Origin of the sequence: Nocardiopsis trehalosi NBRC 14201 (assembly GCF_001552555.1) — a bacterium.
GTDB lineage: Bacteria > Actinomycetota > Actinomycetes > Streptosporangiales > Streptosporangiaceae > Nocardiopsis_B > Nocardiopsis_B trehalosi.
The window spans coordinates 1-57,671 of sequence record NZ_BCRK01000014.1; the positions used below are offsets into that span (position 1 = coordinate 1).

At 72.5% G+C, this 57,671-nt stretch carries 55 protein-coding genes and 4 tRNA genes (1 of these 59 running past the window's edge); 50 read left to right on the plus strand and 9 right to left on the minus strand.

All coding sequences use genetic code 11. The annotated features are described in order from the left end of the window. Positions 1-278: 278 nt before the first annotated feature. The 6 genes from NT8_RS04340 to NT8_RS31430 form a co-directional block, all read right to left on the minus strand. On the minus strand, positions 279-806 hold the full coding sequence (locus tag NT8_RS04340) for a hypothetical protein (protein WP_067964498.1): 528 nt from the start codon (positions 804-806) through the stop codon (positions 279-281). Between the two features lie 144 nt (positions 807-950). After that, positions 951-1,616, minus strand: a complete 666-nt coding sequence (locus NT8_RS04345; RefSeq protein WP_067964500.1) for an NAD(P)H-binding protein — start codon at positions 1,614-1,616, stop codon at positions 951-953. Positions 1,617-1,685: 69 nt separating this feature from the next. Beyond that, a complete protein-coding gene (locus NT8_RS04350) occupies positions 1,686-3,206 on the minus strand; it encodes a fatty acyl-CoA synthetase (protein ID WP_067964502.1) in 1,521 nt (506 codons plus the stop codon). A gap of 213 nt (positions 3,207-3,419) precedes the next feature. After that, positions 3,420-4,406, minus strand: a complete 987-nt coding sequence (locus tag NT8_RS04355) for a 2-oxoacid:ferredoxin oxidoreductase subunit beta (RefSeq protein WP_084468640.1) — start codon at positions 4,404-4,406, stop codon at positions 3,420-3,422. 70 nt (positions 4,407-4,476) lie between these two features. Continuing rightward, a complete protein-coding gene (locus NT8_RS04360) occupies positions 4,477-6,330 on the minus strand; it encodes a 2-oxoacid:acceptor oxidoreductase subunit alpha (protein ID WP_067964507.1) in 1,854 nt (617 codons plus the stop codon). Between the two features lie 256 nt (positions 6,331-6,586). Further along, the gene (locus NT8_RS31430; protein ID WP_369406283.1) at positions 6,587-6,685 is read right to left on the minus strand and encodes a putative leader peptide; all 99 of its coding nucleotides are present in this window, start codon (positions 6,683-6,685) and stop codon (positions 6,587-6,589) included. Between the two features lie 221 nt (positions 6,686-6,906). Between NT8_RS31430 and NT8_RS04365 the strand changes: the two genes are divergently transcribed. Next, on the plus strand, positions 6,907-7,770 hold the full coding sequence (locus NT8_RS04365; protein WP_067964509.1) for a M48 family metalloprotease: 864 nt from the start codon (positions 6,907-6,909) through the stop codon (positions 7,768-7,770). A gap of 151 nt (positions 7,771-7,921) precedes the next feature. Here NT8_RS04365 and NT8_RS04370 read toward each other — a convergent pair whose 3' ends face one another. Next, entirely contained in the window at positions 7,922-8,419 is a 498-nt protein-coding gene (locus NT8_RS04370) for a YajQ family cyclic di-GMP-binding protein (RefSeq protein WP_067964511.1), read from the minus strand. A gap of 228 nt (positions 8,420-8,647) precedes the next feature. Here NT8_RS04370 and NT8_RS04375 point away from each other — a divergent pair. The 15 genes from NT8_RS04375 (at position 8,648) to NT8_RS04445 (ending at position 24,090) form a co-directional block, all read left to right on the plus strand. Then, positions 8,648-8,729, plus strand: a tRNA-Tyr gene (locus tag NT8_RS04375). A gap of 801 nt (positions 8,730-9,530) precedes the next feature. Continuing rightward, positions 9,531-9,800, plus strand: a complete 270-nt coding sequence (locus tag NT8_RS04380; RefSeq protein ID WP_067964513.1) for a hypothetical protein — start codon at positions 9,531-9,533, stop codon at positions 9,798-9,800. Positions 9,801-9,972: 172 nt separating this feature from the next. Next, a complete protein-coding gene (locus NT8_RS04385; protein WP_067964515.1) occupies positions 9,973-10,257 on the plus strand; it encodes a hypothetical protein in 285 nt (94 codons plus the stop codon). Between the two features lie 14 nt (positions 10,258-10,271). Then, on the plus strand, positions 10,272-10,574 hold the full coding sequence (locus NT8_RS04390; RefSeq protein WP_174549522.1) for a hypothetical protein: 303 nt from the start codon (positions 10,272-10,274) through the stop codon (positions 10,572-10,574). A 153-nt stretch (positions 10,575-10,727) separates the two neighbouring features. Further along, positions 10,728-11,240, plus strand: coding sequence for a hypothetical protein (locus NT8_RS04395; protein ID WP_067964517.1), 513 nt, complete (start codon positions 10,728-10,730; stop codon positions 11,238-11,240). A 167-nt stretch (positions 11,241-11,407) separates the two neighbouring features. After that, the gene (locus NT8_RS04400; RefSeq protein WP_245646030.1) at positions 11,408-12,229 is read left to right on the plus strand and encodes a DUF2397 family protein; all 822 of its coding nucleotides are present in this window, start codon (positions 11,408-11,410) and stop codon (positions 12,227-12,229) included. Positions 12,230-12,280: 51 nt separating this feature from the next. Next, positions 12,281-13,498, plus strand: a complete 1,218-nt coding sequence (locus tag NT8_RS04405) for a DUF2398 family protein (RefSeq protein ID WP_067964519.1) — start codon at positions 12,281-12,283, stop codon at positions 13,496-13,498. A gap of 112 nt (positions 13,499-13,610) precedes the next feature. Further along, positions 13,611-19,022, plus strand: a complete 5,412-nt coding sequence (locus tag NT8_RS04410; protein ID WP_084468638.1) for a TIGR02680 family protein — start codon at positions 13,611-13,613, stop codon at positions 19,020-19,022. A gap of 100 nt (positions 19,023-19,122) precedes the next feature. Beyond that, positions 19,123-21,225 (plus strand): AAA family ATPase, encoded by a 2,103-nt coding sequence (locus NT8_RS04415; RefSeq protein WP_067964521.1) that lies wholly within the window; start codon positions 19,123-19,125, stop codon positions 21,223-21,225. A gap of 146 nt (positions 21,226-21,371) precedes the next feature. After that, positions 21,372-21,447: transfer RNA gene (locus tag NT8_RS04420), tRNA-Thr, on the plus strand. Between the two features lie 112 nt (positions 21,448-21,559). Then, positions 21,560-21,632, plus strand: a tRNA-Met gene (locus NT8_RS04425). A gap of 87 nt (positions 21,633-21,719) precedes the next feature. Beyond that, positions 21,720-21,884 (plus strand): 50S ribosomal protein L33, encoded by a 165-nt coding sequence (rpmG, locus tag NT8_RS04430; protein ID WP_067964523.1) that lies wholly within the window; start codon positions 21,720-21,722, stop codon positions 21,882-21,884. Between the two features lie 151 nt (positions 21,885-22,035). After that, positions 22,036-22,515 (plus strand): MaoC family dehydratase N-terminal domain-containing protein, encoded by a 480-nt coding sequence (locus NT8_RS04435; protein WP_067964525.1) that lies wholly within the window; start codon positions 22,036-22,038, stop codon positions 22,513-22,515. Then, positions 22,512-22,940: a MaoC family dehydratase gene (locus NT8_RS04440; RefSeq protein ID WP_067964526.1), complete on the plus strand. Its 429-nt coding sequence runs from the start codon at positions 22,512-22,514 to the stop codon at positions 22,938-22,940. Before NT8_RS04435 ends, NT8_RS04440 begins: the two co-directional genes overlap by 4 nt. A gap of 52 nt (positions 22,941-22,992) precedes the next feature. Then, on the plus strand, positions 22,993-24,090 hold the full coding sequence (locus tag NT8_RS04445) for a UDP-N-acetylmuramate dehydrogenase (RefSeq protein ID WP_084468639.1): 1,098 nt from the start codon (positions 22,993-22,995) through the stop codon (positions 24,088-24,090). 41 nt (positions 24,091-24,131) lie between these two features. On the opposite strand, the gene NT8_RS04450 is transcribed toward NT8_RS04445, so the two are convergent. Continuing rightward, the gene (locus tag NT8_RS04450; protein WP_067964528.1) at positions 24,132-25,178 is read right to left on the minus strand and encodes an adenosine deaminase; all 1,047 of its coding nucleotides are present in this window, start codon (positions 25,176-25,178) and stop codon (positions 24,132-24,134) included. A gap of 155 nt (positions 25,179-25,333) precedes the next feature. Next, positions 25,334-26,542 (minus strand): pyridoxal phosphate-dependent aminotransferase, encoded by a 1,209-nt coding sequence (locus tag NT8_RS04455; protein ID WP_067964529.1) that lies wholly within the window; start codon positions 26,540-26,542, stop codon positions 25,334-25,336. A 202-nt stretch (positions 26,543-26,744) separates the two neighbouring features. Between NT8_RS04455 and NT8_RS04460 the strand changes: the two genes are divergently transcribed. The 34 genes from NT8_RS04460 to rplF form a co-directional block, all read left to right on the plus strand. Then, positions 26,745-26,817 (plus strand) — tRNA-Trp (locus tag NT8_RS04460). A 106-nt stretch (positions 26,818-26,923) separates the two neighbouring features. Then, on the plus strand, positions 26,924-27,196 hold the full coding sequence (secE, locus tag NT8_RS04465; RefSeq protein ID WP_067964531.1) for a preprotein translocase subunit SecE: 273 nt from the start codon (positions 26,924-26,926) through the stop codon (positions 27,194-27,196). Positions 27,197-27,369: 173 nt separating this feature from the next. Then, a complete protein-coding gene (nusG, locus tag NT8_RS04470) occupies positions 27,370-28,242 on the plus strand; it encodes a transcription termination/antitermination protein NusG (protein WP_067964533.1) in 873 nt (290 codons plus the stop codon). Between the two features lie 225 nt (positions 28,243-28,467). Further along, positions 28,468-28,896: a 50S ribosomal protein L11 gene (gene rplK, locus NT8_RS04475; RefSeq protein ID WP_067964535.1), complete on the plus strand. Its 429-nt coding sequence runs from the start codon at positions 28,468-28,470 to the stop codon at positions 28,894-28,896. Between the two features lie 67 nt (positions 28,897-28,963). Further along, a complete protein-coding gene (gene rplA / locus NT8_RS04480; protein WP_067964538.1) occupies positions 28,964-29,665 on the plus strand; it encodes a 50S ribosomal protein L1 in 702 nt (233 codons plus the stop codon). 357 nt (positions 29,666-30,022) lie between these two features. Further along, entirely contained in the window at positions 30,023-30,547 is a 525-nt protein-coding gene (rplJ, locus tag NT8_RS04485; protein WP_067964540.1) for a 50S ribosomal protein L10, read from the plus strand. Between the two features lie 102 nt (positions 30,548-30,649). Next, entirely contained in the window at positions 30,650-31,033 is a 384-nt protein-coding gene (gene rplL / locus NT8_RS04490; RefSeq protein WP_067964543.1) for a 50S ribosomal protein L7/L12, read from the plus strand. A 149-nt stretch (positions 31,034-31,182) separates the two neighbouring features. Beyond that, complete coding sequence (locus NT8_RS04495; RefSeq protein ID WP_067964544.1) at positions 31,183-31,386, plus strand: DUF6290 family protein; 204 nt, start codon at positions 31,183-31,185, stop codon at positions 31,384-31,386. After that, on the plus strand, positions 31,383-31,754 hold the full coding sequence (locus tag NT8_RS04500; RefSeq protein ID WP_067964546.1) for a type II toxin-antitoxin system death-on-curing family toxin: 372 nt from the start codon (positions 31,383-31,385) through the stop codon (positions 31,752-31,754). The genes NT8_RS04495 and NT8_RS04500 overlap by 4 nt, the downstream gene beginning before the upstream one ends. 410 nt (positions 31,755-32,164) lie before the next feature. After that, positions 32,165-35,632, plus strand: coding sequence for a DNA-directed RNA polymerase subunit beta (rpoB, locus tag NT8_RS04505; RefSeq protein ID WP_067964549.1), 3,468 nt, complete (start codon positions 32,165-32,167; stop codon positions 35,630-35,632). Between the two features lie 34 nt (positions 35,633-35,666). Continuing rightward, complete coding sequence (locus NT8_RS04510) at positions 35,667-39,542, plus strand: DNA-directed RNA polymerase subunit beta' (RefSeq protein WP_067964551.1); 3,876 nt, start codon at positions 35,667-35,669, stop codon at positions 39,540-39,542. Between the two features lie 156 nt (positions 39,543-39,698). Next, positions 39,699-43,913 carry a hypothetical protein gene (locus NT8_RS04515; protein ID WP_067964553.1) on the plus strand — a complete coding sequence of 1,405 codons (4,215 nt, stop codon included), beginning with the start codon at positions 39,699-39,701 and terminating at the stop codon, positions 43,911-43,913. 382 nt (positions 43,914-44,295) lie between these two features. Continuing rightward, positions 44,296-44,715, plus strand: coding sequence for a hypothetical protein (locus tag NT8_RS04520; RefSeq protein ID WP_067964555.1), 420 nt, complete (start codon positions 44,296-44,298; stop codon positions 44,713-44,715). A 530-nt stretch (positions 44,716-45,245) separates the two neighbouring features. Next, positions 45,246-45,617, plus strand: coding sequence for a 30S ribosomal protein S12 (gene rpsL / locus NT8_RS04525; protein ID WP_067964557.1), 372 nt, complete (start codon positions 45,246-45,248; stop codon positions 45,615-45,617). A 2-nt stretch (positions 45,618-45,619) separates the two neighbouring features. After that, positions 45,620-46,090: a 30S ribosomal protein S7 gene (rpsG, locus tag NT8_RS04530; RefSeq protein WP_067964559.1), complete on the plus strand. Its 471-nt coding sequence runs from the start codon at positions 45,620-45,622 to the stop codon at positions 46,088-46,090. A 46-nt stretch (positions 46,091-46,136) separates the two neighbouring features. Further along, a complete protein-coding gene (gene fusA / locus NT8_RS04535) occupies positions 46,137-48,251 on the plus strand; it encodes an elongation factor G (RefSeq protein WP_067964561.1) in 2,115 nt (704 codons plus the stop codon). Positions 48,252-48,303: 52 nt separating this feature from the next. Then, positions 48,304-49,497 carry an elongation factor Tu gene (tuf, locus tag NT8_RS04540; RefSeq protein WP_067964564.1) on the plus strand — a complete coding sequence of 398 codons (1,194 nt, stop codon included), beginning with the start codon at positions 48,304-48,306 and terminating at the stop codon, positions 49,495-49,497. 260 nt (positions 49,498-49,757) lie between these two features. Continuing rightward, positions 49,758-50,066 (plus strand): 30S ribosomal protein S10, encoded by a 309-nt coding sequence (gene rpsJ, locus NT8_RS04545; RefSeq protein ID WP_013156110.1) that lies wholly within the window; start codon positions 49,758-49,760, stop codon positions 50,064-50,066. A 13-nt stretch (positions 50,067-50,079) separates the two neighbouring features. After that, positions 50,080-50,730 (plus strand): 50S ribosomal protein L3, encoded by a 651-nt coding sequence (gene rplC / locus NT8_RS04550; RefSeq protein ID WP_067964565.1) that lies wholly within the window; start codon positions 50,080-50,082, stop codon positions 50,728-50,730. 2 nt (positions 50,731-50,732) lie between these two features. Then, positions 50,733-51,404 carry a 50S ribosomal protein L4 gene (gene rplD, locus NT8_RS04555; protein ID WP_067964567.1) on the plus strand — a complete coding sequence of 224 codons (672 nt, stop codon included), beginning with the start codon at positions 50,733-50,735 and terminating at the stop codon, positions 51,402-51,404. Next, positions 51,401-51,691 (plus strand): 50S ribosomal protein L23, encoded by a 291-nt coding sequence (rplW, locus tag NT8_RS04560; protein WP_067964569.1) that lies wholly within the window; start codon positions 51,401-51,403, stop codon positions 51,689-51,691. The genes rplD and rplW overlap by 4 nt, the downstream gene beginning before the upstream one ends. 54 nt (positions 51,692-51,745) lie before the next feature. Further along, positions 51,746-52,579: a 50S ribosomal protein L2 gene (rplB, locus tag NT8_RS04565; RefSeq protein ID WP_067964571.1), complete on the plus strand. Its 834-nt coding sequence runs from the start codon at positions 51,746-51,748 to the stop codon at positions 52,577-52,579. Between the two features lie 12 nt (positions 52,580-52,591). After that, positions 52,592-52,870 carry a 30S ribosomal protein S19 gene (rpsS, locus tag NT8_RS04570; RefSeq protein WP_067964573.1) on the plus strand — a complete coding sequence of 93 codons (279 nt, stop codon included), beginning with the start codon at positions 52,592-52,594 and terminating at the stop codon, positions 52,868-52,870. A 71-nt stretch (positions 52,871-52,941) separates the two neighbouring features. Then, positions 52,942-53,316, plus strand: a complete 375-nt coding sequence (gene rplV, locus NT8_RS04575; RefSeq protein ID WP_067964576.1) for a 50S ribosomal protein L22 — start codon at positions 52,942-52,944, stop codon at positions 53,314-53,316. After that, entirely contained in the window at positions 53,316-54,140 is an 825-nt protein-coding gene (gene rpsC / locus NT8_RS04580) for a 30S ribosomal protein S3 (protein ID WP_067964578.1), read from the plus strand. Before rplV ends, rpsC begins: the two co-directional genes overlap by 1 nt. Positions 54,141-54,143: 3 nt before the next feature. Continuing rightward, on the plus strand, positions 54,144-54,560 hold the full coding sequence (gene rplP / locus NT8_RS04585; RefSeq protein WP_067964580.1) for a 50S ribosomal protein L16: 417 nt from the start codon (positions 54,144-54,146) through the stop codon (positions 54,558-54,560). Further along, entirely contained in the window at positions 54,560-54,814 is a 255-nt protein-coding gene (rpmC, locus tag NT8_RS04590; protein ID WP_067964582.1) for a 50S ribosomal protein L29, read from the plus strand. Before rplP ends, rpmC begins: the two co-directional genes overlap by 1 nt. After that, positions 54,811-55,095, plus strand: coding sequence for a 30S ribosomal protein S17 (rpsQ, locus tag NT8_RS04595; RefSeq protein WP_067964584.1), 285 nt, complete (start codon positions 54,811-54,813; stop codon positions 55,093-55,095). The genes rpmC and rpsQ overlap by 4 nt, the downstream gene beginning before the upstream one ends. Before the next feature lie 103 nt (positions 55,096-55,198). Further along, a complete protein-coding gene (rplN, locus tag NT8_RS04600; RefSeq protein ID WP_067964586.1) occupies positions 55,199-55,567 on the plus strand; it encodes a 50S ribosomal protein L14 in 369 nt (122 codons plus the stop codon). A 3-nt stretch (positions 55,568-55,570) separates the two neighbouring features. Beyond that, positions 55,571-55,876, plus strand: a complete 306-nt coding sequence (gene rplX / locus NT8_RS04605) for a 50S ribosomal protein L24 (RefSeq protein ID WP_067964588.1) — start codon at positions 55,571-55,573, stop codon at positions 55,874-55,876. Beyond that, a complete protein-coding gene (rplE, locus tag NT8_RS04610; protein ID WP_067964590.1) occupies positions 55,876-56,451 on the plus strand; it encodes a 50S ribosomal protein L5 in 576 nt (191 codons plus the stop codon). Before rplX ends, rplE begins: the two co-directional genes overlap by 1 nt. 11 nt (positions 56,452-56,462) lie before the next feature. Then, entirely contained in the window at positions 56,463-56,648 is a 186-nt protein-coding gene (locus NT8_RS04615) for a type Z 30S ribosomal protein S14 (protein ID WP_067964592.1), read from the plus strand. A 264-nt stretch (positions 56,649-56,912) separates the two neighbouring features. Then, positions 56,913-57,311 carry a 30S ribosomal protein S8 gene (gene rpsH, locus NT8_RS04620; protein ID WP_067964593.1) on the plus strand — a complete coding sequence of 133 codons (399 nt, stop codon included), beginning with the start codon at positions 56,913-56,915 and terminating at the stop codon, positions 57,309-57,311. A 17-nt stretch (positions 57,312-57,328) separates the two neighbouring features. Further along, positions 57,329-57,671, plus strand: the 5' portion of a protein-coding gene (gene rplF / locus NT8_RS04625) for a 50S ribosomal protein L6 (RefSeq protein ID WP_067964595.1). It continues 194 nt past the right edge of the window; only the first 343 of its 537 coding nucleotides appear in the window; its start codon is at positions 57,329-57,331; its stop codon lies beyond the right edge, outside the window.

Consider the following 57,671-nt stretch of genomic DNA (forward strand, 5'->3'; position numbering starts at 1 on the left):
GGGATGCGCCCGCCCCGTGGGCGGGCGCGGCGGGTGGCGGTCGATCGCGCGCCCGGCGGGCCGCCGGCGCCGCCCGTTCCCGGGGCTCGTCCGGTGCCCGGTTTCGGTCCGCGACATGGTGGGATTCGGATCGGTCGACCGCCGGGGCGCCCGGCGTGTCCCGACGCCGGGAGCCGCACCCCCCGGCCCCGCCGGGCGCCGAGCGCACGGCCCCCGGAACGCCGACGGCCCGCGCGCGCTTACGCGCGGGCGGGCCGGGGGAGTGCTCGGGGCGGGGTCTACCAGCCCTGCTGCTGCCCGTAGCCGGGCGGGTACTGCTGGCCGTAGCCCTGCTGGGGCTGCTGCCCGTAGCCGTACCCCTGCTGCTGCTGGCCGTACCCGTACCCCTGCTGCTGGTAGCCCTGCTGGCCGTACTGCTGGCCGGTGGGGTACTGGTAGCCGGCGTAGGGGTCCTGCGCGGCGGCCTGCTGCTGGTACGCCTGCTGCTGCCCCGACGGCTGGTCCTGCGGCTCCGGCTTGGCGGCGGAGTCCTCCTCGGGCTTCGGCTCGTCCTTGGGGTCGGGGCGGAAGATGAACAGCCGCATGGCCGCACCGTCGGCGTTGGCGCTCGGGGTGATCTGGTCCAGCCGCCACCCGGCCTCCTCGATCCCCTCGAGGATGCGGGTCAGGCCGGGCCGGACCTTGCTGGACTCGTCGTCGTAGTTGTTGACGTCCAACTGCACGATGAACATCTTGCGCTTCTGCTGCGCGGCGACCTTGGCGTGTTCGACGACGGTGCTGTCCCTCACGACCTGCGTGACGCTCATGTGTCAACCGTACCTATCTGCTCTGTGCGGCGCTGGGGTGCCCGTTGAGCGTTGCCCGTCCACGTCCGCCGGGGGGCTGCCGCGGACCGTCCGCATCCATCATGCACCTGTATGGGGCCTTCTAGCCACAAGGCCCGGGACCGGCTAGTCCGCGGTCGCCGCCGCCACGGCCTCGGCGATCGGGGTGTCCCCGTTCACCAGCTCCAGGACCCGGCCGATGGTGGCCGGCTCGTCCAGGACGGCCGCGACGACCGCGGCGACGTCGTCCCGCGTGACCGCCGCCCTCTCCACCTTGGGCGCGAGCCGCACCCGTCCGGTTCCCGGGTCGTCGGTGAGCCGCCCCGGGCGCAGGATGGTCCAGTCGGTCTCCAGGGAGCGCCCGCGCAGCTCCTCGTCGGCCGCGCGCTTGGCCTCGACGTAGGCCGCCCACACCGGCTCGGCGTCCGGCGCCGGGCCGTCGTCCACCCCGATCGCCGACACCATCACGTAGCGGCGGATACCGGCCAGCGACGCGGCGTCGGCCAGCAGCACCGCGGCGTCGCGGTCGACCGTGGCCTTGCGTGCCGCCCCGCTGCCGGGGCCGGCGCCCGCGGCGAACACGACCGCGTCGGCCCCCATCAGCTTCTCGGTGAGCCGCGTGGCGGTGGTGTCCTCCAGGTCGACGACGACCGGCTCGGCACCGGCCGCCCGGACGTCGTCGGCGTGGTCGGGGTTGCGGATGAGGCCCACGGGGACGTCGCCGCGCTCGGCGAGCAGGCGCTCCAGGCGCAGGGCGATCTTGCCGTGTCCTCCGGCGATGACGATACGCATACCCGCAGGCTACGTCCTGGGCGGGCGCGCGGGCGCGGCGGCCCGGCCGCGCGCGCCGCCGCCGCGGCCTCAGGACGCGGTCAGCCGGTCCCGCAGCACCCGCTTGAGCAACTTCCCGCTGGCGTTGCGCGGCAGGTCGTCGACCACCTGGACCCGCTTGGGCACCTTGAACCCGGCGAGCCGGCCGCGCGCGAACCCGATCAGCTCCTCCTCGGTCGCCGCCTCCCGGAGCACCACGACCGCCGTCACCGCCTCGCCCCACCGGTCGTCGGGCACCGCCACGACCGCCGCCTCCGCCACCGCCGGGTGCTCGTACAGCGCGTCCTCCACCTCGCGCGACGCCACCAGCACGCCGCCGGTGTTGATGACGTCCTTCAGCCGGTCCACGATCGTCAGGTAGCCGTCGGCGTCGCGGCGCGCGACGTCGCCCGAGTGGAACCACCCGCCGCGGAACGCCTCGGCGGTGGCCTCGGGCGCGTCCCAGTACCCGTCGCACAGCTGCGGCGACCGGTACACGATCTCGCCCGGCTCGCCCGTGCCGACGTCGACCCCCCGCTCGTCCACCAGCCGCGCCTCCACGAACAGCACCGGCCGCCCGCAGGAGTCGAACCGGCCCTCGACGTGCTCCTCGGGGCGCAGCACGGTCGCCAGCGGGCCGATCTCGCTCTGCCCGAAGCAGTTGTAGAACGCCAGTCCGGGATAGCGCGCCAGCAGCGAGCGCAGCACCGGCACCGGCATGATGGCCGCCCCGTAGTACGCCTTGCGCAGCCCCGACAGGTCGCGCCGCTCGAAGTCCGGGTGGCCCGCCAGCGCCACCCACACCGTGGGCGCCGCGAAGAACGACGTGATGCCGTCGCGCTCGATCCGGTGCATCAGGTCGGCCGGGTCGGCGGTGTCGACCACCTCGTTGACGGTGCCCACCATCAGCCCCGGCAGCAGGAACACGTGCATCTGCGCCGAGTGGTACAGCGGCAGCGCGTGCAGCATCCGGTCGCCGGGCGCGATGTCGAGCGCCTGCACCGCGCTCAGGTAGGCGTGCACCAGCGCCCGGTGGCTCATCATCGCCCCCTTGGGGCGCGACGTGGTGCCCGACGTGTACAGCAGCTGCACCAGGTCGGTGTCGGCGACGTCGGTCAGCACCTCCTCCGACGCGTCGGGGTCGCGGGCCACCTCCAGCACCGACTCCGGCGCCCCGCGCAGCGCCAGCACGTCGCGCGCCGGGATGTCGGCCCGCACCTCCTCGACCCGGCCCGCCAGGCGGGGATCGGTGAGCACCACGATGCTGCCGGACTGGGCGAGCAGGTAGCTCAGCTCGCCGCCGGACAGCGCGTGGTTGACCGGCACGTGCACCAGGCCGGCGCGGGCGCAGCCCAGGAACGCCAGCAGGTAGGCGTCGGAGTTGTACCCGTAGGCCGCCACCCGGTCGCCCCGGGTCAGCCCCAGGCCCAGCAGCCAGGCGGCCACCCGGCTCACCCCCTGGTCCAGCCGGGCGTAGGTCCACTCGCGGTCCGCGAACCGCAGCGCCACCCGGTCCGGAGTCCGCGCCGCCGCCCGGCGCAGGACACCGTCGACAGTGCTCGACGTCGTCATCCGCGCATCCCCGACCGCCATGCCGCCTCCCGCGTGCCTCCCCGCCCCGCCGCCCTTTGTGACGTGGCACACCCAACCTAGGGCCGGAGGCGGGTCGGGGGCCAGGAGCGCTCGGTGATCACCGGGACACGCGCGCCGCACGGCGCCCGGCGGACGGCCGCGGCCGCGCACCGGACCCCGGTGCGCGGCCGCGGAACCCCCCGGCCGGCCGGGTCAGCCGACCGTCCAGGTGTCGCCGCCCGCGAGCAGCGCCCCGAGGTCGCCCGGACCCTGCGCGGCCTGCGCGTCGGCGATCTGCTCGGCCATGAGCTCGTCGTAGACGGGCCGCCGGACGTCGCGGAACACCCCGATGGGCACGTGCGCGAACGCCGGCCGGTCCAGCCGCGACAGCGCGAACGCGTACCCCGGGTCCTCGCGGTGGGCGTCGTGGCGCACCAGCCGGTCGGCACCGGCCTCGGCCACGTCGGCCACCACCAGCTCCCCGTAGTCGCCCATGACGACGCCCCGGTCGGGCCCGACGCGCAGCGACTCGCCGTGCTCCAGGCGGAGCAGCCGGGTGTCGCGCTCGGCGGGGTCCTTCAGCGGCTCGAACGCGTCGTCGTTGAAGATCGGGCAGTTCTGGTAGATCTCGACGAACGACGCGCCCTCGTGGTCGGCCGCCGCCCGCAGCACCGAGGTGAGGTGCTTGCGGTCGGAGTCGATGGTGCGCGCCACGAACCCGGCCTCGGCGCCCAGCGCCAGCGACACCGGGTTGAACGGGGTGTCGACCGACCCCGCCGGCGAGGACTTGGTGATCTTGCCCGGCTCGGAGGTGGGGGAGTACTGCCCCTTCGTCAACCCGTAGATGCGGTTGTTGAACAGCAGCACGTTGATGTTGACGTTGCGGCGCAGCGCGTGGATCAGGTGGTTGCCGCCGATCGACAGGCCGTCGCCGTCGCCGGTGATGACCCACACCGACAGGTCGGGCCGGCTCGCGGCCAGCCCGGTGGCGATCGCCGGGGCGCGCCCGTGGATCGAGTGCATGCCGTAGGTGGTCAGGTAGTACGGGAAGCGCGACGAGCAGCCGATGCCCGACACGATGACGATGTTCTCGCGCGGCACCCCCAGCTCCGGCAGGAACGCCTGGAACGCCGCCAGGATCGCGTAGTCGCCGCAGCCCGGGCACCACCGCACCTCCTGATCGGACTTGAAGTCCTTCATCCGGTAGGCGGTGTCGGAGCGGGGGACCAGCTTCAGGCCGCGGAACCCCTGCCCGGCGTCGAATCCGTTGTCACTCGGCACGGTCGATGACCTCCTGAACCACGCCCGCCAGCTCTTCGGCCTTGAACGGCAGGCCGCGGACCTTCGTGTAGCTGATGACGTCGACCAGGAACCGCCCGCGCAGCAGCAGGGCGAGCTGGCCGAGGTTGATCTCGGGCACGAGCACCCGCTCGTAGGAGCGCAGCACCGCGCCCAGGTCCTCCGGGAACGGGTTGAGGTGGCGCAGGTGCGCCTGCGCGACCGTCCCCCCGGCCCGCCGCACGCGGCGCACGGCCGCGCCGATCGACCCGTAGGTGCCGCCCCAGCCCAGCACGAGCACGCGCGCGTCGCCGGTGGGGTCGTCGACCTCCAGCGGCGGGATGTCGCGGGCGATGCCGTCGATCTTGGCCTGCCGCGACCGCACCATGAGGTCGTGGTTGGCGGGGGTGTAGGAGATGTTGCCGGTGCCGTCGCTCTTCTCGATGCCGCCGATGCGGTGCTCCAGGCCGGGCGTGCCCGGCACCGCCCACGGGCGGGCCAGGGTCTCGGGGTCGCGCAGGTAGGGGTGGAACGCCCCGTCGTCGGCGTTGGGCGCGGTGGTGAACTCCACCGACAGGTCGGGCAGGTCGGCGGTGTCGGGGATGCGCCAGGGCTCCGACCCGTTGGCGAGGTAGCCGTCGGAGAGCACGATCACCGGGGTGCGGTACTTCGTGGCGATCCGGGTGGCCTCGATCGCCACGTCGAAGCAGTCCGAGGGCGACCGGGGCGCCAGCACCGGCACCGGCGACTCCCCGTTGCGGCCGTACAGCGCCAGCAGCAGGTCGGCCTGCTCGGTCTTGGTGGGCATGCCGGTGCTGGGGCCGGCCCGCTGCACGTCGACCACGATCAGCGGCAGCTCGGTCATGACGGCCAGGCCGAGGGTCTCGCCCTTCAGCACCATGCCGGGCCCCGATGTCGTGGTGACCCCCAGCGACCCGCCGAACGCGGCACCCAGCGCGGCGCCGACGCCCGCGATCTCGTCCTCCGCCTGGAACGTGCGGACGCCGAACCGCTTGTGCCGGGACAGCTCGTGCAGGATGTCGGAGGCCGGGGTGATCGGGTAGGACCCGAGGAACAGCGGCAGCCCCGCCAGCCGCGCGCCCGCGATCAGGCCGTAGGAGGTCGCCAGGTTGCCGGTGATGTTGCGGTAGGTGCCCGCCGGCAGCTTCGCGGGCCGCACCTCGTAGGAGACCGCGAAGTCCTCGGTGGTCTCACCGAAGTTCCACCCGGCCTGGAACGCCGCCAGGTTGGCGGCCAGGATGGTGGGCTTGCTGGCGAACTTCGTCTTGAGGAAGCCCTCGGTGCCCTCGGTCGGCCGGTTGTACATCCACGAGAGCAGGCCCAGGGCGAACATGTTCTTCGCCCGCTCGGCGTCCTTCTTGGAGACGTCGAACTCCGCCAGCGCGTTGACCGTCATCGAGGTCAGCGGCACCGGGCTCACCTTGAACCCGGCCAGCGAGCCGTCGGTGAGCGGGTCGGCGGCGTAGCCGACCTTGGCCAGGCTCCGCTTGGTGAACTCGTCGGTGTTGACGATGACGGTCGCGCCGGGCGGCAGGTCCTCGACGTTGGCCTTGAGCGCCGCGGGGTTCATCGCGACGAGCACGTCCGGCGCGTCGCCCGGCGTCATGATGTCGTGGTCGGCGAAGTGCAGCTGGAAGCTGGAGACACCGGGGAGCGTGCCCGCGGGGGCGCGGATCTCCGCGGGGAAGTTGGGCAGGGTCGACAGGTCGTTGCCGAACGACGCGGTCTCCTGCGTGAACCGGTCGCCGGTCAACTGCATGCCGTCGCCGGAGTCGCCTGCGAAGCGGATGATGACGCGATCGAGTCGTTCGACCTGCTTGGTCACGGTGATCGCCGACCTCCTAGGTGAGCCGCGAACGCGGGGACGCGGCTCGGTTGCCAAGGCCCGACCGCCACGGTCTCCCCCGGCGGGGCCGGAGGGGGTGGCTGGAGCCGTTCGGTTTCAGCGGGGACCTGGGTTGCGGCCTGCGGGTGCGCGGTTCCCGCGCCGGCGGGCACCCGCGGACGGGCAGGGGGCCGTCAGCGGGGGCGCGGCGCGGCCGCCCGCGGGGGCGGGGACACGTACGGGCGCGCGGCCGGGGTCAGGCCCGACACAGCGCGCTGGCGATCCGGACGAGGTCCACGTGCCGCCGGACCACGAGGAGTGCTCCGGGCGAGGTGATCGAAGTGATGACGGCCACTCTCGCACTATAGGTCGCCGCCCCTGGGCGGAATCGGGCGGGTGTGCCATCTCACACTCCCCGCTCCGACCGGGCGCGGGGGGTGACGCGGGCGCCGGGCGGCGGCAGCGGACCGTGACGTTCGTCGCCGCCCATCGGGAACGCAACACCCCGATCCACACGTTCGAGACAATGGACCGGCCTGGAGGGGGCCGCAGGACCGAGGGAGGCCGGAAGTCGCCGTGCACCGCAACACGTTCCGGGCAGCGGCCCTGCTCGCCGGACTCTCGGGCCTGGCCGCCGTGGCCGGCTGGACCTGCGCCGGGGCCAAGGGCCTGCAGTTCGGGATCATCGTCGCCGTGGCGATCAACGGCCTGGTCTACTTCTTCGGCGCCACCTCGGCGCTGCGCGCCATGCGCGCCCGCCCCGTGAGCGAGATCGAGCAGCCCGAGCTGTACCGGATCGTCCGCGAACTCGCCACCGAGGCCCGCCAGCCCATGCCGCGCCTCTACCTGTCGCCCACCCCGGCGCCCAACGCCTTCGCCACCGGGCGCAGCCCGCGCACGGCCGTCATCTGCTGCACCACCGGGCTGCTGCGCACCCTCGACGAGCGGGAGCTGCGCGGGGTGCTCGCCCACGAACTCGCGCACGTGCGGCGCGGCGACACCCTCGTCGGGTCGGCGGCCACCACGGTGGCGGCCATCATCACCTCGCTGACCGCGCTCGCCCTGCTGCTGCCGCTCGGCGACTCCGAGGACGAGGACGTCCCCAGCCTCCTCGGCGGGCTGCTGTTCCTGGTGCTCGGCCCGCTGGCGGCCGGGGTCATCCACTGCGGGGTCAACCGGAACCGCGAGTACCGCGCCGACGCCGACGCCGCCCACCTCACCGGCGACCCGCTGGCCCTGGTGTCGGCGCTGCGCAAGATCGAGATCGGCACCCGCACCCACCCGCTGCCGGCCGAGCGCCCGCTGCTCGCGGCGGCGCACCAGATGATCGCCCACCCGTTCCCCGAGCGCGGGATCGCGCGGCTGTTCGCCGCGCATCCGCCCATGGCCGAGCGGGTGCGCCGGCTGCGCGCCCTGGCCGCCGAGTGGGAGGGCCCCTGACCCCGCGCCCGGCCTCCGGGCGCCCTGGGGCTGCTCAGGGGCACGCGGGCGCGCCCGCGTGCCCGCCGGGCCGGACCGGGTGCCCCCGATGCGCCCAGCGGCGCCCTCCGGCCGGCGGACGGCCGGGCCGGGCGGGCGGCGGCGCCCCCGGCTAGCGGTAGTTCACGAACTGGAGGGCGAGGTCGAGGTCCTTGTCCTTCAGCAGGGTCATGACGGCCTGGAGGTCGTCCTTCTTCTTGGAGCTGACCCGCAGCTCCTCGCCCTGGATCTGCGCCTTGACGCCCTTGGGGCCCTCTTCGCGGATGATCTTGGAGATCTTCTTGGCGTCCTCGCTGGAGATGCCCTCCTTGAGGGACACCGGGAGCCGGTACTCCTTGCCGGAGATCTTGGGCTCGTCGGCGGCGTCGAGGACCTTCAGCGACACGTTCCGCTTGATCAGCTTCTCCTTGAACACGTCCAGGGCGGCCTTGACGCGCTCCTCGGAGTTGGCGCGGATCTCGACGCCCTGGTCGCCCGACCACGTGATGCCGGCGCCGGTGCCCTTGAAGTCGAAGCGCTGCGACAGCTCCTTGCCCGTCTGGTTCAGGGCGTTGTCGACCTCCTGCCGGTCGAGCTTGGATACGACGTCGAAACTGGATTCAGCGGCCACGTGCGTTCACACTCTTCCACGACGGTTTGCGGGGGCCGCCGCCCCCTGCGGGGGCGGGGCCGCGGCGGTACATGCGGAGCAGCCGGCCGCCGGAGGCGGGCGCGCGGCTGCGGCAGCATCCGAGCTTAGCCGGGCCCGCCGGGCGGGGCCGAGCCGCCGATTTCGTGTCAGCCGGGGAGATCCGCTATTCTCGGTCATGCGCCGCGGCCCTGGAGCCGCAGCACACCCGGCAGGTTGCCCGAGCGGCCAATGGGAGCGGACTGTAAATCCGTCGGCTTAGCCTTCCAAGGTTCGAATCCTTGACCTGCCACCCGTATCGAAGGCCCCGGTGACCAGCGTTCGCGCCGGCCACCGGGGCCTTCGGCGTTCCCGGCCCGCCGTTCCACGCGCGCCCGCGCGCGGAAGCGGCGTCCGCACGGTGATCCCACGCTTCCCCGCGCTGGGCCACGCGCGCCCGCGCGGAACGGCGGCGGAGCGCCGCCCCGGGGCGCGGTCGCGGACCCGCCGGACGGTGCGGGGCGCCGCCGCGTGCGCCTTCCCCGATCCGGTTCCCCGGAAACCCGGTGGCGGCCGGGGCGTGTGGGCTAGGCTCGGATCCGCCGACGCGGGCGCCGTGCGCGCCGCTCGGCCGCGGGCCGGTGCCGTCGCACCCCCGCACCCTCCGCCGCCTTCGCGGGTCTCCGCGCGCCGCCGCGCCCCCACGGCGCCGCGCCGGTGTGTTACGGCATGTCCGTATCTTGAGATGTACCGTTTCGTCCCCCGGGGGCGATCCCGGTCTCCCGCGTGTCCGGCGGCGCGCGGGCGCGCCGCGCCGCCGCGCGGCCGCCGCCCAATTTGCGGCCCATGCCCCGGCAAAGCACCGGCAACGCCCCGAAACGCGTTCCTACGGGACACGTCGGCGAATCGGGAAATCTCCGTAAATATTTGAGCGTCATTTCCGGTGGTTTTCTCCATTCGCTATTCAGTGGGCGAACCGGACATTTTACAAACCCGCTTTTCGGCGTTGACAAAAACGCTTCCCGGGGTCGATGATTGCCGCAGTCCACCACGACATCGGGCGCCACGCGCGTCTTTATCCAGATCCTCGTTCCACGTATTCCGGGGGAATCAGATGAAGAAGTTCACCGCTGCTGGGATCATCGCCGGCGCCGCGCTGAGCGCCATGTTCATGGGCGCTCCCGCTTACGCCGACGGTGCCAACTCGGGTGACCAGCAGTTCAACCAGAACCTGCAGGTCGTGCCGATCGTCCTGTGCAACACCGAGGTCAACGTCATCGCCGTCCCGATCGACATCCTGTCGCCGAACACCACCGGCGACTGCGGCAACGGCGACTCCAGCGTGAACGTCAAGAAGACCAAGGACGTCGAGATCGAGAAGTAACCACGGGAATTCCCGTCGGTCTTCTCCGGATTCTCCGGGAGGGGGCGCGCCATGCGCGCCGCGCGACGCCGATCCGGCCGACGCGCCCGCATTCCCGCGCCTCCTCCCGAACCACCGCCGGGCCCGGCCCGGCGGCTCCACCGAACAACGAACGTCATTTACAGGAGACACCATGCTGCGCAAGCTCAGCGTCGCCGGCCTCGTGGCCGGCGCGGCCCTCAGCGCCCTCGCCTTCGCCGCCCCCGCCCACGCCGACGCCAACTCGGGCGACCAGCAGTTCAACCAGAACCTCCAGGTCATCCCGATCACCGCCTGCAACGTCGAGGTCAACGTCATCGCTATCCCGGTCGACGTCCTGTCCCCGAACACCACCGGCGACTGCGTCAACGGCTCCAGCGGCACCAACGTGAAGACCGAGACCGAGGTCGAGGTCGAGAAGCACGGCAAGAAGCACTGATTCGAGGGATGCGCATGTTCCGCAGGCTCGCCGCCGTCGGCATCCTCGCCGGAGCGGTCCTGGGCGCGGTGACCACCGGATCCGCGCACGCGGGAGGGCCGCCCGGTCAGCAGTTCGACCAGAACCTGCAGATCGCGCCGATCACCCTCTGCAACGTGGAGGTCAACGTGATCGCCGTCCCGGTCGACGTGCTGTCGCCGAACACCACGGGTGACTGCATCAACGGTCCCACCCTGGTGAACCTCGACTCGGACCGCGCCTGGGAGGCCATCCCGGACGGCGCCGACGAGGACTGGCCCGGCCACACCGGCTACTAGACGGCCCACCGGCCCCCGGATTCCCCGCAAGGGGGGTCCGGGGGCCGTCGCGTTCCCCGGCCGCCCGCGCGTCATACCGCCTCGCTCCGGAGCGTCGCCACTAGGCTGACGCGCAGTGACAACGCCCAGGTCGCCGCGGAACCCGGAGGACCCATGGTTTCCACCCGCACCGCTCTCCTCGCCCTGCCGGGCGCGCTCGCCCTCATCACCGGCTGCGGCGGCCAGGACGCCGAGCCGCCCCGCGGCACCGCCGCGGAGTCGCCCCCCGCGGCGTCGGCCCCCGCGAGCCCCGACCCGCACGCGTCGGCGTCCGCCTCCACCGGCCGGTTCGTCTACAACACCTACGCCGACGAGAACGGCGACGCCGAGCAGGAGCCCGAGGGCCTCGTCGCGTCGGAGTTCACCACCTTCACCGGCATGGAGTGGAGCGTCTGGGACAGCGACACCGCCGAGGGCCGCGGCCGGGTCTCCGGCACCTGGTGCCTGCCCGAGTGCCAGGACCAGCCCTACGCGGTCACCGTCGAACTGGGCGACCCCGAGACCGTCGACGGCGTCACCTACTACTCCACCTACGAGATCACCGACACCGGCGACCTCCCCGAGGACCTGCACGAGCGCATGGTCGAGGCCGACGACGGCCGGCTGACGCTCCCCGGCGAGGGGTAGCCCGGCCGGTCCGCGGGCCCCCGGCGGTCCGCTGCGCCGGACCGGCCGCCAAGAATTACCCCCGAACGAACCTCCGCAGGTCAGAGCCCCATTCTCGGCCGCATTCGGGCGCCCGGGAACGGGGTTTTGGGCGCGGCGGCGGCCCGGGGTCTTTAGTCTGCTGAGTTGTGGGTGACTCAGCGAACGACGTGACGGCGCCCCTCGCGGAGACCAGCGCGCGAGGGCGGGCGCCCCTGCCGCACGGCCGCGGGTCCGCGCCCGCCCCGGGCGCCGCCGACCCCGCCCCGCCGCGGCCCGCCGGCCCCGCGGTCCCGACCCCCGACGGCCCGGTTCCGCGTCACGGCCGGGCCGCCCTGCTCCGCCTCGCCGGCTGGTTCGCCGCGGCCGACGCCGCGACCGCCCACGAGGTCTACACCGCCGCGTTCGCCCTGCACCCGGCCACCCACCTCGGCGGCCCCGCCGAGGACGACTCCGTCGCGGCCACCACCAGCTGGTGGGACGGCCCCCTCGCGCCCACCGCCGCCGTCCGGCTGAGCAGCGCGCTGCCCGCCGCGCCGGCCCGCGCCCACGGCGCGCAGCGGGCCCGGCTGCGCGACGCCGCCGAGTCCTCCGCCCACTGGCGCCGCTCCGCCGCCCAGGAGCTGCGGCGGGTGCTCGCCGAACCCACGGCCGCCGACGCCCGCGTGCTGCTGTCCAGCTCGGCCATGGACGTCCTCATGGAACTGCTCACGGCCGCGCTCGGTTCGGGCGACGCCACCCGCGCCCCGGTGTCGGCGGGCGACCTCGAACTCGGCATCCGGCTGCACGTCCGGCACGTGTCCGAAGCCGCCGTGAGCGTGCGCGGCTCCGGCGGCGACCTCGACCTGGACGGCCTGCGGCTGCGCGTCACCCCGTTCGCGGTCCTGTCGGACGCCGCCGACGACGACACCGCCGGCGACGGCACCGCCGCGCCCGACGCGCGCCCCGAGCGGCTGGTGCGCCACGCGTGATCGCGCCGCGCGCCCCCCGCCGCACCGGTCGAGCAGGAGGTGAGGACGTCCGTGACGTCGCATGAGGACATCGCGCTCATCGGGGAGCGCCAGGCCGCCGCCCGGCGGCTGCTGGCCGAACCGCTGCTGACCGCGCGCACCCACCCCGACGACTTCGCGGTGGTCCGGTCGCACTCGGAGTGGCTGACCCAGCGCTTCCGCCGCGTGCTCGGCTACGAGCTGACGGTCGCCGCCGACCACGCCCGCCTGGTCAAGGCGGGGCAGGTGCGGCCGGTCGTCCGGCCGCTCGCCCGCGCCAGCGGCGCCTACTTCTCCCCGCGCGCCTACGCCTACCTCGCCCTCGCCCTGGCGGCGCTGGTCGAGGCGCCCCCGGAGGTCGACCTCGCCCGGCTCGCCGCGGACGTGCGGGCCGCCGCCGACGAGGCCGGGCTCGACCTCGATCCCCGCGAGCGCATGTCGGAGCGGCGGGCGTTCGTCGCCGCGCTGCGCCACCTCGCCGGCTGGGGGGCGGTCAGCGTCCGCGAGGGCGACCTGGCCGCCCACGCCGCCGACGCCGCCGCACCGGTCCGCCTGGCCGTCCACCACGAGGTCGCCCGGCGGGTGGTCGCCCACCCGCCGCACTCCACCGCCGACCCCGGCGACTTCGTGCGCGGCATGGAGAGCGGCGACCCGGCCGGGGACGCGGCGGGGGAGGTGGCGCTGCGCCGCGCGCTGGCCGAGACCGCCGTGGTCTACCGCGCCGACCTGTCCCGGCGGCAGCGGGAGCGCCTGGCCGGCCACCAGTGGCGGGCCGTCGCCGAACTCGGCGACCTCCTCGGCTGCGACGCCGAGATCCGGGCCGAGGGGGTGGCGCTCATCATGCCGGACGAGGCCGAGGGCGCCCACGCCGTCGCCTTCCCCAGCGCCGACCCCGCCGGGCAGGCGGCGCTGCTGCTGGTCGAGCGCCTCGTGGCCCGGCTGCGCCCGGACGCCGCGGCGTCGGCGGTCCCGGTGCCCGCGGGTGTCCTGGCCGCCGAACTGGCCGCCGTGATCGGCCCGGCCGACGGGGCCGGCGACCGGTGGGGGCGGGCCGCCGTCAGCCACGTCCCCGACCCGGACGACCTGGAGGTCCGGGTGCTGCGGCTGCTGCACCGGAGCCGGCTGCTCGACCACCCCGACCCGGCGGCCGCCGGGCACGAGGGGTGGACCCTGCGCGCCGCGGCCGCCCGCTACGGCGGCCGCCCGGCCGGAGCCGGGCCCGCCGGCCCCGGCGGCGAGGGCGGCGCGTGACCCCCCGCACCCCCTCGGCGGCACTCACGCGATCCGGGAGAATGGCAGGGGCGCCGGAGCCGGACCCCCGACGGCGCGGCGACGCGGCACGGCACGGAGCGGAGGAGGGTCGATGACCGACGCGGGCGACACCGGACGACCGGACGCGACGACACCGCCCGGCGGGACACCCGCCCCGTCCGGCGGCGGCCCCGCACGCCCGGCCGAGGACGCGGCCGACCCCGCGCGCGACGAACGGCTCGACACCCGCCCCCTCCGGCTGCCCGGCGCCGGCCGGCGCGGCCGCACCGACCCCGACCTCCTCGGCGCCGTGCCCGCGGCTCCCGCTCCGCCGCCCCGCCCCCCGTTCGGGACCACCGGTGCGCCCGACCGGGACAGCGGGCCCCCGACCGATCCGCGCGGCGTCCGCCGCTTCCCGGGGGCGCCGACCGGACCGAACGCCCCCTTCGCCCGCCCTCTCCGCGGAACGGACCCCGTGAGCGACACCCCGGCCCGCGCCTCCGGCGCCGACCCCGACCGCCCCGGCGGCCCCGCGTCCGCGCCCTCCGGCGCGGCCGATCCGCTCGCGGACGCGGCCACCCCGCCCGGCGGCGTGCCGGTCCCGTCCGTCGGCACCGATCCCGGCGGTCCGCTCGCCTCCGGCGCGCACGACCCGGCGCCGCCCGCGCCGGACGCCCCCGAGGCCGCTCCCGAGGGCGCCGGCGACGGGGGCACGTCCGGCGGCACCGACGCGGCCGCGCCGGTGCGGTCCGGCGCCGACGGCGATCAGCGCCCGGCCGACGACGCCACCACCGTTCCCGGCACCCCGGACGCCGCCGAGACCGATGCCACCGCCCCTGCCGCCCCGACCGCCGCCGGTCCGGCGCCCGCCGGCGCCCCCGATGCGGTCGGCCCTCTCGCGCCGAGCGGGGAGGCGTCCACCGACCCGGTCAGCGCGTACGCCGACCCCCTCGGCCTGGACACGCCCGCCCCGGCCGCCGCCCACCCGCTCGACCCGGACGCGCCGGCCGAGGCCGCCGCACCCGCCGCCGACCCGTGGGCGGACACCCCGCCCGCCGGAACGCCCGGCGACCTCCTCGGCGGGCGCGCCGCCGCCGACCCCGACGCGGACACCGACACCGACGCCGACCCCGACGCCGCGCCCGAGGCCGCCCCCGACCGCGCCGCGCGCTCCCGGCGCGGCCGCCCGTCCCAGCGCGCCACCCCCACCCGCTTCCGGCTGCACCGCGCCGGCATCCAGAACGTGTGGCAGTACGACGACCACGTCTTCCGCTTCGCCGACGGCCGGCTGCTGCTGCGCGGCCGCAACGGCGCGGGCAAGTCCAAGGCGCTGGAGATGCTGCTGCCGTTCCTGCTCGACGGCGACGCCCGCCGCCTCGACACCACCGGCACCAGCCGCACGAGCCTGCGCTGGCTGCTCCTGGACGGCCGCGGGTCCGACACCGACCCGGCCCCCGACGCCGAGCCGCCCACCGCCACCCTGGGCTACCTGTGGGTGGAGTTCGCCCGGGGGCGGGGCGAGGACCGGCGCCGCCTCACCCTCGGCGCGGCGATCACCGCGGCCCCCGGCACCGACGCGCGCAGCGTCTTCTTCGTGACCGAGCGCCGGGTCGGCCCCGACCTGCGCCTGGTCGCCGACGGGCGCCCCATGGCCATCGACCGGCTGCGCACCGAGGTCGGCCCGGACAACTGCTACGACTCCCCGGTGGCCTACCGGGGCCGCGTCATGCGCGACCTGTTCGGCATCGACGACCCCGTCCGCTACCGCAACCTCATCCACCTGCTGTACCGGCTGCGCCGCCCCACCATCGGCGAGCGACTGGAGGCCGGCGAACTGGTGTCGGTCCTCTCCGAGGCGCTGCCGCCCATGGACGAGACCGTCCTGGACGAGATGGCGCGCAACGTCACCGACCTGGAGGAGGCCCGCTCCCGGCTGGCGTCCCTGCGGTCGGCCCGCGAGCAGGTGGCGGGGTTCCTCACCGACTACCGGGGCTACCTCCAGGCCACCCTGCGCGGCCAGGCGCGGACCGTCCGCGCCCAGATCGGCGCCTACCGCGACCGCGACGCCGAGGTCGGCCGCCTGCGCGCCGAGCTGGACCGCCTCGTCGGCGTCGAGAGCGGGGTGCAGGAGGAGCGCGACCGGCTCCGCCGCACCCGCGACACCGCCGCCTCCGACGCCGACACCCTCTCCGCCGGGGGCACCGCCGCCCCCGCCCCCACCGACTACGAGCACCAGGCCCGGCAGGCCGCCGTCACCGCCTACATCCGCGCCGCCGAGGCGTCCTGGGCCGCCGCCGACTACGCCATCGCCGCCGAGGCCGGCACCCGGGACCGGCTGGCCGACGACGTCACCGCCATCGACAGGGCGCTGGCGGACCTGCGCCGGTCCGGCGGCCACCTGGCCGAGACCGCCCGCCAGGCCGGGGTGGCGGCCGCCGCCGAGGCGCAGGTGCCGCACCCCGTGCCCACCACCCTCGCGCCCCGCGAGAGCGTCACCCACGTCGACCTCCAGGGCCTGGAGCAGGCGGTCGAGCGCGAACCCGTCGCCGGCATCGACCTCGCCGACCTCCGCGCCGGACTCGCCGAACTGCACGACCGCTACGCCCGGGCCGACGACGCGGCCGCCGAGCGCGCCGCCGCCGCCACCGCGCTGCGCGAGCGCGCCGCCGAGCACGCCGCCGCCGAACGCCGCGAGGCCGCGCTCGACAGCGAGGCCGAGGCCGCCGACGCCGCCTTGGAGCGCGCCCGCGACCGCGAGCGCGACGCCATCGACGCCGTGCGCGCCGCCAGCTCCGCCTACGCCGACCGGGTCCGCGCGTGGAGCGGCCGGCTGCGCGCCGCCGCCCCCGACGGCGACCTCGGCGACGCGCTCGCCGACCTGGAGGAGAGCGTCGAACTCCCGCTCACCGACGCGCTGCGGGTGCTCGACGCCGAGGTTCCGGCCGCTGTGGCCCGGCGGGCGCACGCCATCGTCGACCCGCTGCTGCGCGACCTGCGCACCCGCCGCGACACCGCGGTGGGGGAGGAGCGCGAGCTGGCCGCGGAGCTGGACGAACTGGCCGAGCGCACCGCCGCGGGCGCCGCCGGCCCGGCCCCCGCCCCGCCCGCCTGGGCCGCCGCCGACCGCTCCGCGGCCGCCGGGGCCCCGTTCCACCTCGCCGTCGACTTCGCCGAGGCCCTCACCGCAGAGGAGCGCGCCGGCCTGGAGTCCGCCCTGGAGGCGTCCGGGGTGCTCGCCGGGTGGATCACCGCCGACGGCGCGCTCACCGGCACCGCCGCGAGCGACGTCCTGCTCGTCCCGGGCCGCCCGGTCAAGGGGCGCACCCTGCTCGACGTGCTCGTCCCCGCCGACGGGCTCGCCGGGGTGTCGACCAGCACCGTCACCGCCCTCCTCGGCTCGATCGCGCTGCTCCCCGCCCCCGGCGAGGGCGAGCCCGAACCCCGGCACCGCCGCGACAGCACCCCGCCGCCCGCGACCGCCGTCGCGCTCGACGGCCGGTGGCGGATGGGCGCGGCGTCGGGCACGCACCGCAGGGCCGCCGCCGAGTACATCGGAGCGGCCGCCCGCGCCGAGGCCGCCGAGCGCACCCGCGCCAACGTCGACCGGCGCATCGCGATCGCCGAGGCGCTGCTCGCCGAGGCCGAGGAGCGCCGCGCCGAGACCGAGCGCCAGTTCGCCGAGTTCGTCGAGATCTCCCGCGCGGTCCCCGACCCCGCCGACCTGCTCACCGCCTGGGCGGCGCTCGACAACGCCCGGTCCTGGCTCGCCGCGGCCGCCCGCGACCACGCCGCCGCCCGCGCCGCCGCCGAGTCCGCCCGCGCCGCCACCCTGGAGCTGCGCGCCGCCGTGGCCGGGCCAGCGGCCGAACACGGCCTGCCGTCCGGCGTGGACGGCCTCACCGAAGTGCTCGCCGCCCTCGACCGGCTGCGCGTGCAGATCCACGCCGCCCACCGCGACCTCGACGCCCTCGCCGCCCTGCTGGAGGTCTACGCCCGCCACGAGGGCGAGTGGGAGCGGGCGCGCGCCGGCCGCGTCCTCGCCGAGGACGTCCGCGGGGCCGCCATCGACGACATGATCACCGTCCGGCGCGACATCGAGCTGACCGACCGCGCCCGCGCCGCCGCCCCCGAGCAGATCGCCACCGCCGTCGGCCAGGTGCGCGAGCGCATGGCCGAGGCCGCCGGGCGCCTGCCCGAGGTCGAGCGCGCCGCCCAGCAGGCCCGCGACGACCGCGTCGCCGCCGAGTCCCGCCTCGACGCCGCCGTGTTCGAGCGCGCCGAGCAGGCCCGCCGCGCCCTCGCGGCGGGGGGCGTCCTGCGCGGCATGCTCGCCGCGGGCGGCACCGGGGACGCCCCCGACCCCGCGCTGCTCACGGCCGCCGGGCTCACCGCCACGGCCGCGCTCGACGACGCGGGCGCCGGCGCCGCCCCGGACCCGGCCGAGGCGGCCGGGGACGACGCGCGCGACACCACCCTCGCCGAGCGCGTCGACGCCCTGGACGGGCTCCTCACCGCCGTCGAGGCCGACCTCGGCCCCGAACCCGCGCCCGGCACCGAACTCGACAGCAGCGGCATCCTGCGGCGCCGCGAGGAGCTGCACGGCCTGCTCGCCGCGCGCGACGCGGCGGGCGCCTGGACCGAGCTGACCGAGCCGGCCGGGGTCAAGCGGCTCACCGTCCACGACGACGACGGCGCCCACGACATCACCGCCTACGCCGACCGCCTGGACCGCGCCGTCGCCGCCGCCGAGGAGGCCGCCCTGCTCCGCGAGGAGGAGGCGTTCGAACGGCACCTCCTGGGCGAGCTGGCCGGCCACCTGTCGCGCCAGATCGACGAGGCGCGGGCGCTCATCGCCACGATGAACGCCGTCCTGGGCGACGTCACGACCTCCCAGGGGCTCGGGGTCCGCCTCGACTGGCGGCTGGCCCCCGACGCCGACGAGGACGTCCGGGCGGTGGTGCCGCTGCTCGCCCGCCCGGCCGAGCAGCGCACCCGGGTCGAGACCACCCGGCTGCGCGACGCGCTGCGGCGCTGCATCGAGGCGATCCGCCGGCTCGACCCCGGCGCCACCGGCGGCGCCCACCTGCGGGCCGCCCTGGACTACCGGTCGTGGTTCGCGTTCACCGTCTACGTCACCAACGCCGCCCACCCCGAGCGGGAGCGGCGGCTCGGCCACCGCACCGCGCTCAGCCAGGGCGAGCAGCGGGTCATCGCCTACCTGGTGCTGTTCGCCGCCGCGGCCGCCCAGTTCGGGTCGCTGGCCGAGCAGGCGCCCGACGCGCCCCGGCTCATCCTGCTGGACGACGCGTTCGCCAAGGTGGACGAGCCCACGCACGGCCGGCTGCTCGGGCTGCTGGTCGAACTCGACCTCGACTTCGTGCTCACGTCCGAGCGCGTGTGGGGGTGCTTCCCGACCGTGCCGAGCCTGCACATCTACGAGTGCCTGCGCGATCCCGCCGTCCCGGGCATCGCCACCCTGCACTTCACCTGGGACGGCACCCGGCGCAGACTCGTCGGGGTGTGACGCCCCCGGCCCGCGGGCGGTGGCCCGGAGTCGCGGACGCGGCCTACTGCTTTCTCCCGGTCTGTCCTAGTCTGCAGTGCAAGGTCGACAATGGAGCTGTGTGGTGACGACAGAGGATACGGTCCCTGCGGCGTTCGCCGGAGAGCCCCCCCGCCCCGACGACGGTGACACGGCGGCGGCCCGCGTCGTCCTCGCCCGCCTCGCCGGCGCGCCGCTCGACCCCGCCGCCCGCGGCTGGGTGGCGGCGGCCCTGCTGGGCGACGGCGCCCTGGAGGCGTGCGCGCGCGGCGAGACCGTCTCGGTCCCGCCCGTCCCCGCCGACACCCGCCCCGAGACCCCCGCCGACGTCCCCGCCCGCCGCGGCTACCTCAGCCGGATCGAGGTGCAGGGCTTCCGCGGCATCGGCCGGCCCACCGCCCTGGACTTCCCGCCCGGCCCCGGCCTGACCGTCATCGTCGGCCGCAACGGGTCCGGCAAGTCGAGCTTCGCCGAGGCCGCCGAGGCCGCCCTGACCGGCCGCAACGTCCGCTGGGACGGCATGCCCGCCGCCTGGCGCGACGGCTGGCGCAACCTGCACTACGACGAGCACACCGAGGTCAGCGTCCACCTCCAGCTCGCCGGCGAGACCGCCCCGCTGCGCGTCACCCGCGTGTGGACCGGCGACAGCGTCCGCTCCGCGCGCGGCGAGGTCGTCCACCCCTCCGGCCGCACCACCCCGCTGCGCGGCCTCGGCTGGGACGCCGACCTCGCCCGCTACCGCCCGTTCCTCTCCTACGACGAACTGGGCCGCGCCGTCACCGGCCGCGCCGCGGAGCTCTACGACACCCTCACCGCCCTCCTCGGCCTCACCGGGCTCGCCGACGCCGAGCGCCGCCTCGCCAAGGCGTGCGACCGCCTCGCCAAGCAGCGCGACCGGCCCGGCCGCGACCTCGGCTACCTGGCCGAGCGCATGCGGGCCGCCACCGACCCGCGCGCCCGCCGCGCGGCCGACCTGCTCGCCGCGCCGTCGATCGACCTCGACCGGCTGGCCGCCATCGCCGCCGACGACGGCCCGGCGGACCCCGCCCGCCAGCTCGTCCTGCGCCGCCTGCGCCGCCTCTCGGTCCCCGAGCGCACGCTGCTGTCCGACGTCGTCAACGAACTGCGCGGCGCCGCCATGGAGCTGGCCATGGCCGAGGGCACCAAGGGCGACCGCGCCCGCGGCGTCGTGGAGCTGCTCCGCCAGGCCCTGGAGCACCACCGGCGCCACCCGGCCGAGCACGACTGCCCCACCTGCGGCGCCCCGGGCGCCATCGGCCCGCAGTGGGCCGACCGCGCCCGCGCCGAGATCGCCTCCCTGGACCGGGTCGCGGCCGGGGCCGCGGCCGCCTACGAGCGCGCCGACGCGGCCCGCGACCAGGCCCGCTTCCTCATGGCCCCCATGCCGTCCTGGCTGCCCGCCGACAGCGAGCTGGGCCGCGTCTGGGCCGAGTGGGAGGCGGGCGCGCACATCACCGACCTCGGCGAGCTGGCCCGGCACATCGAGACCGTGGGGCGGCGCCTGCGGTCCACCGCGATCGCCGCGCGCAAGGCGGCGGGGGAGAGCCTGGACGACCCCACCGACGGGTGGGGCGACCTCGCCGAGCAGCTCGCCGCCTGGGTCGACGACGCCCGGGGGGCCGTGCGCGCCCGCGAGACCCTGCGCCCGGCCGAGCAGGCGCTGACCTGGTTCACCGGGCTGGCCCGCGAGATCCGCGCCGAGCGGCTGCGCCCGCTGGCCGCGCAGGCCGAGCACGTGTGGCAGCGGCTGCGCCAGGAGCGCCGCATCGACCTGGAGGCGCTGCGGCTGGTGGGGCGCGGGGCGCAGCGGCGCGTCGCGGTCGACGTGGCCGTCGACGGCGCCGACACCGAGGGCAACGCGCCGGGCCTGCTCAGCCAGGGCGAGTTCCAGGCGCTGGCGCTGTCGATCTGCCTGCCGCGCACGCTGGTGCCGGGCAACCCGTTCGGGTTCCTGCTGCTGGACGACCCGGTGCAGGCCATGGACACCGAGACGGTCGAAGGGCTGTCGGCGGTCCTCGCCGAGGTGGGGCGGCACCGCCAGCTCGTGGTGTTCACCCACGACACGCGGCTGCCCGACGCGCTGCGCCGCCTGGGGCTGCCGGCCGCCATCCGCACCATCCACCGCGACGCGATGTCCAACGTGTGGGTGGCCGACCCGGGGTAGCGGCCCGCCCCGGCGGGCTCCGCCGGGGCCCGGGCGGGGCCGGAGTGGGGCTCCGCGCTCGATTTGGCAGAGCACCCCGCGCGCCCTGTATAGTCATGACCAACGCGAAGGGCGGAACCCCGGCAGGGGGAAAACCCGCGGCGCAGGCCCCTTTAGCTCAGTCGGCAGAGCGTCTCCATGGTAAGGAGAAGGTCTACGGTTCGATTCCGTAAAGGGGCTCCACCACTTGATTGAGGTTCCGGTCCCACTCAGGTGGGTGACCGGCGGCCATCGTGTTCGCCGGTCCGACCGGGTTCCGGTACCCTTGCGGGTGTCTCCGGTTTCCCGGACACAGGGCGGAGTAGCTCAGTCGGTAGAGCAAGCGGCTCATAATCGCTGTGTCGTCGGTTCAAGTCCGGCCTCCGCTACAACCTGCGCGGCCCCTGCATCTTCATACAGGGGCCATCGCGGGCGTTTTCCGATGTCCTTGTATCCAGCGAGAAAGGCACTCCGACGTGGCTGCCACTGACGTGAGGCCGAAGATCACCCTGGCCTGCCAGGAGTGCAAGCACCGTAACTACATCACGCGCAAGAACCGGCGGAACAACCCCGACCGGCTCTCGCTGAAGAAGTTCTGCCCGAACTGCCGGCAGCACTCCGAGCACCGCGAGACCCGCTAGCCCCCGCCCCAAGGCGAGACCGGCCGCAGCGGCCCGGTGTGACCTCACGCTTCGATAGCCCGGTGAGCGCCCAGCTCACCGGGCTATTAGTGTGTGAGGGCCCGGCCCGCCGCGCCGAGCCCCCCGTGACCACCACCGTGAGAGGCGACCGATGGCGATCAACCGTGACTACCTGGGGCGGGTGTACGAATCCCCGCAGCCCTACGAGGTGACCAGGGTCAAGATCCGCGAGTTCGCCGACGCCATCGGCGACCCCAACCCCGTCTACACCGACGCCGCCACCGCGCGCGCCGCCGGGTACGAGGACGTCATCGCCCCGCCGACCTTCCCCATCATCATGGCCATGGACGGCGCCGGGCAGGCCATCGTCGACCCCGACCTGCGGCTCGACTTCTCCATGGTGGTCCACGGCGACCAGGCGTTCCGGTACACCCGCCCGCTGCGCGCGGGCGACGTGGTCACCACCACGACCACCATCGCCGACATCAAGGCCCTCGGCGGCGACGAGCGGTTCACCCTGGAGAGTGAGATCCGCACCACCGGCGGCGAACTCGTCGTCACCTCCATGATCATGCTGGTGGTGCGCGGCGGCGCCGCCAAGGACCGCGACACCCAGGGGAGCGCCGCATGACCGCCACCGTCCGCTACGCCGACGTCGAGGTCGGCACCGAGCTGCCCGAGCAGGTCTACCCGGTGCGCCGCGTCGACCTCATCCGCTACGCGGGGGCCTCCGGCGACTTCAACCCCATCCACTGGAACGAGCGGTTCGCCAAGTCCGTCGGCCTGCCCGACGTCATCGCGCACGGCATGTTCAGCATGGCCGAGGCCGGGCGGCTCGTCACCGACTGGACCGGCGACCCCGGCGCGCTCGCCGAGTACTCCGTCCGCTTCTCCGCGCCCGTGATCGTCCCCGACGACGACAAGGGCGCCGAGATCACCGTCAGCGGCGTCGTCAAGCAGAAGCTGGACGACAACCGGGTGCGCGTCGACCTGACCGCCCGCTCCAACGGCGCCAAGGTGCTCGTCCGCGCCATCGCGATCGTCCGCCTGGCCTGACCGCCCGGCCGGCGGCGCCCCCGCCGCCGGCCCCGCCCCACCGAGGTAGCCCGTGTCCGCTGAACCCACCCGACCGGTCCCGCACGGCCCCGTCCGCCGGGGCGTCCACCTGGCCGACCACACCACGCTGCGCCTCGGCGGGCCTGCCGCCCGGTTCACCACCGCGCGCGACACCGGCGAACTCGTGGCCGCCGTCACCGCCGCCGACGCGGCGGGCGACCCGCTGCTCGTCCTCGGCGGCGGCAGCAACCTCGTGGTCGCCGACAGCGGGTTCCCCGGAACGGTCGTGCACGCCGACTCCCGCGGCGTCGCCACCGAGGCCGACGACGGCGAGCGCGTCCGCGTCCGCGCCGGCGCCGGCGTCGAGTGGGACCCGTTCGTGGCGCGCGCGGTGGACGAGGGCCTCAGCGGGGTGGAGTTCCTCTCCGGCATCCCCGGCCGCGTCGGCTCCACCCCGATCCAGAACGTCGGCGCCTACGGGCAGGACGTCAGCGAGACCATCGTCGAGGTGCTCGTACTCGACCGGCGCACCGGGGCCCTGCGCACCCTGGCCAACGCCGATTGCGGCTTCGGCTACCGCGACAGCGCCTTCAAGGGCGACGACCGCCACGTGGTCTGCGAGGTCGTGTTCGAACTCACCCGGTCGCGGCTCAGCCGCCCGATCCGCTACGCCGAGGTCGCCCGGGCGCTCGGCGCCTCGGCGGGCGACCGGGTGCCGCTGGCCGAGGCCCGCGCGACGGTGCTGGAGCTGCGCCGCGGCAAGGGCATGGTCCTCGACCCCGACGACCCCGACACCCGCAGCGCCGGATCGTTCTTCACCAACCCGGTACTCGGCCCCGACGCCTACGCCGACTTCCGCAAGCGCGCCGCCGAGCGGCTGGGCGGCGGCGTCGAGCCGCCCGCCCACCCCGGCCCCGACGGCAGCGTCAAGCTGTCGGCCGCGTGGCTCATCGACCGCGCGGGCTTCCCCAAGGGCTACGGGCGCGGCCCCGCGCGGATCTCCACCAAGCACACCCTGGCGCTCACCAACCCCGGTGGCGCCACGACCGCCGACCTGCTCGACCTCGCCCGCGAGGTGCGGGCGGGGGTCGCCGCGGCGTTCGGGGTCACCCTGGTCAACGAGCCCGTGCTCGTGGGCGCCGCGCTGTAGCGCGCCCGGGCGCGGGCGGGGCCCGCCCGGCCGCCCGCGGGTTAGCCGGCGGCCGGGTCGGCCCCGGCGGGCGGCGGCGCGGCCAGCCACGCGTCGACCCCCGCCAGCATCTCCTTCTTCCGCGCGTCCGGCGCCGCCGACCCCCGGATGGACATGCGGGCCAGCTCGGCGAGCTCGGGGTCGGTGAACCCGAACACCCGGCGGGCGATCTCGTACTGCTCGGCGAGCCGGGGGCCGAACAGCAGCGGGTCGTCGGTGCCCAGCGCGATCGGGGCCCCCGCCTCGAACAGCCGCCGCAGCGGGACGTGCTCGATCCGCTCGGCCACGCCCAGCGCGACGTTGGAGCTGGGGCAGACCTCCAGCGTGGTCTCCTGGGTGGCGATGCGCTCCAGCAGGTAGGGGTCCTCGACGGCGCGCACCCCGTGCCCGATCCGGTCGGCCGACAGGTCGTCCAGGCACTCGCGGACGCTGCGCGGCCCCTGCAGCTCGCCCCCGTGCGGGGCCGAGAGCAGGCCCGCGCGGCGCGCGATGCGGAACGCCCCCTCGAAGTCGAGCGCCCGGCCGCGCCGCTCGTCGTTGTTCAGGCCGAACGACACCACCCCCCGGTCGGCGTACTGCACGGCCAGCCGGGCCAGCGCCTTGGCGTCGAGCGGGTGCCGGGTGCGGTTGGCCGCCACCATGATCCCGATGCCGACCCCGGTGGCGGCCTCGGCGGCGCGGGCGGCGTCCAGCACCAGCTCCAGGGTCGCGGTGAGCCCGTCGAAGCGCGCCGCGTACCCGCTGGGGTCGACCTGGATCTCCAGCCACCCGGACCCGGCGGCGCGGTCGTCCTCGGCCGCCTCCAGCAGCAGCCGGTACATGTCGTCCGGCGTGCGCAGCACCGAGCGGGCAATGTCGTAGAGGCGCTGGAACCGGAACCAGCCGCGCTCGTCGGTCGCCCGCAGCTTGGGCGGCCATTCCGACACCAGGGCCTGCGGAAGCTGGACCCCGCGCCGCTCGGCGAGGTCGACCAGGGTGGGGTGCCGCATCGACCCGGTGAAGTGCAGGTGCAGATGGGCTTTTGGCAACTGGGCGATCGGGCGTTCCATGTCCTAAGGGTGCCCTACCGCGCCCGCGCGCGCCGCCGCGTCCGGCCGAAAAGGCGGCCGTGCGGGGCCGAGCGGCCCGAAGGGCTCCCCGGACGGCGCGAGGGGCGCCCCGGACCTCCGGGGCGCCCCTCGGCGCGGGCGGTGCGGCGGGGCCGTCAGCCGGCCTCGCCCAGCAGCTTCTGCAGCCGGCCGACGCCCTCGGCCAGGTCGGCGTCGCCCAGCGCGTAGGACAGCCGCAGGTAGCCCGGGGTGCCGAACGCCTCGCCCGGCACGACCGCGACCTCGGCCTGCTCCAGCACGAGTTCTGCCAGCTCCGCGGAGGTCTGCGGCCGCCGGCCGCGGATCTCCTTGCCCAGGACGCCCTTGACCGAGGGGTAGGCGTAGAACGCGCCCTGCGGCTCGGGGCAGAGCACCCCGGGGATCTCGTTGAGCATCCGCACGATGGTCTGCCGCCGCCGGTCGAACGCGGTGCGCATCTCGCCGACGGCGGAGAGGTCGCCGGAGACCGCGGCGAGCGCCGCCACCTGGGACACGTTGGCGACGTTGGAGGTGGCGTGCGACTGGAGGTTGCCGGCCGCCTTCACGACGTCCTTGGGGCCGATGATCCACCCCACGCGCCAGCCGGTCATGGCGTAGGTCTTGGCCACCCCGTTGACGACGACGGTGCGGTCGGCCAGCTCGGGGACCTCCACCGGCAGCGAGGTGAAGCGCGCGTCGCCGTACACCAGGTGCTCGTAGATCTCGTCGGTGAGCACCCACAGGCCGTGCTCGGCGGCCCACCGGCCGATCTCGCGCACCTGCTCCGGCGGGTAGACCGCGCCGGTCGGGTTGGACGGCGAGACGAACACCAGCACCTTGGAGCGGTCGGTACGGGCGGCCTCCAGCTGCTCCACGGTGGCCAGGTACCCGGTCGTCTCGTCGGTCACGACGTAGCGGGGGACGCCGCCGGCCAGCTTGATGGACTCCGGGTAGGTGGTCCAGTACGGGGCGATGACGATGACCTCGTCGCCCGGGTCGAGCAGGGTGGCGAACGCCTCGTAGATCGCCTGCTTGCCGCCGTTGGTCACCAGGATCTGGGCGGGGTCCACCTCGTAGCCGGAGTCGCGCAGCGTCTTGGCCGCCAGCGCCTCCTTCAGCTCGGGCAGGCCGCCGGCCGGCGTGTAGCGGTGGAAGCGCGGCTCGCGGCAGGCCTGCACCGCGGCCTCGACGATGTAGTCGGGGGTCGGGAAGTCGGGCTCCCCGGCGCCGAAGCCGATGACGGGGCGGCCGGCCGCCTTCATGGCCTTGGCCTTCGCGTCGACCGCCAGCGTCGCGGACTCGGAGATGCCGCCGATACGTGCGGAGATACGGGGTCGGTCAGTCATGCCCCCATGCTTTCACGTGGCGCTCCCCGCTTTCGCGGAAGGGCGGGGCCCACCGTCCCGGCTATTCCGGGTTGGTCCTCGGCGGCCACCTGGCATAGACTCGGGCAACCGATGGACCGGGGACGTCTCCCGCCGGGCCGCGCCGTATCCGCGCGCCCACGGACCGACTCCGGCTATGGTGGGAACCACGCGGTTCCGCTGAAGGGCAGTGGCTCAATTGGTAGAGCACCGGTCTCCAAAACCGGCGGTTGGGGGTTCGAGTCCCTCCTGCCCTGCGTAGGACACTTGGGCGAGCGCGCGCTCCGCTGGTCGGGGCGCCGCTCATTCAGGCAGTTCCGCCGGAATACCGCCAGCCGAACCGTCGACCCCTAAGGACCTCAGGTGACACAGACTGACGCCGACGCGAAGCCGGAGAAGGAGCGCAAGCGTCGTACCGGTCCGGTGACCTTCACCAAGCAGGTCGTCGGCGAGCTCCGCAAGGTCCGCTGGCCCACGCGCCGCGAACTCCTCACCTACACGGTCGTCGTGATCGTGTTCGTCGTCATCATGGTCGGCTACATCTCGCTGCTCGACTTCGGCTTCGGCGAGGCGGTCACCTGGGTCTACGGCCAGCTCGGCGCCCCCTCCACCGGTGCGGCGGCCGTCCCGCAGTGACGCCCCGTCCCGGAGCCCCGGGGACCGCACGGCCCCCCTCGCGGGGCCGCCTGGCCGCATCGCGCCCGCTGACACCGTAAGCTGGGCGGTAACCGGCATCGGCGCCATCGAATCCCCGCCCCGTCCAGGGCGCGCAGCCGCCGACCGCGCAACCGACGACAGAAAGAGCAGCCGTGTCCGAGTCCCCACTGACCTCTGACGACGTCCCCGCCGAGGAGCCGGATCAGTCGTCGGGTGAGGCCACCGCCCGGTCCGCCGACGCGGACCCCGGCGACCCGGCCCCCGAGGCCGTGGCCGACGACGCGGCGGACGGCGGCGAGGCCCCGGAGGCCGCGTCCGCTCCCGAGGACGCGTCCGGCGACGGCGACGAGCCCGACGACGTCGAGCCCGACGCGGCCGACGACACCGAGGACGGCGACGCCGAGGCCGACGCCGAGCCCGAGCTCCCCAAGCTCGACCCGGTCGAGGAGTTCAAGATCGAACTCCGCATGCTGCCGGGCGACTGGTACGTCGTGCACACCTACGCGGGCTACGAGAACCGCGTCAAGGCCAACGTCGAGAGCCGCACCCAGTCGCTCAACATGGAGGAGTACATCTTCCAGGTCGAGGTGCCCACGCAGGAGGTCACCGAGGTCAAGAGCGGCAAGCGGCAGCAGGTCACCGAGAAGGTGCTCCCCGGCTACGTGCTCGTCCGCATGGAGCTGACCGACGAGTCCTGGGCGGCCATCCGCAACACCCCCGGTGTCACCGGCTTCGTGGGCCTGTCCAACCGGCCCGCGCCGCTCAGCATCCAGGAGGTCGCCGACCTGCTGGCCCCCGAGCCCGAGGTCGCCCCGGAGCAGGCCAAGAAGGAGAAGGCCGAGACCCGCTCCGACGTCGCCTACGACATCGGCGAGTCCGTCACGGTCATGGAGGGCCCGTTCGCCACGCTGCCCGCGACGGTGAGCGAGATCAACCCCGACACCCAGAAGCTCAAGGTGCTCGTCTCCATCTTCGGCCGCGAGACCCCGGTCGAGCTGGCGTTCAACCAGGTCTCCAAGATCTGACGGGTGCGGCCATCGGCAGATGGCGCGTAGACTTGACGGGTCCGCCTCTTCGAGGCGGGCCCGTCGTGCCCCGCTCCGGCGGGGCTTATTCGCGCCCCGTCCGGGTCCCGGCGGGCGCGGCCCTCCACACCGTGGAGACGGGTCGGCCCCCACTCCCCACGCGCGGTGGCACGCGCGCGGGCGAAGGGCCCACATCCAAATCGCGAACCAGGCAAAGGACCCGAAATGCCTCCGAAGAAGAAGATCGCGGCACTCGTCAAAGTGCAGCTCCCCGCCGGCCAGGCGACCCCGGCGCCGCCCGTCGGTACCGCCCTCGGTCCGCACGGCGTCAACATCATGGACTTCTGCAAGCAGTACAACGCTGCGACCGAAGCCCAGCGCGGCAGCGTCATCCCCGTAGAGATCACCATCTACGAGGACCGCTCGTTCACCTTCGTCACCAAGACGCCGCCGGCGCCGAAGCTCATCCTCAAGGCCGCAGGCCTGGAGAAGGGCGCCACGGACCCCAGCCGCAGCGTCGCCGGCTCCATCTCCATGGACCAGGTGCGCGAGATCGCGCAGACCAAGCTCCCCGACCTGAACACCGACGACGTCGAGGCCGCCACCAAGATCGTCGCCGGCACCGCCCGCTCCATGGGCATCGAGGTCAAGTAGCAGGTCCCAGGTCACCCGTGGCAGGGCCAGGCGCTGGTCCGGACCACACGTCTCACAGGAGATCCACGTGAAGCGCAGCAAGAACTTCCGCAAAGCGGCCGAGCAGATCGACCGCGACCGGCTGTACGCCCCCGCCGAGGCCGTGAAGCTGGCCAAGGAGAGCAGCTCCACCAAGTTCGACTCGACCGTCGAGGTCGCCCTGCGGCTGGGCGTCGACCCCCGCAAGGCCGACCAGATGGTCCGCGGCACCGTCAACCTGCCCCACGGCACCGGCAAGACCGCCCGGGTCCTGGTCTTCGCGACCGGTGACCGTGCCGAGCAGGCCCGCGCCGCGGGCGCCGACTTCGTCGGTGACGACGACCTGGTCGAGGAGATCCAGAAGGGCTTCCTCGACTTCGACGCCGTCGTCGCCACCCCGGACCTCATGGGCAAGGTCGGCCGCCTCGGCCGGGTGCTCGGTCCGCGCGGCCTCATGCCGAACCCGAAGACCGGCACCGTCACCCCCGACGTCGCCAAGGCCGTCACCGAGATCAAGGGCGGCAAGATCGAGTTCCGGGTGGACCGGCACGGCAACCTGCACTTCATCATCGGCAAGACGTCGTTCGGCGAGGAGCAGCTCCTCGAGAACTACGCCGCCGCTCTGGACGAGGTGCTGCGGCTCAAGCCGTCCGCCGCGAAGGGCCGCTACATCCGCAAGGCCACGGTGACCACCACCATGGGCCCGGGCATCCCGGTCGACCCGAACGTCACCCGCGTCGCGGCCGCCTGACCCGATCGCTCCACCGCCGGCGCCCCGGTCCGTTCCCGGACCGGGGCGCCGCCGTGTGCGGGCCGTGTGCCGGGTCCGGGGCCGGCCGTTCCGGCGCGTGGCGCGACCACTCTCGGGCATCGCCTACGATGGGAGACGCCGAAGACCGCCGGTCGCCACCCAACGGGTGGCCCAAGGTCCCATGCGAATGGGCGGCCCGCGCAGGTGTGATGTGAGCAGTGGTGGACTCCGCCCCCGTTCTCCGGGTGGCCGGCCGCCGATGCCCCGTGCGCCCGCGCCCGGGGCTTTTCGTTTTCCCACCGCCGCCCGCACCGTGGGGCCCTGGACGATCCGGCGTTCACTGTTGGAAGGAGTCCCATGGCGAGGCCGGACAAGGCAGCCGCGGTCGCCGAGCTCACGGAGGAGTTCCAGAGCTCGCAGGGCGCCGTGCTGACCGAATACCGGGGGCTCAGTGTGGCGCAGCTCACCGAGCTGCGCCGTAGCCTCGGCCAGAACGCGCGATTCCGCATCGTCAAGAACACGCTGAGCAAGATCGCCGCCGACGAGGCCGGTCTTGACAAGCAGGTCCAGGACCTGTTCGAGGGCCCCTCCGCCATCGCCTTCGTCCGCGGTGACGTGGTCGAGGCCGCCAAGGGCCTGCGTGACTTCTCGAAGGCGAACGCGCCGCTGGTGATCAAGGGCGGCGTCATCGACGGCAAGGCGATGAGCCCCGACGAGATCAACCGGCTGGCCGATCTCGAGTCCCGCGAGGTCATCCTCGCGAAGCTGGCCGGCGCGCTCAAGGCCAAGCAGGGCCAGGCCGCCGCGCTGTTCCAGGCTCTGCCGAGCAAGGCCGTGCGGCTCGCCCAGGCGCTGCACGACAAGCGTTCGTCCGAAGCCTAAGAAACCCCGTCACACCTGTCGGCGCCGCCCGCGCGCCGGTGAGTCTGGCTCGGCCCGGCGCCGCGGAGCGCCCGTGCCGTGAGAGAAAGAGAGACCGCAACCATGGCGAAGCTCAGCACCGAAGAGCTGCTCAGCGCGTTCGAGGAGATGACCCTCCTGGAGCTGGCGGACTTCGTGAAGGAGTTCGAGACCAAGTTCGACGTCACCGCCGCCGCCCCGGCCGCGGTCGTGGCCGCCGCCGGTGGCGGCGAGGCCGCCCCCGCCGAGGAGGAGAAGGACGAGTTCGACGTCGTCCTCGAGGCCGCCGGCGACAAGAAGATCCAGGTCATCAAGGAGGTCCGCGGCCTCACGAGCCTGGGCCTCAAGGAGGCCAAGGACCTCGTCGACAACGCCCCGAAGCCGCTGCTGGAGGGTGTCAACAAGGAGACCGCCGAGAAGGCCAAGGCCGCCCTCGAGGGCGCCGGCGCCACGGTCACCCTGAAGTAGGCAGTCCGGCCGCCGTCCCCGACGGCGCCCACCGCAAGGGCGGTCCCCCCGGGGGCCGCCCTTCGCCGTGTCCCGGGTGGATCGAATTCGCTGCGGATGAACCGCGTCTCCTGGTATCACTGCGGTATCACGTTGTTTATAGTCGGGACATGGCGATGACACTGCGGCTGACCGAAAGAGAGACCGAGCTGCTGCGGGCCCAGGCCGAGGCGGAGGGGCGGAGCATGCAGCAGGTCATGCGCTCGGCCTTGGAGGAGTACGTCGACCGGCGCACGGTCGACGACCGTGTGGCGCGCGCGACCGACGAGAGCGTCGCGAAGTGGTCGGGCCTTCTCCGGAGGCTCGGGGAGTGACCATCCACCTCACACTGGAGCACGTCCTCGGTATCGCCGAGAAGGTGCTCGGCGCCGAGCCGAAGGTGCGCGATCTCGGTCTGCTGGAGTCGGCCGTCCACCGGCCGACCGCAGAGATGTTCGGGAGGGAGCTCTACCCCGACCTCCACCTCAAGGCGGCGGCGCTCCTGCAGTCGATCGGCACGAACCACGCGCTGTTCGACGGCAACAAGCGATTGGCATGGGCGGCGATGGACGTCTTCCTCGCCGTCAACGGACGCGAGGTCGTCACCGATGAGGACGCGGCGTACGACTTCGTGATCGCCGTGGTGACCAGTGAGCTGTCCGATGTCTCCGCGATCGCCGATGTCCTTAGGTCGTGGACCTAGGTGTCTCGCCCCCGGCACGGTCCCGGACCCAACAGGCATTCCCCGTTGTCTGGTGGCTCACACCACATGGGGGCTGTGGGACCTCTCACGGCGGCGGAATCCCCCCATACACGGGACACGGGCTTGACGGATCCGCCGGTTGGGGCGATGCTGCGTGGTGTCGTGACTGACCCGGGGGGACGTTGTTGGACAGCGGTGTAGTATTCGGCTACACTGCCCTTTTGCGCTGCCCTTTGACGTTCCCTGTGCCGGTGTCCGTGCGTGGAGCCTGATTCTTCGCGAAGAGTCGGCCCGAACGCCCGTTCTCCAGCCCGAGACCCGCCGACCTGCCTCGGTGGATCTCCGTACTTCCTCAGGGACGTCCGGCGTGCGCGCGCATCAACCGCCACAAGCCTTCGGAAGGACCCCTGTTGGCAGCCTCGCGCAACGCCTCCGCTAACGCCCTTGGTCCGAACCGCGTCTCCTTCGCTCGCATTCAGGAACCACTCGAGGTCCCCAATCTTCTCGCCCTGCAGACCGAGTCCTTCGACTGGCTGCTCGGTAACGAGAAGTGGCGTACCCGGGTCGAGGCCGCTCGTAACGCCGGCCGCAAGGACGTTCCGGAGCAGTCCGGCCTCGAGGAGATCTTCGAGGAGATCAGTCCCATCGAGGACTTCTCGGGCACCATGTCGCTCTCGTTCCGCGACCACCGGTTCGAGCCGCCCAAGTACTCCGAAGAGGAGTGCAAGGACAAGGACATGACCTACTCCGCCCCGATGTTCGTCACGGCGGAGTTCATCAACAACGACACCGGTGAGATCAAGAGCCAGACCGTCTTCATGGGCGACTTCCCGCTCATGACGGTCAAGGGCACCTTCATCGTCAACGGCACCGAGCGCGTCGTCGTGTCGCAGCTGGTCCGCTCGCCCGGCGTGTACTTCGACCGCCAGGTCGACAAGACCTCCGACAAGGACCTCTACGGCTGCAAGGTCATCCCGTCGCGCGGCGCGTGGCTGGAGTTCGAGGTCGACAAGCGCGACTTCGTGGGCGTCCGCATCGACCGCAAGCGCAAGCAGGGCGTCACCGTGCTGCTGAAGGCGCTCGGCTGGACCACCGACCAGATCCTGGAGCGCTTCGGCCAGTACGAGTCCATCCGCAACACGCTGGAGAAGGACCCCACCGCCGGCACCGACGACGCGCTGCTGGACATCTACCGCAAGCTGCGTCCGGGCGAGCCGCCGACCAAGGAGTCCGCGCAGGCCCTTCTGGAGAACCTGTACTTCAACCCCAAGCGCTACGACCTCGCCAAGGTCGGCCGCTACAAGATCAACAAGAAGCTCGGTGTCGAGGCCGAGTTCACGCAGGGCACCCTGACCGAGGACGACATCGTCGCCACGATCGACTACCTCGTCCGGCTGCACGCCGGCGAGGACACCCTGGAGACCACCCACGGTCCCCGGCCGATCGAGACCGACGACATCGACCACTTCGGCAACCGCCGCGTGCGCACCGTCGGCGAGCTCATCCAGAACCAGGTCCGCCTGGGCCTCGCCCGCATGGAGCGCGTCGTCCGCGAGCGCATGACCACGCAGGACGTCGAGGCCATCACGCCGCAGACCCTCATCAACATCCGGCCGGTCGTCGCCTCCATCAAGGAGTTCTTCGGCACCAGCCAGTCGTCGCAGTTCATGGACCAGACCAACCCGCTCGCGGGCCTGACCAACAAGCGCCGCCTCTCGGCGCTGGGTCCGGGCGGTCTCTCCCGTGAGCGCGCCGGGTTCGAGGTCCGCGACGTCCACCCGTCCCACTACGGCCGCATGTGCCCGATCGAGACCCCTGAAGGCCCGAACATCGGCCTCATCGGCTCGCTCGCCGGGTACGGCCGGGTCAACTCCTTCGGGTTCGTCGAGACCCCGTACCGCAAGGTCGTCGAGGGCCGCGTCACCGACGAGGTCAGCTACCTGACCGCCGACGAAGAGGACCGCTTCGTCATCGCGCAGGCCAACACCCCGGTCGGCCCCGACGGCACCTTCACCGACGACCGCGTCCTGGTCCGCCGCAAGGGCGGCGAGTTCGAGGCCGTCGCCGCGGGCGAGGTCGACTACATGGACGTGTCGCCGCGCCAGATGGTGTCGGTCGCCACCGCCATGATCCCGTTCCTGGAGCACGACGACGCCAACCGCGCGCTCATGGGCTCCAACATGCAGCGCCAGGCAGTGCCGCTGCTCCGCGCCGAGTCGCCGTTCGTCGGCACCGGCATGGAGTACCGCGCCGCCACCGACGCCGGTGACGTCGTCCTCGCCGAGAAGGCCGGCGTGGTCGAGGACGTCACCGCCGACTACGTCACCGTCATGGCCGACGACGGCACGCGCAAGACCTACCGCCTGGGCAAGTTCCGCCGGAGCAACCAGGGCACCTGCTTCAACCAGCGCCCCATCGTCGACGAGGGGCAGCGGGTCGAGGAGAACCAGGTCCTGGCCGACGGCCCGTCCACCGACCAGGGCGAGATGTCGCTGGGCAAGAACCTGCTCGTCGCGTACATGTCCTGGGAGGGCCACAACTACGAGGACGCGATCGTCCTCTCCCAGCGCCTGGTGCAGGACGACGTCATGTCCTCGATCCACATCGAGGAGCACGAGGTCGACGCCCGCGACACCAAGCTGGGCCCCGAGGAGATCACCCGCGAGATCCCCAACGTCAGCGAGGAGGTCCTGGCCGACCTCGACGACCGCGGGATCATCCGGATCGGCGCCGAGGTCGTCGACGGCGACATCCTCGTCGGCAAGGTCACGCCCAAGGGCGAGACCGAGCTCACCCCGGAGGAGCGCCTGCTGCGCGCCATCTTCGGCGAGAAGGCCCGCGAGGTCCGCGACACCTCCCTGAAGGTGCCGCACGGCGAGTCCGGCAAGGTCATCGGCGTGCGCGTGTTCAGCCGCGACGAGGGCGACGAGCTGCCCCCGGGCGTCAACGAGCTGGTCCGCGTCTACGTCGCGCAGAAGCGCAAGATCACCGACGGCGACAAGCTGGCCGGCCGCCACGGCAACAAGGGCGTCATCGCCAAGATCCTCCCGCAGGAGGACATGCCGTTCATGGAGGACGGCACCCCGGTCGACATCGTCCTCAACCCGCTCGGCGTGCCGGGCCGGATGAACGTCGGGCAGATCCTGGAGATCCACCTCGGCTGGCTCGCCAAGAACGGCTGGAAGGTCGAGGGCGACGACGCCGAGTGGAAGCGCGCCATGCGCGAGATCGGCGCCGACGACATCCCGCCGGGCACCCGCGTCGCCACCCCGGTGTTCGACGGCCTGCGCGAGGACGAGATCGGCGGCCTGCTCGGCTCCAGCCTGCCCAACGAGGACGGCGTCCGGCTGGTCAACGAGCACGGCAAGGCGCGGCTGTTCGACGGCCGCACGGGCGAGCCGTTCGCCGAGCCGATCGCGGTGGGCTACACCTACTTCCTGAAGCTGCACCACCTGGTCGACGACAAGATCCACGCGCGGTCCACCGGACCGTACTCGATGATCACCCAGCAGCCGCTGGGTGGCAAGGCGCAGTTCGGCGGTCAGCGCTTCGGCGAGATGGAGGTCTGGGCGCTCGAGGCGTACGGCGCCGCCTACGCCCTCCAGGAGCTGCTCACCATCAAGTCCGACGACGTCTTGGGCCGGGTCAAGGTCTACGAGGCCATCGTCAAGGGCGAGAACATCCCCGAGCCGGGCATCCCCGAGTCGTTCAAGGTGCTCATCAAGGAGATGCAGTCGCTCTGTCTGAACGTGGAGGTGCTGTCCAGTGACGGTATGTCCATCGAGATGCGGGACACCGACGAGGACGTCTTCCGCGCGGCGGAAGAACTGGGAATCGACCTGGGGCGGCGCGAGCCGAGCAGTGTCGAAGAGGTCTAACTTCCGCGATCTTCAAGAGCAGGGGACGAAATAAGTGCTGGACGTCAACTTCTTTGACGAGCTGCGAATCGGCCTCGCGACCGCCGACGACATCCGCCAGTGGTCGCACGGCGAGGTCAAGAAGCCGGAAACCATCAACTACCGCACCCTGAAGCCGGAGAAGGACGGGCTCTTCTGCGAGAAGATCTTCGGCCCCACCCGCGACTGGGAGTGCTACTGCGGCAAGTACAAGCGGGTCCGCTTCAAGGGCATCATCTGTGAGCGCTGCGGCGTCGAGGTGACCCGCGCCAAGGTGCGCCGCGAGCGCATGGGCCACATCGAGCTGGCCGCGCCCGTGACCCACATCTGGTACTTCAAGGGCGTGCCCAGCCGCCTCGGGTACCTGCTCGACCTCGCCCCGAAGGATCTCGAGAAGATCATCTACTTCGCGGCGTACATGGTCACGTGGGTCGACACCGACGCGCGCGAGCGCGACCTCCAGTCCCTCGAGGCGCACATCTCCGTCGAGCGCCAGCACCTGGAGCAGCGCCGCGACTCCACCGTCGAGGAGCGGCACAAGAAGCTCGAGGCCGACCTCGCCGAGCTGGAGGAGCAGGGGGCCAAGGGCGACGCCCGCCGCAAGGTCCGCGAGTCCGCCGAGCGCGAGATGCGGCAGATCCGCGACCGCGTGCAGCGCGAGATCGACCGCCTCGAAGAGGTCTGGACCCGGTTCAAGAACCTCAAGGTCCAGGACCTCGAGGGCGACGAGATGCTCTACCGCGAGATGCGGGACCGCTTCGGGAAGTACTTCCGCGGCGGCATGGGCGCCCAGGCCATCCAGGAGCGGCTCGCCAACTTCGACCTCGACGCCGAGGCCGAGAAGCTGCGCGAGACCATCCGCAGCGGCAAGGGCCAGAAGAAGGCCCGCGCCCTCAAGCGGCTCAAGGTCGTCTCGGCGTTCCTCAACACCCGCAACAGCCCCATGGGCATGGTCCTCGACTGCATCCCGGTCATCCCGCCGGACCTGCGCCCCATGGTGCAGCTCGACGGCGGCCGGTTCGCCACCTCGGACCTGAACGACCTGTACCGCCGGGTGATCAACCGGAACAACCGCCTCAAGCGGCTGCTCGACCTCGGCGCGCCCGAGATCATCGTCAACAACGAGAAGCGGATGCTGCAGGAGGCCGTCGACGCGCTGTTCGACAACGGCCGCCGCGGCCGGCCGGTCACCGGCCCGGGCAACCGCCCGCTCAAGTCGCTGTCCGACATGCTCAAGGGCAAGCAGGGCCGGTTCCGGCAGAACCTGCTGGGCAAGCGCGTCGACTACTCCGGCCGTTCGGTCATCGTCGTCGGCCCGCAGCTCAAGCTGCACCAGTGCGGCCTGCCCAAGCAGATGGCGCTGGAGCTGTTCAAGCCGTTCGTGATGAAGCGCCTGGTCGACCTGAACCACGCGCAGAACATCAAGAGCGCCAAGCGCATGGTCGAGCGGTCGCGGCCCGTGGTGTGGGACGTCCTCGAAGAGGTCATCACCGAGCACCCCGTGCTGCTCAACCGCGCGCCGACCCTGCACCGGCTCGGCATCCAGGCGTTCGAGCCGCAGCTCGTCGAAGGCAAGGCCATCCAGATCCACCCGCTCGTCTGCACCGCGTTCAACGCGGACTTCGACGGCGACCAGATGGCCGTGCACCTCCCGCTGTCCGCCGAGGCCCAGGCCGAGGCGCGGCTGCTCATGCTCGCCACGAACAACATCCTCAAGCCGTCCGACGGCAAGCCGGTCACCATGCCCACCCAGGACATGATCATCGGCCTGTACTACCTGACCACCCTCAAGGAGGGCGGCAAGGGCGAGGGCCGCGCGTTCCGCACGCCGGCCGAGGCGATCATGGCCTACGACCTGGGCGACCTCGACCTCCAGGCGAAGATCAAGCTGCGCGTCGACGGCGACGTCCCGCCGCCGCGCGGCTGGGAGTGGCCCGAGGGCTCCGAGCCCGGGCAGCCCTACATCCTGGAGACCACGCTCGGCCGGTACCTGTTCAACGAGACCACGCCGACCGACTACCCGTTCGTCAACTACCAGGTGGGCAAGAAGCAGGTGTCCGCCCTGGTCAACGAGCTGGCCGAGAACTACCCCAAGGTCCACGTCGCGACCACCCTGGACGCGCTCAAGGACGCCGGGTACCACTGGGCCACCCGCTCCGGTCTGACCATCGGCATCGACGACGTGCTCGCGCCGCCGCGCAAGCAGGAGATCCTCGAGGGCTACGAGCGCCAGGCCGACAAGATCCAGCGCGAGTACGACCGCGGTCTGATCACCGACGACGAGCGCCGCCAGGAGCTCACGGAGATCTGGACCAAGGCCACCAACGAGGTCGCCAAGGACATGGAGGAGAGCTTCCCGGCCTCCAACCCGGTCTGGATGATGGTCCAGTCCGGCGCCCGCGGCAACCCGATGCAGGTCCGCCAGATCGCCGGTATCCGCGGCCTGGTGTCCAACACCAAGGGCGAGACCATCCCGCGGCCCATCAAGTCCTCCTACCGCGAGGGCCTGTCCGTGCTGGAGTACTTCATCTCCACGCACGGCCAGCGCAAGGGCCTGGCCGACACCGCGCTGCGGACCGCCGACTCCGGGTACCTCACCCGGCGCCTGGTGGACGTCGCCCAGGACGTCATCGTCCGCGAGATCGACTGCGGTACCGACCGGTCGCTGTGGCACGAGATCGGCGAGAAGAACGCCGCCGGCGTCGTCGTGCGCAAGCACAACGTCGAGAACACCGGCTTCGGGCGGACCATCGCCGAGGACGTCGTCGTCGACGGCGAGGTCCTGGTGCCGGCGCTGACCGACACCTCCGAGCAGGTCATCGACAAGCTGGTCGCGGCCGGCGTCGAGCGGGTGCGCGTGCGCAGCTCGCTCATCTGCGAGGCCAAGATCGGCGTCTGCACCACCTGCTACGGGCGGTCCATGGCCACCGGCAAGCCGGTCGACGTGGGCGAGGCCATCGGCATCATCGCCGCGCAGTCCATCGGCGAGCCCGGCACCCAGCTCACCATGCGGACCTTCCACATGGGCGGCTCGGCGGGCCAGGACATCACCCACGGCCTGCCGCGTGTGACCGAGCTGTTCGAGGCCCGCATCCCCAAGGGTGTGGCCCCGATCAGCGAGCTCGACGGCCGCATCCGGATCGACGACACCGAGAAGAGCCGGAAGATCGTGCTCATCCCGGACGACGGCTCCGATGAGATCGCCTACCCGGTGCCCATGCGGGCGCAGCTCCTGGTGAGCGAGGGCGAGCACGTCTCCGTCGGCCAGCAGCTCATCCAGGGCGCGATCAACCCGCACGAGGTGCTCCGCATCCAGGGCCCCCGCGCCGTGCAGCAGCACCTGGTGTCGGAGGTCCAGGAGGTCTACAAGTCGCAGGGTGTGTCCATCCACGACAAGCACATCGAGATCATCGTCCGCCAGATGCTCAAGCGGGTGAACATCCTCGAATCCGGCGACACCGAACTGCTCCCCGGCGAGATGGTCGAGCGCCCGAAGTTCGAGGCGATCAACCGCCGCGTCGTGGCCGAAGGCGGCCAGCCCGCCGCCGGCCGCCCCGTGCTGCTGGGGATCACGAAGGCGTCGCTGGCGACCGAGTCGTGGCTCTCCGCGGCCTCCTTCCAGGAGACCACCCGGGTGCTCACCGAGAACGCCATCCACGGCAAGAGCGACCCGCTGGTCGGCCTGAAGGAGAACGTGATCATCGGTAAGCTCATCCCGGCCGGTACGGGCCTGCCCCAGTACCGCAACATCCGGGTGGAGCCCACCGAGGAGGCGAAGGCGTCCATGTACTCGGTGTCCGGTTACGAGGAGCCGAGCGAGTACACCTTCGGCCAGGGGTCCGGCGAGGCCGTCCCGCTGGAGGAGTACGACTTCGGGCCCTATAACCGGTGACCCGAGAGGCGACCGGAGAGATCGGTTGATCGATCCGAGGACGGCGGTAGTCCACCCCGGGCGGGGTGGAACTACCGCCGTTCGTCGTTCTCGGTCGGCATACTCGTATACGGATGGGGACTTGAGCGCTCAGGCGCGGTCGGGAGATCGAGGACAGTGACGGACAACGGGGGAGGACGGTTCGACTCGCCGCAGGGCGAGTACGAGCCCCGGCAGCAGGATTCGGGCTCGTGGTTCACACCGAGTGGCCACCGGTCCCAAGCGCAGTCGGCCTACCAGGACACCAACGAGGACGCCGCCGAGAACGACGGCGCCCCCGGTGACGACCGCGACCCCGCGACGCGGCGGGACGAGCCGGGCGGGACCCCCTTCAGCGGGTTCCCCGACACCGGCGGCTACCCCGGGCTGGGCGGCGCCCGCTCGGGGCTGGCCGAGCCCTACCCCGACGCGCTGAGCGGCCTCGGCGGACCGCCGGGTCCCCCGGGCGGAACGGGGCCGCAGACCCCGCCGCCGCCCGGCCGCCCCTACGCGGGCCCCGCCGGGCGCGGCGGCCCTGCGGAGCGCCCCGGCGACGCGTTCCCCGGGTTCCCCGCGACCGAGCCGTTCGCCGCGGCGCCGTCCGGCGGCCCCGCCGACGGTGCCGCGCCCGGCCGGCCGGAGCCCGACGCCGGCGTGTACCGGGTGCCCACGGGCGGGTGGCCCGCCTCAGGCCCCGACGACCCCGCGCGGGGCGCGTTCGGCGGCACCGGCGGCTACCCGGGCTTCGGCGCGAGCGCGCGCCGGGGCGACCTCGGCAGCCCCGACGACTCCCCGCGCCCCGACGGCCGGGGCGGCTTCCCGGGCCCCGACGGCCGCGGCGACTCCCCGTCCGGGGACCGCCCGGCCCCGGGCGCCCCCTACGGTGACGCCTACGGCGCGGGCGGCGACGACCGCCCCTCCGGCGCACCGCACCGCGACCCCGCCGATGGCCCCCTGGGCGGTCCGCGCACCGGGACGCCCTGGGGCGGCACCGCCGACCCGGAGCCGGCCCGTTCCGGGTACCGCTTCGACGCGCCGTACTCCCCGGTGTCCGGAGCGGCGGGCGACGACCCCCACGCGGCGGGCCGCGCCGACGCGTTCCGCGACCCCGCCACCGCGTACCCGGCCGCGTCCGGCGCGCCCGCCACCTGGCCGGGCTCGGCGGCGGCCGACGGCACCCCGGGCCGGCCCGACCCGGCCGACCGGTACACCGACGACCTCTCACCGCGCGCGCCGGGCGCCGACCCGGGCGACCGCCCGTATGGTTCCGGCCCGCTGGGGTCGGGCGGCGACCGCGCTTACGGCTCGGACCCGTCGGGTTCGGACGGCGACCGCGACGGCCGCCCTTACGGTTCCGACCCGCTGGGCGCCCCGCGCGACCCGGCGGGCGACGACCGCGGCCCGGGTCCTCTCGGCGGCGACGCCCCGTCCTGGGACCCCGCCGCCGACCGCCCCTGGGACTCCGGTGGCGCCGCTCCGGCCACCCCGTGGGAGACCGGTTCCACCCCCGAGGTCTGGGAGACCGGCGCCCACCCGGCGCCGGGCGGCCCGGACCGCGATCCCGCCGACGCCCGCGCCGACGGCGGCGTGCCGCGCGACCCGGGCGCGGACCCCGGCGACCGCCCTTACGGTTCCGACCCACTGGACTCGGACGCCTCCCGCGACGAGCGGTCCTATGGTTCCGACTCGTCCCGTGACGACCGTCGCTACGGTTCCGACCCGCTGGGCTCGGACGCCCCCCGCGACGAGCGGTCCTACGGCTCCGGCCCGCTGGACTCGGACACGTCCCGCGACGACCGTCCTTACGGCTCCGACCCGCTGGACGCCCCGCGCGATACCTCCGCACCGGCGTACGCCACCGGCGGCGACCCGTTCGGCGCCGCCGACCGGAGGCGCGACGGGTACGGCGACCGCGACTCCGCCCCGGACCCGCTCGGCGGCCCCTACAGTGGCGCCGCCGATCCGCTCGGCGAGCCCCGCTCCGGCGACCGCGCCCCGGGCACCGACCCGTTGGGCGGCTCCCACGGTGACGCTGCGGGTGAGCGCCGGTACGGTGCCGACTCGGGCGACCGTGACCCGTTGGCCGGTCCCTACGGCGCCGCCTCGGACGACCGCCCGTACGGTGACCGCGACTCCGCCCCGGACCCGCTCGGCGGGCCCTACGGCGATGCCCCGGGCGAGCGCCGGTACGGCGCCGGCACCGATGACCGCGACCCCCTCGGCGGGCCCTACCGCGATGGACCCGGTACCGGCCCGCTCGGTGCCCCCTACGGTGACGCCCCGGACGAGCGCCGGTACGGCGCCGACTCCGAGGCCGGTGACCGCGATCCGCTCGGCGGTCCTCACCGTGCCGCCTCGGGCGAGCGCCCGTACGGTGACCGCGCCTCGGGTGCCGATCCGCTGGGCGGTTCCTATGGCGACGCCTCGGGGGAGCGCCGGTACGGTGCCGACTCGGGCGACCGCGACCCGTTGGCCGGTCCCTACGGCGACGCGTCGGGCGAGCGCCCGTACGGTGCCGACTCCGGTGACCGCGATCCGCTCGGCGGCTCCTCCGGCGACACCTCGGATGACCGTCCGTACGGGGACCGCGCCTCGGGTGCCGATCCGCTGGGCGGTTCCTACGGTGACGCCTCGGGGGAGCGCCGGTACGGTGCCGACTCGGGCGACCGCGACCCGTTGGCCGGTCTCTACGGTGACACCTCGGGCGAGCGTCCGTACGGTGCCGACCGCGACCCCGAACCCCGGTACGGCGATCCCGGCACCGACCCGCTCGGCGCCGGCCCCGGCGCCCTGGGCGGGAGCGGGTGGCGCGACTCCACCGGTACGGACGACGACGACCGGTGGGGCGCCGCAGCACGCTACGACGACGAGCTGACCCGGCCGCGCGCCGACCGCGACGACGGCCCCGGCTCCCCGGCGCCGTCCGCCGACGCCCCGTCCGACGCCTCCGGTACCGCCGACCGCGGTTCCGACCTCGGCGGTGGACTGGGCACCGGCAGCGGCAACACCTGGGCCTTCAGCCGCGACGACCCCCGCCTGCCCGCCGAGGTCCGCGAGGCCGCCGAGCGCGCCCAGAAGAAGCGGCGCGACGGCTCTCCCGACCACACCACCCAGGTGTTCCGGTCGGGCGACGGCGCCTCGCCCGGCTCCGACGACCCGCTCGGCGACATCGCCGCCCGCCAGGCGCAGGCGCGCACCGACCAGGCCGGCACGGGTCCGTGGCCCGCCGTCCCCGGTCCCGACGCGGGCGAGGGCACGCAGGCGATGCCGGCCGTCTCCGACGAGCTCGGCCCCGACCCGCGCGGCGGCCGCACGGACGACCCGTACGCGGCCTACGGTCCCGGAGCGGGCACCGGCGGGTGGCCGCAGCAGTCCGCCCCGGCCTACCCGGGCGCCGGCGACACCGGTTCCTGGTCGCCCGCCGCTCCCGGTCCCGACGCGGGCGAGGGCACGCAGGCGATGCCGGCCGTCTCCGACGAACTCGGGCCCGACGGACGGGGCGACCCGCTGGGTGCACCGGGCGGATACGGCCGCGGCGACCGGTACGCCGGCGACGACCGCGCCGACGCCCCCTATGGTCACGGCCCCGGCGCCGACGGCCGGACCCAGGGCTACGAGGACGGGCCGGCCGGGTACGGATACGGCCAGGGCCCGTCGGGCCCGCAGCAGGCGTACGCGCCGTCCGGTCCGCAGCCGTCCTACGGCCCCGGCGGCGACGGGTCCGGCGCCGGCCACCCCGGCCCCGGGTACGACCAGAACTCCGGGCCGCAGTACGGCGGGGCGCCCGACGGCTACGCCGATCGCGGCCCCGACGGCTACTACGACCAGGGCCCGGAGGGCTACGCCGATCGCGGTCCGGGCGGGTACCCGGACCAGGGCCCGGAGGGCTACGGCGATCGCGGCCCCAACGGGTACTACGACCAGGGCCCCGACGGCTACGACGACGGTGACCGCGACCAGCCGCACGGGCGGCCGGAACCGCGCGGCCGCCGTGGCCGGTCCGGCCGCGACCCCGTCGCGGACGAGTTCCCCGGGTTCGACGACCGCCCGCCGGGCGACGCCGCCGGCGACCACTACCCGGGGTACGACGGCGTCGACGTCGACTACTGGCCCGAGACCGCGCCCGGCGCCATGGCCACCCTGTGGCTCGGCATCGTCGGACTCGTGCCGCTGATCGGCCTGTTCACCGCCATCGCCGCCCTCATCACGGGCGGGAAGGCGCGCCGCGCCATCCGCGCGTCCAACGGTGAACTGGAGGGCCTCAACCTGGTGAAGATCGGCACCGTCCTGGCCTGGGTGGGTATCGCCCTCTTCCTGGTCGAGGCGGTGGCGGGGGTCTTCACCCTGCTCTGACCCGTCCACGCACGTACGGAAGGCCCGGCCCGCCCCGCGCGGCCCGGGCCTTCCGCCTGACCGGCCGCGTCCTCCGCCCCCGCGCCGCGCCGGTCCGGCGCGGTGGTACCGGACCCGGGCGGCCGGTCCCGCGCGGCGGGGCCGGGGCTGTGATGCCAACCGCCGGGGCGCCCCCGGCCGTTCGGCGTGAGTGACCTCGCGGGCGTCCGCCTGGGGGTTCCCGGCTGAGGAGGTTCGGAGAGCCGCGATGTCGTCGGCACAGGTTGGCCGTGGAGCGCGTGGTCACGTGCGGGTGGGAGCCCTTGCGGCCGCGCTCCTCCTACTCGCGGGGTGCGCATGGTCGGGGGAGCAGGCGTCGGAGGCGCCCCCGACGTCGTCGCCGATGCCCACCGACCCGGCGGAGTTGCGAGAGGGGTTCGAGGAGCAGAGCGGGCTGACCGTGCCGTCCGACGCCACGGACCTGGAGATCGAGGGGACGTGCCGCGACGGCGACCTGTCCTTCTACGAGCTCCGGTTCACCACCACGCGCGGTGGCGCCGAGGACATCTGCGCCGCCGACGGCTTCCAGGCGCTCCCGCTCGACGGACCTCCCGACGCCGGATGGGTGGAGGACTTCCCCGTGCAGGAGGACAACACGGAGATCGCGTCGACCGTCCGGTGCCGTGGTGGCCACCCCACCGAGCCGGTGCAGCGCGGGGTGCTCGTGGTGTTCACCGAGGCCGGGATGGTGCACGACGACGGGAGTCCGGACGGCGGGGACGCGGCGGTCGTCTACGCCTACAGCGGCGAGTACCCGGGGTAGCCGCCGCTTCGGCGGCGTCCGACATCCCGGGTCGGCGGATCGGCCGGGGGAGCAGTGGGCGGGGGCCGGCGCCGGCCGTCTGGGAACGTGGAACCGGTGCCGGGTGGGCGATGTGGGAGGTGGCGGTGGCGGAGCGGCGATAATCCGCCCGTGCACTCACCGGGAGCGCGTACACTGGGTTTCGGCCTACGGCAGCATGCGGCTGCGGAGTACGGGTACCGAGGGTCCCGGTCGCCATTTTGACCGGCTGGACCGTGTTCGGTACTCTTTAACTTCGTGCCCGTGAGTCAACGGGTCACACGTGTGCGCTTTTGGTCGGACCCGCACGCCGGGCGGCGAATGAGAGCGGCGCGTGAACCTCCTCCCATGACATTCGACCGTCAGGTCGGGCGTACATCGCGGCCCCGCCATGCTCGGGACAGAGCGCGACACGCCCGACTGCGGGGGCCGGGGGGAACGGGAAATCCAGCAGGTCAACAGGCGACACGGCTAACAGAACCGGCGTAGGTCACGAGAAAGACGGAGACGCGGTGCCCACCATCCAGCAGCTGGTCCGCAAGGGCCGACAGGACAAGGTCTCGAAGAACAAGACCCCGGCGCTGAAGGGGAGTCCGCAGCGTCGTGGTGTGTGCACGCGTGTCTACACCACTACGCCCAAGAAGCCGAACTCCGCTCTGCGCAAGGTCGCCCGTGTGAAGCTCAGCAGCGGGATCGAGGTCACGGCCTACATCCCCGGCATCGGGCACAACCTGCAGGAGCACTCCATCGTGCTCGTGCGTGGTGGCCGTGTGAAGGACCTGCCGGGTGTCCGTTACCGGATCGTCCGCGGATCACTCGACACCCAGGGCGTCCGTAACCGCAAGCAGGCCCGCAGCCGTTACGGCGCGAAGAAGGAGAAGTAACCATGCCGCGCAAGGGCCCGGCGCCGAAGCGCCAGCTGATCACCGACCCGGTCTACGGATCGCCGCTCGTCACGTCGCTCATCAACAAGGTGCTGCTCGACGGCAAGCGGTCGATCGCCCAGGGCATCGTCTACGACGCCCTTGAGGGCGCTCGGGAGAAGACCGGGCAGGACCCCCTCGTGGTGCTCAAGCGCGCGCTGGACAACGTGAAGCCCGCCCTTGAGGTGCGCAGCCGCCGCGTCGGTGGCGCCACCTACCAGGTGCCGGTCGAGGTCCGTTCGTCCCGCAGCACCACCCTGGCCCTCCGCTGGCTGGTCACCTACGCGCGGCAGCGCCGCGAGAAGACGATGACCGAGCGTCTGATGAACGAGCTGGTCGACGCCAGCAACGGTCTCGGCGCCAGCGTCAAGCGCCGCGAGGACACGCACAAGATGGCGGAGTCGAACAAGGCCTTCGCCCACTACCGCTGGTAACCCCCGCGGCCGAATCGATACGAGAGACCGAGAGAAGACGAGCCACATGGCTACCACAGCTCTTGACCTCGCCAAGGTCCGCAACATCGGGATCATGGCGCACATCGACGCGGGTAAGACCACGACGACCGAGCGCATCCTCTTCTACACCGGTGTGAACTACAAGCTCGGTGAGGTCCATGAGGGCGCGGCCACCATGGACTGGATGAAGGAGGAGCAGCAGCGCGGCATCACCATCACGTCTGCTGCCACCACCACCCACTGGAACGACCACACGATCAACATCATCGACACGCCCGGCCACGTGGACTTCACCATCGAGGTCGAGCGTTCGCTGCGTGTGCTCGACGGCGCGGTCGCGGTGTTCGACGCCAAGGAGGGTGTCGAGCCCCAGTCCGAGCAGGTGTGGCGCCAGGCCGACCGCTACGGCGTTCCGCGGATCTGCTTCGTCAACAAGATGGACAAGATCGGCGCCGAGTTCCAGCGCTGCGTCGACATGATCGTCGACCGCCTCGGGGCCAACCCGATCGCCATCCAGCTCCCGATCGGCTCCGAGAACGAGTTCAAGGGCGTCGTCGACCTCGTCCGCATGAAGGCCTACGTCTGGAGTGACGAGGCCAGCAAGGGCGAGATGTACGACACCATCGACATCCCGGAGACCCACGCGGACGCCGCCCGCGAGGCGCACGACAAGATGATCGAGACGCTGGCCGAGGCCGACGACGAGATCATGGAGCTCTACCTCGAGGGCGTCGAGCCCACCGTGGAGCAGATCGTGCCCGCCCTCCGGCGCGTCGCGATCGCCGGCACGGCGGTCCCGGTCCTGTGCGGCACCGCGTTCAAGAACAAGGGCGTGCAGCCCCTGCTCGACGCCGTCGTCGACTACCTCCCCTCGCCGCTGGACGTCGAGGCCATCTCCGGCCACGACCCCAAGGACGAGACCGAGCAGACCACCCTCACTCGCCGTCCGAGCGAGGAGGAGCCCCTCTCGGCCCTGGTCTTCAAGATCATGAGCGACCCCCACCTGGGCAAGCTGACCTACCTGCGCGTCTACTCCGGCCTTCTGGAGACCGGCACGCAGGTGCTGAACAGCGTGAAGGGCCGCAAGGAGCGCATCGGCAAGATCTACCGGATGCACGCCAACAAGCGCGAGGAGATCGCGCGCGTCGGCGCCGGCGACATCGTCGCCGTCATGGGTCTGAAGGACACCACCACCGGTGAGACCCTGTGCGACGCCGCGAAGCCGATCGTCCTGGAGTCCATGACGTTCCCCGCTCCGGTCATCGAGGTCGCCATCGAGCCGAAGACCAAGAGCGACCAGGAGAAGCTCGGCGTCGCGATCCAGCGCCTCGCCGAGGAGGACCCCTCCTTCCAGGTGTCCACCGACCAGGAGACCGGCCAGACCGTGATCTCCGGTATGGGCGAGCTGCACCTCGAAGTCCTCGTCAACCGCATGCGCGACGAGTTCAAGGTCGAGGCGAACATCGGCAAGCCGCAGGTGGCCTACCGCGAGACCATCCGCAAGAAGGTCGAGAAGGTCGAGTACACCCACAAGAAGCAGACGGGTGGCTCCGGCCAGTTCGGACGCGTCATCATCGACCTGGAGCCCATCGTGGCCGACGGCGATGGCGACAGCGCCGGTTACGAGTTCGTCAACAACATCAGCGGCGGCCGCATCCCGCGGGAGTACATCCCGTCGGTCGACGCGGGGTGCCAGGAGGCGGCCGAGTTCGGCGTGCTCGCCGGGTACCCGCTCGTCGGGGTGAAGGTGACGCTGCAGGACGGCGCGTACCACGACGTGGACTCCTCGGAGCTCGCGTTCAAGGTCGCCGGCTCCATGGCGTTCAAGGACGCGGCCCGCAGGGCCAAGCCCGTCCTGCTGGAGCCGGTCATGGCGGTCGAGGTCACGACTCCCGAGGACTACATGGGAGACGTGATCGGCGACCTCAACAGCCGGCGGGGGCAGATCCAGTCCATGGACGAGCGCGCCGGGGCCCGGATCGTCAAGGCCCAGGTGCCCCTGTCGGAGATGTTCGGCTACGTGGGCGACCTGCGCAGCCGCACGCAGGGTCGAGCCAACTACACGATGGTGTTCGACTCCTACGTTGAGGTCCCCTCCAACGTCGCCGAAGAGATCGTGGCCAAGGCCCGCGGCGAGTAAGTGCGACACGTAACCAGTCAGCTAGCAACCCTGTACGTCTAGGAGAAATCCAGTGGCGAAGGCCAAGTTCGAGCGGACCAAGCCGCACGTCAACATCGGCACCATCGGTCACATCGACCACGGTAAGACCACGCTTACCGCCGCCATCACCAAGGTCCTGCACGACGCTTTCCCGGACCTCAACCCCTTCACGCCGTTCGAGGACATCGACAACGCTCCTGAGGAGCGCGAGCGCGGTATCACCATCTCCGTCGCCCACGTCGAGTACCAGACCGAGGCGCGCCACTACGCGCACGTCGACTGCCCCGGCCACGCGGACTACGTGAAGAACATGATCACCGGTGCGGCGCAGATGGACGGCGCCATCCTGGTGGTGGCCGCGACCGACGGTCCGATGCCGCAGACCAAGGAGCACGTCCTCCTGGCCCGCCAGGTCGGCGTCCCCTACATCGTCGTCGCCCTGAACAAGGCCGACATGGTGGACGACGAGGAGATCTTCGAGCTCGTCGAGCTCGAGGTCCGCGAGCTCCTCAGCGAGTACGAGTTCCCGGGTGACGACGTCCCCGTCGTCAAGGTCTCCGCGCTCAAGGCCCTCGAGGGCGACGCGGAGTGGGGCAAGTCCGTCCTGGACCTGATGAAGGCCGTGGACGAGAGCATCCCCGAGCCCGAGCGCGACATCGACAAGCCCTTCCTCATGCCGATCGAGGACGTCTTCTCGATCACCGGCCGCGGCACCGTCGTGACCGGCCGGATCGAGCGCGGCGTCGTCAACGTCAACGAGACGGTCGACATCGTCGGCATCAAGGAAGAGAAGCAGTCCACCACGGTCACCGGCGTGGAGATGTTCCGCAAGCTGCTCGACCAGGGCCAGGCGGGCGACAACGTCGGCCTGCTCCTGCGCGGCATCAAGCGCGAGGACGTCGAGCGCGGCCAGGTCGTCATCAAGCCCGGCACCACGACCCCGCACACCGAGTTCGAGGCGCAGGTCGTCATCCTGTCCAAGGACGAGGGCGGCCGCCACACGCCGTTCTTCAACAACTACCGCCCGCAGTTCTACTTCCGCACCACCGACGTCACCGGCGTCGTGACGCTGCCGGAGGGCACCGAGATGGTCATGCCCGGTGACAACACCGAGATGACCGTCCAGCTCATCCAGCCGATCGCGATGGAGGACGGCCTCAAGTTCGCCATCCGCGAGGGTGGCCGGACCGTGGGCGCGGGCCGCGTCACCAAGATCATCAAGTAGCACGACCGCGCGGGGACGCCGGCGGCGCACCATTTCCGCCGGCCCCCCGGGTGGCGGCCGGGCCGCACCACGGCCCGGCCGCCGCACCATGAACGACGTCATCGGGCTCTGTAGCGGTGATGCACCTCAGGGGACAGCCCTGTAGCGGTTTCTCAGGTGAATAGAGCCACAAGGACAAGGGCGCCCCTCTGCAGGGCACAGGGCCGGGTCACCTGGCACCGCGCCTCTACGGACACTAAGCGAAGGACGATAAGGCCACCATGGCGGGACAGAAGATCCGCATTCGGCTCAAGGCCTATGACCACGAGGTCATCGACAGCTCGGCGCGCAAGATCGTCGAGACCGTGACGCGCACTGGCGCGCAGGTCGCTGGCCCGGTGCCGTTGCCGACGGAGAAGAACGTTTACTGCGTCATCCGATCGCCGCACAAGTACAAGGACTCGCGCGAGCACTTCGAGATGCGCACGCACAAGCGGCTGATCGACATCATCGACCCGACGCCGAAGACCGTCGACTCGCTCATGCGGCTCGACCTTCCGGCCGGCGTCGACATCGAGATCAAGCTCTAAGGGACGCACAGACATGGCCACCAAGCAGATCAAGGGAGTTCTGGGCGAGAAGCTCGGCATGACCCAGGTCTTCGACGACGCGGGCCGCATCGTGCCCGTGACCGTCCTGAAGGCCGGTCCGTGCGTCGTGACGCGCGTCCGCACTCCGGAGACCGACGGCTACTCCGCCGTCCAGCTCGGCTACGGGCAGATCAACCCGCGCAAGGTGAACAAGCCGCTCGGCGACTACCTGCGCAAGCACGAGCTGACCCCGCGCCGCCACTACGTCGAGGTCCGCACCTCCGACGCGACCGAGTACACGCTCGGCCAGGAGGTCACCGCGGAGACGTTCGAGACCGGCCAGAAGGTCGACGTCACGGGCAAGAGCAAGGGCAAGGGCTTCGCCGGTGTCATGAAGCGCCACGGCTTCCGCGGCCTCAGCGCCTCGCACGGCACCCAGCGCAAGCACCGCTCGCCCGGCTCCATCGGCGGCTGCGCCACGCCCGGCCGCGTGTTCAAGGGCCTGCGGATGGCGGGGCGCATGGGCAACGTGCGCAAGACCATCCAGAACCTCACCGTCCACTCGGTGGACACCGAGAAGGGCCTCATCCTGGTGAAGGGCGCGGTGCCCGGCCCCAACGGCGGGCTGGTGCTCGTCCGCACCGCCGCGAAGGGGGACAAGTAGTCATGGCGACGATCGAGGTCAAGAACCCCGACGGCGCGGCCGGCCGGAGCGTCGAGCTTCCTGAGGCGATCTTCGAGCAGCAGGTCAACATCCCGCTGATCCACCAGGTCGTCGTCGCACAGGAGGCCGCGGGCCGCCAGGGCACGCACTCCACGAAGACCCGGGGCGAGGTCCGCGGCGGCGGCAAGAAGCCGTACCGCCAGAAGGGCACCGGTCGGGCCCGCCAGGGCTCCACCCGCGCCCCGCAGTTCGCCGGCGGCGGCGTCGTCCACGGCCCCAAGCCGCGCGACTACAGCCAGCGCACCCCGAAGAAGATGAAGGCCGCCGCCCTGCGCGGCGCCCTCTCGGACCGGGCGCGCCACGGCCGCGTGCACGTCATCAGCGGCTTCATCGCCGAGGACACCACGGCCAAGCGCACCCAGGCCGCGCTCAAGGCGCTCCGCCAGGTCACCGCGTCCGACAAGGTCCTGGTGGTCCTGGACCGCGCCGACGAGCACAACCGCCTGGCGCTGCGCAACCTGCAGGAGGTCCACGTTCTGGACGCCGACCAGGTGAACACCTACGACGTGCTCTACGCCGACGACATCGTGTTCACCGAGGCCGGCTACGACCAGTTCGTGGCGCACGCCACGGGCGCCTCCGCGGCCGCGGCGTCTGAGGAGGACGACCAGTGAGGATCCCCGACCCTCGGGACATCATCATCGAACCGGTGATCTCCGAGAAGAGCTACGGGCTCATGGACCAGAACAAGTACACGTTCCTGGTGCAGCCCGACGCCAACAAGACGCAGATCAAGATCGCGGTGGAGAAGATCTTCGACGTGAAGGTCACCAGCGTGAACACGATCAACCGTCAGGGCAAGCGGAAGCGCACGCGGTTCGGGTTCGGCAAGCGGCCCGACACCAAGCGCGCGATCGTCAGCCTGCGCGACGGCGACCGGATCGACATCTTCGGCGTCTGACCGCTCGCCTGACCGCTTCACACCGAGCAACACGCAAAGGAATGCGCGAAGAAGATGGGCATTCGTAAGTACAAGCCGACGACACCGGGTCGTCGCGGGTCCAGCGTGAGCGACTTCGTCGAGATCACGCGCTCGGAGCCCGAGAAGTCCCTGGTGCGTCCGCTCCACTCCAAGGGCGGGCGGAACGGCCACGGCCGTATCACCGCCCGGCACCAGGGTGGGGGACACAAGCGCGCCTACCGCGTCATCGACTTCCGTCGGCACGACAAGGACGGCATCCCCGCCAAGGTCGCCCACATCGAGTACGACCCGAACCGCACCGCGCGGATCGCACTGCTGCACTACGTCGACGGCGAGAAGCGCTACATCCTCGCGCCGGCCGGCCTCAAGCAGGGCGACAAGGTCGAGAACGGCCCCACCTCCGACATCAAGCCGGGCAACTGCCTCCCGCTGCGGAACATCCCCACGGGTACGTTCGTGCACGCGGTCGAGCTGAAGCCGGGCGGCGGTGCCAAGCTGGGCCGCTCCGCCGGGTCGCAGATCCAGCTGCTGGCGAAGGAGGGCGCGTACGCGACGCTGCGCATGCCCTCCGGCGAGATGCGGCAGGTGGAGGTCACCTGCCGCGCCACCGTCGGCCAGGTCGGCAACGCCGAGCAGTCAAACATCAACTGGGGCAAGGCCGGCCGTATGCGGTGGAAGGGCAAGCGCCCGACCGTCCGAGGTGTGGCCATGAACCCGGTCGACCACCCGCTCGGCGGTGGTGAGGGTAAGAGCTCGGGTGGTCGCCACCCGGTCAGCCCGTGGGGCAAGCCCGAAGGGCGGACCCGCAAGCCGAACAAGGGCAGTGACCGGCTCATCGTGCGTCGGCGTAGCAAGAAGAAGCGGTAAGGAGCACGTCTGATGCCACGTAGCCTGAAGAAGGGTCCCTTCGTCGACCACCACCTGATCAAGAAGGTGGAGGACCAGAACGAGAAGGGCACCAAGAACGTCATCAAGACGTGGTCCCGCCGGTCCATGATCATCCCCGAGATGATCGGGCACACGATCGCCGTCCACGACGGTCGCAAGCACGTCCCCGTGTTCGTGTCCGAGTCGATGGTCGGCCACAAGCTCGGCGAGTTCGCTCCCACGCGCACTTTCCGCAGCCACGTCAAGGAAGACCGCCGTAGCCGCCGTTAGCGGTTGCAGTTGGAGTAAGAGCCATATACCCCACGGTGGTGGGGGTGAATTCCGTGAGCGAGGGAAGAGCGATGGGAACGAGGGCACAGGCACGGTTCGTCCGTGTTACGCCCCGAAAGGCCCGCCGGGTGGTGGACCTTATTCGCGGGTTGCCCGCTGACGAGGCACAGGCGGTGCTCCGGTTCGCGCCACAGGCGGCGAGCGAACCGGTGGGCAAGGTGCTCGCGAGCGCCATCGCCAATGCCGAGCACAACGACAAGCTGGACCGCGAGACGCTGGTGGTCGGGCGCGCCTGGGTGGACGAAGGTCCCACCCTCAAGCGCATCCGCCCGCGGGGCTTCGGCCGCGCTTTCCGGGTCACCAAGCGGACGAGCCACATCACCGTGGTCGTCGAGCAGCGTGACGCCGCGGGCGCCTCGTCCAAGAAGAAGGAGAGGACCCGATAGTGGGGCAGAAGGTCAACCCGCACGGGTTCCGACTTGGCATCACCACCGACTACAAGACCCGGTGGTACGCCGACAAGATGTACAAGGACTACGTCAAGGAAGACGTGGCCATCCGCCGGATGCTGAACCGCGGTATGGAGCGCGCCGGGATCTCCAAGGTCGAGATCGAGCGCACCCGTGACCGCGTCCGCGTCGACATCCACACCGCCCGGCCGGGTATCGTCATCGGCCGCCGCGGTTCGGAGGCCGACCGCATCCGCGCCGACCTCGAGAAGCTGACCAACAAGAAGCAGGTCCAGCTCAACATCCTCGAGGTCAAGAACCCGGAGATCGACGCTCAGCTCGTCGCTCAGGGTGTCGCGGAGCAGCTGTCGAGCCGAGTCGCGTTCCGTCGGGCGATGCGCAAGGCGATGCAGAGCGCCATGAAGAGCGGCGCCAAGGGCATCCGCATCCAGTGCGGCGGCCGCCTCGGCGGCGCCGAGATGTCGCGGTCGGAGTTCTACCGCGAGGGCCGCGTGCCGCTGCACACGCTCCGCGCCGACATCGACTTCGGGTTCTTCGAGGCCCGGACGACGTTCGGCCGCATCGGCGTGAAGGTGTGGATCTACAAGGGCGACGCCCCCGCGACCCGGGCCGAGCGCGAGGCGGCCCAGGCCGCGCAGCGCGCGCCGGGCGGCGGCGGTGGCGGCGGCCAGCGCCGCGAGCGTCCGCAGCGGCGCCGCCGCGGCGGTCCCGCGGGCGGCGGCGCGCCGGCCGAGACCAGGTCCAGCGCTCCGGCCGAGGCCGGCCAGGGCGCGGAGAAGTCCGGGAACGAGGGGAGCTGACCGATGCTCATTCCCCGTAAGGTCAAGCACCGCAAGCAGCACCACCCGGACCTCCGCGGTCGTGCCAAGGGCGGTACCAAGGTCAACTTCGGTGAGTTCGGCATCCAGGCCCTGGAGTCCGCCTACGTCACCAACCGGCAGATCGAGTCCGCTCGTATCGCCATGACCCGGCACATCAAGCGCGGCGGCAAGGTGTGGATCAACATCTTCCCCGACCGCCCCATCACCAAGAAGCCGGCCGAGACCCGCATGGGTTCCGGTAAGGGCTCCCCCGAGTGGTGGGTCGCGCCGGTCAAGCCCGGCCGCGTGATGTTCGAGCTGTCGGGTGTGCCGGAGCCCATCGCCAAGGAGGCGATGCGGCGGGCCATGCACAAGCTGCCGATGAAGTGCAAGTTCGTGAAGCGCGAAGTGGAGGCGTGATGGCGAAGTCCCTGACCGCCCAGGAGCTGCGGAGCGAGTCCCAGGAGGACCTGGTCGCCAAGCTCAAGGAGGCCAAGGAGGAGCTGTTCAACCTCCGCTTCCAGGCCGCGACCGGCCAGCTCGACAACCACAACCGACTGCGGACGGTGAAGCGCGAGATCGCGCGCATCTACACGGTCATGCGTGAGCACGAGCTCGGCATCATGCGGCTGGCCGGCGAGTCGGCTGAGGAGACGAAGGAAGCAGCCGAATGAGCGAAGAGAAGGCCCTGAGCCGGGACCTGGAGCGCAACTACCGCAAGGTGCGCGAGGGCCTGGTCGTCAGCGACAAGATGGAGAAGACCGTCGTTGTCGAGGTGGAGGACCGCGTCAAGCACGCGCTGTACGGCAAGGTCATCCGCCGCACCACGAAGTACAAGGCCCACGACGAGGCGAACTCCTGCGGTATCGGCGACCGGGTTCGCCTGATGGAGACCCGCCCGATGTCCGCGACCAAGCGCTGGCGCGTCGTGGAGATCCTGGAGAAGGCTAAGTAGACCCCTGTCCCGGCGGCCGGTTGGTGGAGATCGGCCGCCGAGGGGTGAGACCACCTAGCAGCGCGGGTCCCCCGGACTCCGCGCGCACATATCAGGAGCAGACGTGATTCAGCAGGAGTCGCGACTCAAGGTCGCCGACAACACGGGGGCCAAGGAGATCTTGACCATCCGTGTCCTCGGCGGCTCGGGTCGGCGCTACGCGGGCATCGGCGACACCATCGTGGCGACGGTGAAGGACGCCCTTCCCGGCGCGGGCGTGAAGAAGGGCGATGTCGTCAAGGCCGTCATCGTGCGCACCACCAAGGAGCGCCGCCGGCCCGACGGCTCCTACATCCGCTTCGATGAGAACGCCGCCGTGCTCATCAAGGACGGTGGAGACCCGCGCGGTACCCGCATCTTCGGCCCGGTCGGCCGCGAGCTGCGGGACAAGAAGTACATGCGCATCATCTCGCTAGCGCCGGAGGTGCTCTAGGCGATGAAGATCAAGAAGGACGACGAGGTCGTCGTCATCGCCGGCAAGGACAAGGGTGCCACCGGGAAGGTCATCAAGGCCCTTCCCCGGGAGCAGCGTGTCGTCGTCGAGGGCGTCAACCTCATCAAGAAGCACAAGAAGGCCAACCCGGCGGGCGGCCAGCAGGGTGAGGTCGTCACCAAGGAGGCGCCGATCCACGTGAGCAACGTCGCGCTCGCGGAGGACGGCAAGCCCACCCGTGTCGGTTACCGCTTCGAGGAAGACGGAACCAAGGTTCGGATCTCCCGCCGTACCGGTAAGGACATCTGATGACGGTCACCACTGACACCGCCGCCCCGGCGCTGCCCCGGCTCAAGGAGAAGTACCGCTCCGAGATCATCGCCGGGCTGCGGGACGAGTTCGACATCAAGAACATCATGCAGGTCCCCGGTCTCTCCAAGATCGTGGTCAACATGGGTGTCGGCGAGGCCGCCCGCGACGCGAAGCTCATCCAGGGCGCGATCGCCGACCTGTCGGCGATCACCGGGCAGAAGCCGCGGATCAACCGGGCCAAGAACTCCATCGCGCAGTTCAAGCTGCGCGAGGGCCAGCCGATCGGCGCCAGCGTCACGCTGCGCGGCGACCGGATGTGGGAGTTCCTGGACCGGCTGCTCTCGCTGGCGCTGCCCCGCATCCGGGACTTCCGCGGGCTCTCGCCGAAGCAGTTCGACGGCCGCGGCAACTACACCTTCGGCCTCACCGAGCAGGTCATGTTCCACGAGATCGACCCCGACAAGGTCGACCGCCAGCGTGGGATGGACATCACCGTCGTCACCACGGCGACCAACGACGACGAGGGGCGCGCCCTGCTCAAGCGGCTCGGATTCCCCTTCAAGGAAGCCTAGGGGGATCTGAGATGGCTAAGAAGGCGCTGATCGCCAAGGCGAACCGGAAGCAGAAGTTCGAGGTTCGCGCGTATACTCGTTGCTCGCGGTGCGGTCGCCCGCGCGCCGTCTTCCGGAAGTTCGGCCTGTGCCGCATCTGCTTCCGCGAGATGGCCCACCGGGGCGAGCTGCCCGGTATCACCAAGTCGAGCTGGTAGCCTCCGGCGGGCCGACCGCGCAGCGCGCGGTCGGCCCCGGGGCTTCCCGCGGAGCCGGCCCCCCGGGCCGCGCACCGCACATCGAAGCGGCCGGTAGTACCGCCGCCGACCATCAGGAACCGACCGGGCACGGTGCGGACATCGCACGGTGCCCATGACCACGCCGTAGGTCCTAGAGGACTCCGCGCCCACGGGGCGCGGTCACACGCCATCAGGGAATGGCGTGTCCTTGGGGAAACCGCGGTGAGGAAGGGCCAATCGGCCATGACGATGACCGACCCGATCGCAGACATGCTGACGCGTCTGCGTAACGCGAATTCGGCATACCACGACACCGTGTCGATGCCGTATTCCAAGATCAAGGCGCACATCGCCGAGATCCTCCAGCAGGAGGGCTACGTCCAGGGCTGGCGCACCGAGGAGGCCCCCGTGGGCCAGAACCTCGTGGTCGACCTCAAGTACGGTCCGACCCGTGAGCGCTCCATCGCCGGTGTCCGCCGGGTCTCCAAGCCCGGCCTCCGGGTGTACGCGAAGAAGGACAACCTTCCCCGCGTCCTGGGCGGCCTCGGCGTGGCCATCATTTCGACGTCCGGCGGCCTGATGACGGACAAGCAGGCCAAGAAGCGCGGCGTGGGCGGCGAAGTCCTCGCCTACGTCTGGTAGAGGGAGGGACTTTCCGCATGTCGCGCATCGGACGACTGCCGATCTCGGTCCCCAAGGGCGTCGAAGTCACGATTGACGGGCACGACGTCAAAGTCAAGGGGCCGAAGGGCGAACTGAAGCACACCATCGCCGCTCCGATCACCGTCTCCCAGGAGGACGGGACGATCCAGGTGGCGCGCCCGGACGACAAGCCCGAGAACCGGTCGCTGCACGGGCTCACCCGTGCGCTGATCTCGAACCTCATCGAGGGCGTCTCCAAGGGCTACAGCAAGACGCTGGAGATCCACGGCGTCGGTTACCGCGTCCAGGCCAAGGGCTCCAACCTGGAGTTCTCGCTGGGCTACAGCCACCCCGTCGTGG

What these genes read in the sequence shown, in the direction of transcription:
- NT8_RS04380 (WP_067964513.1), top strand. Translation starts at nt 9,531, where the DNA reads ATGAAGAAGTTCACCGCTGCTGGGATCATCGCCGGCGCCGCGCTGAGC.
- rplD (WP_067964567.1), top strand. Translation starts at nt 50,733, where the DNA reads ATGGCGACGATCGAGGTCAAGAACCCCGACGGCGCGGCCGGCCGGAGC.
- rplX (WP_067964588.1), top strand. Translation starts at nt 55,571, where the DNA reads ATGAAGATCAAGAAGGACGACGAGGTCGTCGTCATCGCCGGCAAGGAC.
- rplK (WP_067964535.1), top strand. Translation starts at nt 28,468, where the DNA reads ATGCCTCCGAAGAAGAAGATCGCGGCACTCGTCAAAGTGCAGCTCCCC.
- NT8_RS04340 (WP_067964498.1), bottom strand. Translation starts at nt 806, where the DNA reads ATGAGCGTCACGCAGGTCGTGAGGGACAGCACCGTCGTCGAACACGCC.
- NT8_RS04395 (WP_067964517.1), top strand. Translation starts at nt 10,728, where the DNA reads ATGGTTTCCACCCGCACCGCTCTCCTCGCCCTGCCGGGCGCGCTCGCC.
- rplC (WP_067964565.1), top strand. Translation starts at nt 50,080, where the DNA reads ATGGCCACCAAGCAGATCAAGGGAGTTCTGGGCGAGAAGCTCGGCATG.
- rpsH (WP_067964593.1), top strand. Translation starts at nt 56,913, where the DNA reads ATGACGATGACCGACCCGATCGCAGACATGCTGACGCGTCTGCGTAAC.
- NT8_RS04440 (WP_067964526.1), top strand. Translation starts at nt 22,512, where the DNA reads ATGACCGCCACCGTCCGCTACGCCGACGTCGAGGTCGGCACCGAGCTG.
- NT8_RS04350 (WP_067964502.1), bottom strand. Translation starts at nt 3,206, where the DNA reads ATGACGACGTCGAGCACTGTCGACGGTGTCCTGCGCCGGGCGGCGGCG.
- rplL (WP_067964543.1), top strand. Translation starts at nt 30,650, where the DNA reads ATGGCGAAGCTCAGCACCGAAGAGCTGCTCAGCGCGTTCGAGGAGATG.
- NT8_RS04615 (WP_067964592.1), top strand. Translation starts at nt 56,463, where the DNA reads ATGGCTAAGAAGGCGCTGATCGCCAAGGCGAACCGGAAGCAGAAGTTC.
- fusA (WP_067964561.1), top strand. Translation starts at nt 46,137, where the DNA reads ATGGCTACCACAGCTCTTGACCTCGCCAAGGTCCGCAACATCGGGATC.
- NT8_RS04385 (WP_067964515.1), top strand. Translation starts at nt 9,973, where the DNA reads ATGCTGCGCAAGCTCAGCGTCGCCGGCCTCGTGGCCGGCGCGGCCCTC.
- rpsQ (WP_067964584.1), top strand. Translation starts at nt 54,811, where the DNA reads ATGAGCGAAGAGAAGGCCCTGAGCCGGGACCTGGAGCGCAACTACCGC.
- NT8_RS04345 (WP_067964500.1), bottom strand. Translation starts at nt 1,616, where the DNA reads ATGCGTATCGTCATCGCCGGAGGACACGGCAAGATCGCCCTGCGCCTG.
- rplP (WP_067964580.1), top strand. Translation starts at nt 54,144, where the DNA reads ATGCTCATTCCCCGTAAGGTCAAGCACCGCAAGCAGCACCACCCGGAC.
- rplV (WP_067964576.1), top strand. Translation starts at nt 52,942, where the DNA reads ATGGGAACGAGGGCACAGGCACGGTTCGTCCGTGTTACGCCCCGAAAG.
- NT8_RS04450 (WP_067964528.1), bottom strand. Translation starts at nt 25,178, where the DNA reads ATGGAACGCCCGATCGCCCAGTTGCCAAAAGCCCATCTGCACCTGCAC.
- NT8_RS04410 (WP_084468638.1), top strand. Translation starts at nt 13,611, where the DNA reads ATGACCGACGCGGGCGACACCGGACGACCGGACGCGACGACACCGCCC.
- NT8_RS04455 (WP_067964529.1), bottom strand. Translation starts at nt 26,542, where the DNA reads ATGACTGACCGACCCCGTATCTCCGCACGTATCGGCGGCATCTCCGAG.
- NT8_RS04390 (WP_174549522.1), top strand. Translation starts at nt 10,272, where the DNA reads ATGTTCCGCAGGCTCGCCGCCGTCGGCATCCTCGCCGGAGCGGTCCTG.
- rplJ (WP_067964540.1), top strand. Translation starts at nt 30,023, where the DNA reads ATGGCGAGGCCGGACAAGGCAGCCGCGGTCGCCGAGCTCACGGAGGAG.
- rplE (WP_067964590.1), top strand. Translation starts at nt 55,876, where the DNA reads ATGACGGTCACCACTGACACCGCCGCCCCGGCGCTGCCCCGGCTCAAG.
- rpsJ (WP_013156110.1), top strand. Translation starts at nt 49,758, where the DNA reads ATGGCGGGACAGAAGATCCGCATTCGGCTCAAGGCCTATGACCACGAG.
- NT8_RS04355 (WP_084468640.1), bottom strand. Translation starts at nt 4,406, where the DNA reads ATGAAGGACTTCAAGTCCGATCAGGAGGTGCGGTGGTGCCCGGGCTGC.
- NT8_RS04495 (WP_067964544.1), top strand. Translation starts at nt 31,183, where the DNA reads ATGGCGATGACACTGCGGCTGACCGAAAGAGAGACCGAGCTGCTGCGG.
- rpsG (WP_067964559.1), top strand. Translation starts at nt 45,620, where the DNA reads ATGCCGCGCAAGGGCCCGGCGCCGAAGCGCCAGCTGATCACCGACCCG.
- NT8_RS04520 (WP_067964555.1), top strand. Translation starts at nt 44,296, where the DNA reads ATGCCCACCGACCCGGCGGAGTTGCGAGAGGGGTTCGAGGAGCAGAGC.
- rplB (WP_067964571.1), top strand. Translation starts at nt 51,746, where the DNA reads ATGGGCATTCGTAAGTACAAGCCGACGACACCGGGTCGTCGCGGGTCC.
- rpsS (WP_067964573.1), top strand. Translation starts at nt 52,592, where the DNA reads ATGCCACGTAGCCTGAAGAAGGGTCCCTTCGTCGACCACCACCTGATC.
- NT8_RS04435 (WP_067964525.1), top strand. Translation starts at nt 22,036, where the DNA reads ATGGCGATCAACCGTGACTACCTGGGGCGGGTGTACGAATCCCCGCAG.
- rpmC (WP_067964582.1), top strand. Translation starts at nt 54,560, where the DNA reads ATGGCGAAGTCCCTGACCGCCCAGGAGCTGCGGAGCGAGTCCCAGGAG.